Below are 57,487 nucleotides of genomic sequence, written 5' to 3'. Positions count from 1 at the left end.
GAGATCTCCGCGGACGTCGCGCGCCGCGGTGCCGAGCAGCTCTTCGCCGTGCTCGGCGAGCTCAAGGGCGGGGCCATGAAGTTCGGCCAGGCCCTGTCGGTGTTCGAGGCCGCGGTGCCCGACGAGCTCGCCGAGCCCTACCGCGAGGCCCTGACGCGGCTGCAGACCGCGGCGCCGCCGATGCCGGCCGCCCGCACCCACCGGGTCCTCGCCGAGCAGTTCGGGCGCGGGTGGCGCGAGCGCTTCCGCGAGTTCGACGACACCCCGGCCGCGGCGGCGAGCATCGGCCAGGTGCACCGGGCGGTGTGGCACGACGGCCGCGACGTCGCGGTGAAGGTCCAGTACCCGGGCGCGCAGGAGGCCGTCATGGCCGACCTGCGCCAGCTCCAGCGCTTCAGCCGCATGGTGCAGCCGCTCGTGCCGGGCATGGAGATCAAGCCGCTGCTCAGCGAGCTGCGCGACCGCATGGCCGAGGAGCTCGACTACCGCGACGAGGCCGACGCCCAGCGCGCCTTCGCCGCCGCCTACGACGGCGACGAGCACGTCGTCGTGCCGCGGGTGGTGGCGTCGGCACCGAAGGCGATGGTCTCGGAGTGGATCAGCGGGACGCCGCTGTCGGCGATCATCCGCGCCGGCGAGCCCGAGGAGCGCGACCGCGTCGGCCTGCTGCTCTCGCGCTTCCACTTCTCCTCGCCCGCGCGGGTGGGGCTGCTGCACGCCGACCCGCACCCGGGCAACTTCCAGATCCTGCCCGACGGTCGGCTGTGCGTGATCGACTTCGGGGCCGTCGCGCGCCTGCCCGACGGCCTGCCGCGCGAGCTCGGCGAGATGCTGCGCCTCGCGGTCGAGGACCGGGCCGAGGAGCTGCTCGAGCTGCTGCGCGACCTGAACTTCGTCCTGCCCGGCGTCGACATGCGCTCCGAGGAGGCGATCGCCTACCTCGGGCCGCTCACCGACCCGCTGCGCACCGAGAAGTTCCACTTCACGCGCTCGTGGCTGCGCGGGCAGGCCGACCGGCTCGGTGACCTGCGCCGGCCCGAGTTCACCACCGGGCGCGGGCTCAACCTGCCCCCGCAGTACATGCTCGTGCACCGCGTGACGCTCGCGTCGGTGGCGGTGCTGTGCCAGCTCGACGCGGAGATCCCACTGCGCAGCGTCTTCGAGGAGTGGCAGCCGGGCTTCGCGAGCTGAGCCTCGGAGCCGCGGAGCGGGAGCGCCCTCCTCGGGGCCCGGTGCGCACGAGACGCGCACCGGGCCCCCTCTCCCCCTCGTGGGGTCCGGGGCCGGGTCCTCAGGCGACCCCGGCGGCGGCCCGGGCGGCGGCGAGCTCCGCGTCCCGGGCGAGGTCGGCCTTGGAGGGCCGGCCCCGGGGCCGCTTCCGGGCGATGACGGCACCCCGGTCGAAGATCTCGCCGCCCCACACGCCGCAGTACTCCCGCCGCTCGAGCGCGCCGGCGAGGCAGGCCCGCCGCACGGGGCAGTCGCCGCAGAGCAGCTTGGCCCGCTCGAGGTCGGCCGGCTGGTCGGAGAACCAGAGGTCCTCGTCGGCGAGCCGGCAGGGGAGGTCGACGGTGGTCAGGGCGTCGAACAGGTCGACGTCGAGGGTCTCGGGTCCGGTCTCGGGGGCGGGCGGGACGGCGAGTCCGGCGGGGGACACGGTCTACCTCCGGTGGGCGGGTCGGCGGGGCCGGGAGCCGCGGAGGTTCCGTCGGGTCGTGTGACGACGGAGGCCGCGGGTCCCTGGTGCGGGTCCGCGGCCTCGGGTGTTCGGAGGAGTCCTGCTTGCTAGGGACTCCACCGCGAGGGCGCGGACGGTCGCTGCGGGGCGGTCGGGAAGCGGAGATCGTTCTGGCGGGGGCGCAGGTCCTGCGGCATCCCCTGCTGCTCGCACACGGCGGCGACGCCGACCAACGGCGTCGCGTACGCGTTCGAGCGCCAGCTCGCGACGTGGCGACCGGTACCCGCGAGAGTCACGATGTCCATCGTCACGAGCCCCCTTCCTGTCCCACGCGGCGTTCTGCCCGACCGGCAGCCTCGTGCGCCGGTGTGTGATCGACCGTAGGGGTGGCCCGCGAACCGGGGCAACGCATTTTCCGGAAGATTCTCCGAAGATCTTTCTCCGGCGACCGACGACCCGTGTCGGCGGAGATCAGGAGGACGTGGGGCACGCGGGGGGCGCGTGCGGGGTGCCTGAGGTCCTGCTGATCTTCCCGCACGGTCCGCGGCCGGCCGGCGGGACCGCGAGCACCCACACCCCGTCGTCCTGCCGAGCGGCTCCTACGACGCGTGCTCGCGCACGAGGGTCAGGACGTCGGCGCCGTAGCGCTCGAGCTTCGACGACCCGATGCCGGGGATGGCGACGAGGCCCGACGGGTCGTGGGGCCGCTGCTCGGCCAGCGCGATGAGCGTGGCGTCGGTGAACACGACGTACGCCGGCACCGACCGCTTCTTCGCCTCCGCCGAGCGCCAGGCCTTGAGGGCCTCGAGGAGCGACTCGTCGACGTCGGAGGGGTGGGTGCTGCAGCGGCCGAGCTTGGACGACTCCGGGTCGCCGAGCGGCTTGCCGCACAGCCGGCACGTCGGCTTGCCCCGCGAGCCCCCGTTCTCGCCCCGCCCGGTGGGGACGCGGGCGGCCGGGTGCTCCTCGGGCACGAGGCCGTAGAGGAAGCGGCTGCGTCGCCGTGAGCGCCGACCGCCGCTGTTGCGCGAGAGCGCCCAGGACATCCGCAGGTGGACCCGCGCCCGCGTCACGCCCACGTAGAACAGCCGGCGCTCCTCCTCGACGGCGTCGTCGTCGCCGTCGGCGTGCTGGATCGGCAGCGTGCCGTCGGTGAGCCCGACGAGGAACACCGCGTCCCACTCGAGGCCCTTCGCGGCGTGCAGGGACGACAGGGTGACGCCCTGGACCGTCGGCGGGTGCTGGGCCTGCGCGCGGGTGGTCAGCTCGGCGAGGAAGGCGGGGAGGTCGGCGTCGGGCACGGCGGCGACGAGCTCCTCGGCGAGCTCGGCGAGCGCGCGCAGCGACTCCCACCGCTGGCGCGCCGCCCCCTGCCCGGCCGCGCCGGCGGGCGGGGAGTCCGTCAGCCCCTGCTCGCCGAGGACGGCGCGCACCAGGGTCACCATGCCCTCGCCCCGAGCGTCCTCGGGTGCCCGCGTCGCGGCGGTGCGCAGGGCGGCGACCGCCGTGCGGACCTCGGTGCGCTGGAAGAACCGCTCGCCGCCGCGCACCTGGTAGGCGATGCCGGCGTCGCCCAGCGCGGTCTCGTAGACCTCCGACTGCGCGTTGACCCGGTAGAGCACCGCGATCTCCGCCGGCGCCACGCCCTCGTCGATCAGCTCGCGGACGGCGCCCGCGACGGCGGCGGCCTCGGCCGGCTCGTCGTCGTGCTCGGCGAAGTCGGGCGCGGGCCCGGGCGGGCGCTGGCCCTCGAGGCGCAGGCGGGACCCGGCCGCGCGGCCGCGGGCGGCGCCGATGACCGTGTTCGCCGCCGCCACGACCTGCGGGGTGGAGCGGTAGTCGCGCACGAGGCGCACGACGGTGGCCTCTCCGAACACGCGCGGGAAGTCGAGCAGGTAGGACGGGCTGGCCCCGGCGAACGAGTAGATCGTCTGGTTGGCGTCGCCGACGACGGTGAGGTCGTCACGGCCGCCCAACCAGGCCCGCAGCAGGCGGTACTGCGCCGGGGTGACGTCCTGGAACTCGTCGACGACGAAGCAGCGGTAGCGCTCGTGGAACTCGTGGGCGACCTCGGGGTGCTCCTCGAGCGCGGCGGCGGTGTGGAGCAGGAGGTCGTCGAAGTCGAGGACCTCGGCGCGGTTCTTCAGCGCCTCGTAGGCCTCGTACACCGCCGAGACCTGCTCCACCGGTGCCGGCACGTCCCGTGCTGCCCGGCCCGCCGCGGACGCGTAGTCCGACGCGGGGACCAGCGAGGCCTTGGCCCACTCGATCTCGCTCGCGAGGTCGCGCAGGGACTCGCGCGTGGTGGGGGCGCCGGCGCGCTGGGCGGCCTGGCCGACGAGTCGCAGCTTGCCCTCGAGCACCTCCCACGGCGCGCCCCCGACGACGCGCGGCCAGAAGTAGCGCAGCTGGCGCAGGGCCGCGGCGTGGAAGGTGCGCGCCTGGACCGGGGGCTGCCCCGGACCGCCGACGCCGAGATCGCGCAGGCGGGTGCGCATCTCGCCCGCCGCGCGCGCGGTGAAGGTGACGGCGAGGACCTGGCCCGACCGGACGTGCCCGGCGGCGACGAGGTGGGCGATCCGCCGGGTGATCGTGCGGGTCTTGCCCGTACCGGCGCCGGCCAGGACGCAGACCGGACCGCGCGGGGCGAGGACGGCCTGGGTCTGCTCGGGATCGAGTCCTGCCGTCGCGCTGCTCCCGTCGCTGCTCCCGTTGCCGCCGCCCACGGCCCCATGGTCTCAACCCGGACCGACGGCCACGGGCGGGACTCCGAAATCTCCATGACCACTGTCGGACCCCCGTGCCACCGTGGAGGAGTGCCACCAGCCATCGAGGCCGAGGGTCTCGTCAAGCGCTTCGGCGCCACCACCGCGCTCGCCGGTGCCAGCCTCTCGGCCGCCGAGGGCACCGTCCTCGGCGTGCTCGGGCCCAACGGCGCCGGCAAGACCACGGCGACCCGCGTGCTCGCGACGCTGCTCGCTCCCGACGAGGGGCGGGCCCTGGTCGGCGGGTACGACGTCGTCGCCGAGCCCCACCGCGTGCGCTCGCTCATCGGGCTCACCGGGCAGTACGCCGGGGTCGACGAGGCGCTGACCGGTACGGAGAACCTCGTGCTCATCGCGCGGCTGCTCGGCCAGTCGCGGGCGGCGTCGCGGCGGCGGGCCGCCGAGCTGCTCGCGCAGTTCGGGCTCACCGAGGCCGGCGGCCGCGCGGCGCGCACCTACTCGGGCGGCATGCGCCGCCGGCTCGACCTCGCGGCCTCGCTGGTCGGGCGCCCGCGCATCCTGTTCCTCGACGAGCCGACCACGGGGCTCGACCCGGCGAGCCGCAACGAGCTGTGGGACATGGTCCGCTCGCTCGTCGGCGAGGGCGTCACGGTGCTGCTCACGACGCAGTACCTCGACGAGGCCGACCAGCTCGCCGACGACATCGTCGTCATCGACCGCGGCACGGTGGTGGCGACGGGCACGCCCGACGACCTCAAGGCCCGCGCCGGCGCCGCGGTGCTGCAGATGCGCCCGGCGCACCCCGAGCAGCTCGCGGTGGTGCAGCGCGTCGCGGGCGAGCTGGGCGGGGCGACGCCGACCGTCGAGCACGGGTCGGTCGCGGTCCCCGCGCCCGACGAGTCGCTCATGCCCGCGGTGGTGCGCCGACTCGACGACGTGGGCGTGCGCCTCGCCGAGCTGACGCTGCGCCGGGCGACCCTCGACGAGGTGTTCCTCGCCCTCACGGGCCACCGCGCGGTCGAGCCGACCGACGACCAGACCGACATCCGGGAGACGGCGTGACCCTCGACCGCACCGCCCCCGCGCGCCCCGCCGAGCCCGCCGGCCCCGCCCCGGCGGCGCCGCGCCGGGTGACGCCCGCGCAGTGGGCGGCCCAGTCGCTGACCATGGCCTGGCGCAGCCTCGTGCAGATCAAGCACAACCCGTCGGAGCTGCTCGACCTGTCGATCCAGCCGATCATGTTCGTGCTGCTGTTCACGTTCGTGTTCGGGGGCGCGATCTACGGCTCCGCCGACGCCTACCTGCAGTTCGCGCTCGGCGGGCTCATCGCGCAGAACGCGCTGTTCCTCACCATCTACACGGCCACCGGTCTCGCCACCGACCTGCAGAAGGGCACGTTCGACCGGTTCCGCAGCCTGCCGATCGCCCGGTCCGCGCCGCTGTCGGGTCGCATCGTCGGCGACGTGGTGCGCCAGCTGTGGTCGCTGGTCGTGCTATTGGTGGTCGGGGTGGTGCTCGGCTTCCGGATCACGACGAGCCCGGTCGCGGTGCTCGCCGCGTTCGGCCTGCTCGTGGCGTTCACGCTGGCGTTCTCGTGGACGTCGGTGCTGCTCGGCGTGCTGGCGCGCGACCCCGAGAAGGTCCAGATCTACGGCTTCACCGTGCTCTTCCCCCTGACCTTCGCGAGCAACGCCTTCGCGCCGACCCAGACGATGCCGGGCTGGCTGCAGGCGTGGGTGTCGATCAACCCGGTGTCGCGGATGGCCGACGCGCTGCGGGGGCTGCTCGTCGGCGGGCCGGTGGCGGCCAACGCGGTCGCGACGCTGCTGTGGGGCGTGGCGTTCGCCGCGGTGTTCGGGCCGCTCGCCGTGTGGGCGCTGCGCACGCGGACCTGAGCGTCAGGCCGGGTCGACCGCCCGCAGGAGCAGGACGTCGCGGACGCCGGCGACGCGGTGGACCCAGCGGGCCGCGGGGCCGACGTGGGGGTCGGCGACGGCGACGGGCGCGAGCTCGGGGCGGTGCACGGGGACGCTCCGGCCGTCGTGCTCCACCCGCGCCCCGCCCGCGGCGAGGACGTTGCGGACCCAGTCGGCCCCGGACCCGTAGGGCAGCACGACGAGGAAGCCCTCGTCGGTCGGCAGGAGCCCGACCGGTGTCCGGTAGCTGCGGCCGCTGCGCCGCCCGACGTGGTGCACGACGGACGGCCAGGCCCCGGGCCCACCGGCGTGGCGCAGCTGGCGCGGGTTGGTCACCGACCGGTTGAACCGGCGCACCGCGTCCCGGACCGGGGCGAACCCGGTGCGCAGCGACGCCAGGAGCCCCGCGAGGAGCAGCACTGCGGCGAGGGCGGCTCCCCCCGCGATCCTCGCCACCATGGTCAGCTCCGTGGACGGGCGGTCGACTGGCCCCGCAGGCTAGCGGCCGGGTGTGCCCCGCGGGGCGGCGGGGAGGGCCGGCGCCGGGACCTCAGCGTGCGCGGCGCCGGTACTGCCCCGGGGTCTCCCCGGCCAGCCGGGCGAACTGGCGGGTGAAGGCCGGCTGGTCGTGGAAGCCGCACGCGGCGGCGACCTCGGCCAGCGGGGTCGTGGTGCCGCTGAGCAGCGCGCGGGCGTGGTCGATGCGCGTACGCAGCACGAACTGCGAGGGGGCGAGCCCGAAGACCCTCCGCACGCGCCGCTCCAGCACCGAGGTCGAACACCCCGCGGCCGCGGCCATCTCCTCGACCCGCGGCGGGCGGTCCGGGCGCGCGGCGACGAGGTCCACCATGCGCCGCAGCGCGGGCATGGCCGGGTCGGCGTCCTCCGGGCTGCGCAGGTCCTCCGACACGCTGACCACGCCGACCACCGCCCCGTCGTCGCCGACGAGCGGGAGCTTGGTGGTGACGTACCAGCCGGCCGCACCCCGTCCCCGCCGGATGAGCTCGAGCTCGTGGCGCAGCGGCCGCCCGTCGGCGAGCACCGCGGCGTCCTGCTCCTCGTAGCGCTCGGCCAGCGCCGGGACGAACAGATCGGTGGCCCGGCGGCCGAGGACGGCGCCGCGGCTGCGCTCCCGGGTCCGCCGGACGAAGGCGTCGTTCACGGCGGTGTAGCGGCCGTCGGCACCCTTCGCGCAGAACATGACCCCGGTCAGCTCGCCGAAGAGCTCGAGCAGCGCCGAGGGCGAGGGGATGCCGGCCCGCTCGGCCGCCGGATCGGTGCTCGCCGCGGGCTCGGACACGCCCGCGAGCATGCCGCAGCCCGCCGGCGCGTGCGCCGGCCGCGTGGTCGGCATCCCGCGCGTGCCGCGCCGGATCGGGACAAGACCGCGACCCCGCCGTGGGGCCACGATGGGGGCATGACCGAGCAGCTCGCGCGTCCCAACCTCGAGGCCGGCGGGATCGCCGACGACCTCGTCGAGCGTGCCGTCGTCCGCGCCGACCAGTGGGCACGTGCCGGGTCGGCGGGCGAGCAGTCGGGGCCGTCGGCGCAGCTCGCCGCGCTCATGCACGACCCGGCGGGTGTCGACTTCACGCTGCGCTTCGTCGACCGCGTCGCCCGCCCCGAGGACGACGAGGTCGCCGCGCGCGAGCTCGCCCGGCTGGCCGGGCCGCGCGCGCCGCTGCCGGGGTTCATCGAGGGCCGCGACCGGGCGCTGCTGCGGGCGGGGGCGCTGGCGGCACCCCGCGCGCCGCGGGTCGTGGTGCCGCTCGCTCGGCGGCGGCTGCGGGCGCTGGTCGGGCACCTCATCGTGGACGCGGGCGGGCGGGGGCTCACCCGGCGGCTGGCGCAGGCACGCGAGGAGGGCTTCCGGCTCAACCTCAACCTGCTCGGCGAGGCCGTGCTCGGCGAGGACGAGGCCGACCGGCGCCTCGAGCGGACCATGGAGCTGCTGCGCCGCGACGACGTCGACTACGTGTCGGTCAAGGCGTCGTCGGTGGCGAGCCAGCTCGTGCCGTGGGACCTCGAGGGCAGCCGCGACCGGCTCGTCGAGCGCCTGGTGCCGCTGTTCGAGCTGGCCCGCGACACCGGGTCCTTCGTCAACCTCGACATGGAGGAGTACAAGGACCTCGACCTCACCGTCGCCGTGTTCACCGCGCTGCTCTCGCGGCCGGGGCTCGAGGACCTGCCGGCCGGCATCGTGCTGCAGGGCTACCTGCCCGACGCGCTCGACGCGCTCACCGAGCTCGCCGGGTTCGCCCGCCGTCGGGTCGCCGCGGGCGGCGCGCCGATCAAGGTGCGGCTGGTCAAGGGCGCGAACCTCGCGATGGAGCACGTCGACGCCGAGCTGCACGACTGGCCGCAGGCCCCGTACACGAGCAAGGCCGAGGTCGACGCCAACTATGTCCGGCTGCTCGACCGGGCGATCGGCGGCGACCTCGTCGACGCGCTGCGCCTCGGCGTCGCCAGCCACCACCTGCACCACGTGGCGCTGGCCGTCGAGCTCGCCGCGGCCCGCGGCGCGGAGCGGCAGATCGACGTCGAGATGCTGCAGGGCATGGCGCCGGCGCAGGCGCGGGTGGTCGCACGCGACGTCGCGGAGAGGCTCGTGCTCTACACCCCGGTGGTGCATGCGGGCGACTTCGACGCCGCCGTCTCGTACCTCGTGCGCCGGCTCGAGGAGAACGCGTCGCCGGAGAACTACCTCTACGCGCTGTTCTCCGACACCGGGGTCACGTCCTACGTCGACCGGTTCCGCGACTCGGTGCGCGACCGCGACGCCGTGCCGGCCACGCCCCGGCGCACGCAGGACCGCAGCACCGAGCACGTGACGATCCCCGACCGGTTCCGCAACGAGCCCGACACCGACCCCTCGCTGCCCGCCAACCGCGACTGGGCCCGGCGGGCGATCACCACGCCGGCCCCGCCCGCCCGCGAGCCCGAGATCACCGACGCGGCGACGGTGGACGCGGTGGTCGAGCGCGCCGCCGCCTCCACGTGGGGCGCGCGGCCGGCCCACGAGCGCGCGGACGTGCTGCGGGACGCCGCGCGGGCGCTCGCCGCGGCGCGGGGCGAGCTGCTGACGGTGATGGTCGGCGAGGCGGGCAAGACCATCGCCGAGGCCGACCCCGAGATCTCCGAGGCGATCGACTTCGCCGCCTACTACGCGGACCGGGCCGCCGAGCTCGCCGACGCGCCGTTCGTCCCGGACCGCGTCGTCGTCGTCACCCCGCCCTGGAACTTCCCGATCGCCATCCCGCTCGGCGGCTGCGTCGCGGCCCTGGCGGCCGGGGCGTCGGTGGTGATCAAGCCGGCGCCGCAGGTGCGCGCCTGCGCGGAGGTCGGCGTCGCGGCCCTGCACCGGGGCGGCATCCCCGCCGACGCGCTCCAGCTCGTGCACACCGACGAGGGCGAGGCCGGGCGGCGGCTCGTCACGCACCCGACCGTCGACCACGTCGTGCTCACCGGGGCGTCGGAGACCGCGGCGCTGTTCCGGTCGTGGCGCCCCGACCTGCGGCTGGTGGCGGAGACGAGCGGCAAGAACGCGCTGGTCGTGACGCCGAGCGCCGACCCCGACCTCGCCGTTGCCGACCTCGTGCGCTCGGCCTTCGGGCACGCCGGGCAGAAGTGCTCGGCGGCGTCGCTGGCGATCCTCGTCGGGTCGATGCGGTCGTCGCGGACGGCCGCCGGCGCCCGGTTCCACCGCCAGCTCGCCGACGCCGTCCGCACCCTGCGCGTCGGCCACGGCAGCGACCCGTCGACGACGATGGGCCCCCTCATCGGGCCCCCGGACGCGAAGCTCGAGCGGGCGTTGACCCGCCTCGACGAGGGCGAGCGCTGGCTGGTCGAGCCCCGCCGGCTGGGCCCGACGCTGTGGACCCCCGGGGTGAAGGAGCCCGTGGCGCCGGGGTCGTGGTTCCACCTCACGGAGTGCTTCGGGCCGGTGCTCGGGCTCATGCACGCGGCGGACCTCGACGAGGCGATCGCGCTGCAGAACGCCACCGGCTACGGCCTGACCGGGGGCCTGCACGCCCTCGACCCGGACGAGATCGACCACTGGAGCGAGCGGGTCGAGGTCGGCAACGCCTACGTCAACCGCCACATCACCGGCGCGATCGTGCAGCGGCAGTCGTTCGGCGGCTGGAAGGGCTCGGTCGTGGGACCCGGGGCGAAGCCCGGCGGGCCGAACTACGTTGCCCAGTTCGGGACGTGGCACGACGGCCCGCTCGACGCGCTGCCGTCGGCGCCGCTCGAGGCCGCCGCGGCCGAGCTGCTCGCCACCGCGGCCCCCGACTTCGGCCCCGACGACCTCACCTGGCTGCGCGCCGCGGCCGGGTCGGACGCCGCGGCGTGGCGCGACGAGTTCTCCGTCGAGCACGACCCCACCGGGCTGCGGGTCGAGGCGAACATCTTCCGGTACCGGCCGCTGCCCGCCCTGCGGCTCGTCGTGGGGTCCGACGCGCGCCCGCGCGACGTGCTGCGCGTGCGGCTCGCCGCGGCCTGCGCCGGCGTGCCGGTGCAGGAGCGGGACGGCGCGCCCGAGCCCGGCGAGCGCCTCCGCGTCGTCGGGACGCCCGCCGACGACCTCCGCCGGGCGGCCGCCGAGGCGGGATCGTCGCTGGTCGAGGGCCCGGTGGTGGCCGACGGCCGGCGGGAGATGCTGACCGTGCTGCGCGAGCAGGCGGTCAGTGTGACCCGTCACCGGTTCGGCCACGTGGAAGCCTGAGCGACCCCGCGGCGTTGCACCCCCCGTGGCACAGATGACGATGTACACGACCAGCTGGTGCGGCTTCTGCCGGCGGCTGAAGATGCAGCTAGACCGCGAGGGCATCGGGTACGCCGAGGTCGACATCGAGCGTGAGCCCGACGCCGCCGAGATCGTCACGAAGATCAACGGCGGCAACCGCACCGTGCCGACCGTCGTCTACCCCGACGGCAGCGCGGCCACGAACCCCGGCTTCGCCGAGGTCAAGGAGACCCTGGCGCGCGTCGAGGCAGCTTCCTGAGTCGCTGCCGCCACCCCGGGGCTCAGACGGCGGCGGCCCACGCCTCGAGCATCGCGCGGGCGATGGACACGCCGCCGGGCAGGATGAGCTCGCGCCCGCCGCCGGCCTCGAACGCCGTGCCGCCGACGCCGCGCGCGCCCTTCGGCACCCCGTCGCGGTGGGACCACTCCCCCGCGTCGAGGGCGGCCTGCAGCTCGGTGCGCGTCACCCAGCGGGCGCCCTCGATCTCGCCCTCCTGGAGCTTCAGCGGCTGGCCCGGGTCGGCGACGGCCGAGAAGCCGATCATCAGCGAGCGCGGGAACGGCCAGGGCTGCGACCCGAGGTACGAGATCGTGTGCACGTCGACCCCGACCTCCTCGGCGCACTCGCGGGCGACGCACGCCTCGAGCGACTCGCCGGCCTCGACGAACCCCGCCAGCACCGAGTAGCGGCCCGCCGGCCAGATCGGCTGGCGGGCCAGCAGCACCCGGGCCTGGTCACCGGCCGTGCCGTCGTGCACCAGGCAGATCATCGACGCGTCGGTGCGCGGGTACTCCTCGTGCCCGTTCGCCCGGCACAGCTGCGCCCAGCCCGACTTGATCGCGTCCATCTCCGAGCCGTCGCGCGCGCAGAATCGCGAGCGCTCGTGCCAGTTGAGCAGGCTCACCGCGGTGGTCAGCAGCCCGGCGCTGCCGGCGTCGAGGTCGGCGCCCGAGGACCGCAGGTCGGTCCAGTTCTCGTGGTCCGGGCCGCCGCCGGCGCGGGACCACTGCTCGGCGGTCATGAACCCGGACCCGGCGTCGTTCGACTCGGCCTCCGACGGGTCGGGCACGCGCACCGCCCAGAACGCGGTGCCGTCCTCCTCCCCCAGCACCACCGCGCCGTCGGGGATGTCGCCCATCCCGTCCGTGGGCGCCAGCGCCAGGGTGAGCGTGCCGTCGGCGTCCCGCTGGGTCGGCGTCCGGCCGTGCGGGTCGACGAGCACGACACGGGCGTCGGGCCACAGCGCCTTCGCGTGGTCGGGGTCGACGCGCAGCTGCTCGCGGCGGTCGACCGTCGAGCGCGACAGCGCGGGGTCGGCGTCGAGGTGGAAGGCCGCGCGCAGGTCCGGTCCCGCGGTCCCCGTCACGAGCGGATCTCCACGCCGCCCAGCGCCCGCAGCGCGTCTGCGGTGCTCGCGGCGTCCGCGACGACGACGCCGGTGAACCCGGTGGGCGCGTAGAACGTCGTGGCGGCCGCGGCGACCTCGTCGACCGTCACCGCCTCGACGCGCCCCGGGTGCTCGCGCAGCCACGCCGACGACAGCCCGTACGCGGCGAGGCCGGCGAGCGTCGAGGCGTAGCCGGCCTGCGTCGTCATCGAGATCAGCAGCGAGCCGACGAGGTAGCGCCGCGCCGACTCGACCTCGTCCGCGCTCGGCGGGACCACCGCGAGCCGCCCCAGCTCGTAGCGCGTCTCGAGCAGCGCCGCGGCGGTGACCTCGGACGCGACGTCGGTCTCGACGAGCAGGACCGCGCCGTGCGGGTCGAGCTCGAGGCTCGAGGACGCGTGGTAGGTGTAGCCCTTGTCCTCGCGCAGGTTCTCCACCAGCCGCGACGAGAAGTAGCCGCCGAGCGTGAGGTTCGCGAGCTGCAGCGCCGCGTAGCGCGGGTCGTCACGACCCACCGCGGGCGCCGAGAGCCGCAGCTGCGACTGCACCGCGCCCGGCCGGTCCACCAGCAGCAGGTCCTGCGCGGACAGCGCGGGCAGCGGCCCGAGCGCGCTCGCGTCCCCGCTCGACCAGCCCGCGAGCGCGGACTCGACGCGGCGGACCGCGTCCGCCGGGTCGAGGTCGCCGACGAGGACGAGCACCGACCCGCCCGGGCGCAGCGCCGAGGTCTGCAGGGCGCGCACCGCGTCGGCGGACACCGCCGAGACCTCCTCGGGCCGCGGCATCTCCCGCGTTACCGGGTGGGCGCCGTAGCGCCGCTCCTGCAGCGCCCGCCGCGCGATCACCGACGGCTGCGCGGACGCCATCTCGATCCGCTCGACGAGGCGCTCGCGCTCGCGGGCCAGCTCGTCGGCGGGGTGGGTGGCGTCGAGGAGCAGGTCGGCGAGGACGTCGAGCAGCGTGTCGAGGCCCTCGGCGAGGGCGTGCCCGGACACCGCGAGGCGCTCGGGGTCGACCGAGAACCCCATCTCGCCGCCGACCCCGGCGAGGTCGTCGTCGATGCCGACGCGGCTGCGACGGCGGGTGCCGGACAGGATCGTCGTCGCGAGCAGCTCGGCGACCGCGGCGTGGTCGGTCACGTGAGCGGAGTGGAGAGACGGACGTCCAGTGTCTGCGGAGCCACTCCGCTGACCACCCGGGTCGGCGAACGGCACCCGCACCCGCATCTCGACCATCGGCACCTCGGCGCGGCGCACCGCGATGACCCGCAGCCCGGAGGCGAGGACGGTGTCGACCTCGTCGGGCGCGGGCACCGCGCGCTGCGGGCCCAGCGGCGGCAGCGGGCGGGGCCCGGTGGGCGTGCTGCCGATCTCCTCGGCGCTGCGTCGGGTCGAGCTGGTGGGCGCGCTCACTGCCCACCCCCCGGCGTCACGGTGAGGATCGCGCGGGCGTCGGGACGCAGCGCGCCGGCGGCCGCGGCGACCGCGGCGGGCTCGACGGCGGCGATGCGCCCGGGCAGCTCGTCGGCCAGCTCGGCGCGGCCCTGCACCAGCTCGGCGGCGCCGAGGGCGAGCATGCGGCTCATCAGCCGGTCGTGCTCCCGGTGCAGCGAGGAGGCCCAGCGCGCGGTGACCCGGCGCAGCTCCTCGGCGTCGGGGCCCTGCGCGGCGAGCCGGGCGAGCTCGTCGTCGACGGCGGCGACGACGCGGTCGGTGTGGATCGTCGCGGGGTGCACGGCGGTGATCGTGAAGGTGTCGGGGTCGCGGGCGTCGAGCGGGGCGCCCATGAGCCCGGCGGAGGCCGAGACGTCGGTGACGAGCTGGTCGCCGTAGACGAGGCGCTGGGTCAGCCGCGCGGCCTCGCCGTCGGTGAGCAGGCTCGCCAGCACCGCGTGGGCGAGGTAGCCGTCGAGGTCGGCAGCCGGGTCGGGCAGGCGGTAGCCGAGCGCGAGCGCGGGCAGCGGGGCGTGCGCGTCGATGACGGCGTCGCGGCGCTCCCGGTCGGGCGGCGGCTCGGCGAAGCTCGGGCGCGCCGGCACCGGGCGGGCCGGGATGTCGCCGAAGTGCTTCTCGACGAGCGTCGCGGCGTCGTCGACGTCGATGTCCCCGACGACGGTGAGCACCGCGTTGCCCGGCGCGTAGTAGGCGTCGAAGAACGCGGCGGCGTCGTCGAGGTCGGCCTGCTCGAGGTCGGTGAAGTCCCCGTAGCCGTTGTGGGCGTTGGGGTAGGTGTCGTAGAGCACCGGCGGCAGCAGGATCCACGGGAAGCCGCCGTAGGGCCGGTTGAGGACGTTGAGGCGGATCTCCTCCTTGACCACGTCCACCTGGTTGCGCAGGTTCTCCTGCGTCAGGCGGGGGGCGCGCAGCCGGTCGGCCTCGAGGAACAGCGCGCGCTCGAGGGCCGCGGACGGCAGGACCTCGAAGTAGTTCGTGTAGTCCTGGTGCGTCGAGCCGTTGAAGACACCGCCCGACGACTGCACGTGGCGGAAGTGCGCGAGCTTCTCCAGGCTCTCCGAGCCCTGGAACATGAGGTGCTCGAAGAGGTGCGCGAACCCGGTCCGGCCCTCGGGCTCGGAGCGGAACCCGACGTCGACGTGGACGGCGACGCCGACGACGGGGGCGGCAGGGTCGGGCACGAGCAGCACGCGGAGGCCGTTGTCGAGCACCCGTCGCTGCAGCCCGCTGTCGGTTCCCGACGGGGCGGTCAGGCTGGAGGTCACACGGTCAGAGACTAATCGCGGTGCGGTCCGGAGGCCGGACGGCGCGGCCCGGCCGCCGTGCCGCGGGTGCGGGGCCGTGCTGTGCCCCGTCCCGCCCCGCGGGCCGTGCTGCGCGTCGAGGGCTGGCGACGTCCGACGTCGAGGGCGGCGGGACGCCCGGCCCGGGCCGACCGCCCGGGCCGCGCCGCCGGGCGGTGCGCCGTGCGGCGGGCCGCCGGGCGCGGGGTCGCGGGGCCGCTCGCGGTGGTGACGCGGCGGGCGGGGCGGGCGCGGCGCGCCGGGGCCGTCGTCGCCCGGCGGGAGCGCTCGCGGACCACGGCGACGAGCAGGCCGGCCATCCCCAGGCCCGCGACGCCGGTGAGCAGGATCGCGAGGCGGTCGGTGAGCGGGGACTCGGCGGCCTCGGGGTCGACGAGGGCGGCGGACGACCCGGTGCCGAGCACCCGGGCGGGCGCGTCGGCGGGCTCGGAGCCGACGAAGGCCATGCGCACCGTGAGGTGCGAGCCCATCGGGGTGCCGCAGCCGTCGAGCGGCATGAGGCGCCGCCCGGCCGGGCCGTCGACGGCGACCGTGTCGCGGGGGTCCTCCCCCAGGCACGAGGCCGTGGCCACGACGGTCGCGGGACCGACGCTCTCGACGGTCGCGGGCGCCGCGTCGGTCCCGGCGTCGGCGCCCTCGCCGCGGGCCCCGACGGGGTTCGCCACGAGGATCAGCCAGAGCGCCACGCCCGCGCCGATCGCGAGCGCGAGGAGCACGCCGAGCACGGGACCGCGCCGCTGCCGGCGAGCCGGTCGATGCGGTGATCGATTCCCGCCCCGCACCAGGTGGGAACGATCCAGATCCGAGCCCGCCACAGCTCCCGTGAACGACACGAGCCGGATTCAAACACCCGCGACGCTCCCACGATCGAGGTGTCCACCACACACGCGATCCGGCGTCTGCTACGGCGATCCGGGCACGGTCGGGCCGGGCGCGCGGCCGTCGGCGCGGGCCCGTCGCACCGCAGAGCGACGGGTCCGCGACCTTGAGGCCGCCGTGCGGGTGATCTTCCGTCGCGGCGCCCCGGCGCGGGCCCCGCGCGACACGATCGGCTGACACTCCGGGCGCGCCGGGCGGCGTCAGGAGAAGGCGTCCACCCCGGTCCGCTCGACCGAGACGGCCCACAGGCGGGCGGCCGCGTCGGGGTCGATCGCGTAGGGCCGCACGCCGTGGGCGCCCGGCTCCTGGGCGACCGTGGCGACCTCGCAGTCCTCGAGGTAGAGCCCGCCGAGGCCCGCGAGCTGCGGCGACGTCGCCGCCCAGACCTCGGTGGCGGCGCCGGCCTCGGGCGTCTTGAAGCCCGCGGCGGCCTCCGGGGTGGGGTTGCCGTCCTCGTCGACCCAGCCGAGGGCGACCATCTCCTCGCGCGGGAGGTGGCGCTGCAACGGGGTCAGGATCCCGCCGGGGTGCAGCGAGAACGCCCGCACGCCCTGCGGGGCGGCGAGCCGGTCGAGGTGCAGGGCGAACAGGACGTTCGCGGTCTTCGCCTGACCGTAGGCCTGCCACTTGTCGTACGGCTCGGCGCGCCAGTCGAGGTCGTCGAAGCGGACCGGCGAGCGGTGGTGCCCGCGGGACGACACCGAGACCACGCGCGCGTCGCGCCCGCGCGCGATCGCCGGCCACAGGCGGTTGACCAGCGCGAAGTGCCCGAGGTGGTTGGTCCCGAACTGCGCCTCCCAGCCGGGGCCGACGCGCATCTCCGGCGTCGCCATGATGCCCGCGTTGTCGATCATCATGTCGATCGCGCGGTCGGAGGCGAGGAAGCGGTCGGCGAAGGCGGCGATGCTGTCCTGGTCGCCGAGGTCGAGGGCGTCGGTCTCGACGCCCTCGACGCCGTCCAGGGCCTCCTTCGCGGCGTCGGGACGCCGGGCGGGGACGACGACGTGCGCGCCGGCCGCGGTCAGGGCGCGCGTCGCCTCGAGCCCGAGTCCCGAGTAGCCGCCGGTGACGACGGCCAGCCGGCCGGTGAGGTCGAGGCCGGCGAGGACCTCGGCGGCGGTGGTGTCCTTGCCGAAGCCGGAGCCGATGGGGTGCTGCTGTTCGATCACGCCACCGACGCTAGGTCTTCGAGCGCGCTCGAACGCAAACTTGCGGCGACGCCGACGATCAGACGCCGCGGTCGCCCAGCATCCGCCACAGGTGCGCGGTCGCCTCGGCCCCGGCGAGCAGCAGGGGCACGACCGCCCGCTCGTCGGGGGCGTGGATGCGGTCCGAGGGCAGCATGACGCCGAGGAACGCCAGCGGGGCGGCGAGCTCGGTGGCGAGCAGGGCCTCCGGGCCGCTGCCGCCCTCGCGCGCCGGCAGCACCTCCGCACCGAGCGCGGCGCCCATGGCCTCGCGGATCGTCGTCACCAGCGTCGAGTCGACGTCGCAGATCAGCGGCGGGACGCCGGGACCGCCGGCGACGACCTCGGCGGTGATCCCGTGCGGGGTGTGGGCGGCGACGAAGGCGCGGACGCCGTCGAGCACGCGCGCCGGGTCCTGGTCGGCGACGAGCCGGAAGGTCAGCTTGGCGGTCGCCGAGTGCGGGACGATCGTCTTGTGGCCAGGGCCGCCGTAGCCGCCGTGCAGGCCGTTGACCTCGGCGGTCGGGCGCGCCCAGAGCCGCTCGTAGGTGCTCCAGCCGGCCTCGCCCGCGGTGGCCTGCGCCCCCGCGGCGGAGCCCGCGAGCCATGCGGCCTCGTCGAAGGGCAGCGCGGCCCAGGCGGCACGCTCGGCGTCGGTGGGCGGGCGGACGTCGTCGTAGAACCCGGGCACCTGCACGCGGCGCTCGTCGTCGTGCAGGGCGGCGACGAGGCGGGCGAGCTCGGTGACGGGGTTGGGCACCGCGCCGCCGAACTGCCCGGAGTGCAGGTCCACCGACGCGCCGCGGAAGACGATCTCGGTGTCGACCATGCCGCGCATGCCCGTGCAGACCGTCGGCGCGTCCCGGCCGACCATGCCGGTGTCGGTGACGACGATCGCGTCGCAACGCAAGGCGTCCCGGTGCGCGGCGAGCAGCGCGTCGAGGTGCGCCGAGCCGGACTCCTCCTCGCCCTCGGCGAGGAGCTTGAGGTGCACGGCGGGGCCGCCGGCGCCGGTCGCGGCGAGGTGCGCGGCGACCCCGAGCCGGACCATCGCGAGGTGGCCCTTGTCGTCGGAGGCGCCGCGCCCGCGCAGCTCCTCCCCGACGACCTCGGGCTCGAACGGGGCGAAGGACCAGCCGTCGGCGAGGTCGGCGGGCTGGACGTCGTGGTGGCCGTAGACCAGCACGGTCGGGGCAGCCGGATCGGCCGCGGGCCACGAGGCGAACACCGCGGGCAGGGCGTCGGTGTCGTCCCAGACCTCGACCTGCGGCCAGCCCTCCGCCCGCAGCCGCTCGGCGAGCCACGCCGCGGAGCGGGCCACGTCGTCATGGTGTCCGGGGTCGGCCGAGATCGACGGGATCCGCAGCCACTCCTGGAGGTCCGCCACGAACGCCTCGGCGCGGGCGGCGACGGCGGCGGCTTCTCCGGAGGCTTCGGTGCTGGTCATGCTCGCCACGCTAGTTCGCCCCGGCGCGCGCGACACCGCCCGGCCACCGGGTCGGGCGGCGGCCGGGCGGGAGCCCTCGACGGGTCAGCGGCGGGCGAGCACCGTCGGGATCTCGGCGCGGCGCACCCAGGCCACGACGCCGAGCAGCACGCCGAGGATCACCGGCGTGTACCAGAAGCCCTCGGAGAGGAAGAACAGCTGCGCGCCCGTGGCGCCGACCATGAGCGCCACCAGGCACGCCGCGGCGAGGCCCGCGAGCCGGGGCACGAGCAGCCCGATGCCGCCCGCGACCTCGAGCACGCCGACGACGTAGCGCAGCCACTGCCCCGTTCCGAGGTCGGTGAAGATCTGCACCGCGTAGGCCTCACCGAACAGCTTGGGTGCCCCGGAGCCCACGACGAACACCAGCGCGAGCAGCACCTGCAGGGTCCACAGCGCGATGGTCGCCCCGCGGGAGCGGGCCGGGCCCGACGTGCTCGACGGGGTCGGGGCGGTCGCGGCGGTCATCTCGGTCCTCCGGGGACGGCGGGGTGGTGGGCACAGCGTGGCGAACCCCACCATCCTTCGTCAATACCTTCTGGTTGCTCCGTCGTACTTTCGTGCAGGGCGACGATCGGCTTCGCTGGCCCGATGACACCCGCGGGATGGACGCCCCCTCCGGAGTTCACGACGCGCCCGGTGCTCGAGGGCACCGTCGGGATGGCGGCGGCGACGCACTGGGCCGCCGCGGCGACCGCCATGGGCGTCCTCGAGCGCGGCGGCACCGCGTTCGACGGCGCGGTCGCGGCCGCGTTCGTCCTGCACGTCACCGAGCCGCACCTCAACGGGCCGGGCGGTGACCTCACGGCGGTGTTCGCCACCGCCGACGACCCGACGCCCCGGGTGCTCGACGGGCAGGGCCCGGCGCCGGCCGCCGCCTCCGCCGCGGCGTACCGCGACCAGGGCCTCGAGCGCGTCCCGGGCTCCGGCGCGCTGGCGGCCGCGATCCCCGGGGCGGTCGAGGCGTGGTTCCTGCTGCTGCGCGACCACGGGACCTGGGAGGTCGGCGACGTCCTCGCGCCGGCGATCGACTACGCCCGTCACGGGGTGCCGGCGGTGCCGCGGCTGTCGTCGACCGTCGCGACGGTGGCCGACCTGTTCCGCGAGCACTGGCCGACCTCGGCGGCGCTGTGGATGCCGGGCGGGCGGCCGCCCCGGCCGGGCGAGGTGGTCCGCAACCCGGCGTGGGCGGACACCCTCTCCCGGCTCGCCGCCGCCGCGCAGGGCCGCGACCGGGACGCGCGCATCGACGCCGTGCGCACGGTGTGGGCCGAGGGGTTCGTCGCCGAGGCGCTGGCCGCCGCGGCCCGCACGCCCCACCGGCACTCCTCGGGCACCGACCACCCGGGCGTGCTCACCGTCGCCGACACCGCGGGCTACCGGGCGCGGGTCGTCGACGCCGCCGTCGGGTCGTTCCGCGGGTGGCGGGTCGCCAAGACGCCGGCGTGGGGGCAGGGCCCGGCGCTGCTCGCGGCGCTCGCGGTGCTCGAGGGCTTCGACGACGCCGACCTCGACCCGGGCGCCGAGACCGGCGCGCACCTCGCCCTCGAGGCGATCAAGCTCGCCCAGGCCGACCGGGACGCCTGGTTCGGGGAGCCGGCGGACCTCCGCGACCCCGCCGACCTCCTCGCGGACCTCCTCGCGCCCGACTACGTCGCCGCCCGTCGCGCGCTGATCACCGACGAGGCCTCGCCGGACCTGCGCCCCGGGCGCCTGGGCGGGCGCGACCCGGTGCTCGCCGACCTCGCCCTGGCCGGCGCGGGGATCGGCGGCACCACCGACGGCACCGTCGGCGAGCCCACCGTCACCCTCGCCGGGGAGACCAAGGGCGACACCTGCCACGTCGACGTCGTCGACCGCTGGGGCAACATCGTCTCGGCGACGCCCTCGGGCGGCTGGCTGCAGTCGTCGCCGACGGTCCCCGAGCTCGGCTTCGCGCTGGGCACGCGGCTGCAGATGACGTGGTTGCAGGAGGGCCTGCCCTCGACGCTCACGCCCGGGCGGCGCCCGCGCACCACGCTGACGCCGACACTGGTGCTCGACGACGACGGTCCGGTCACGGCCCTGGGCTCACCCGGCGGCGACCAGCAGGACCAGTGGCAGCTGCTCTACCTGCTGCGCACGCTCGTCGGCGGCTACGACCCGCAGCAGGCGATCGACGCGCCGGCGCTGCACACGACGTCGTCGCCCAGCTCGTTCTGGCCACGGGGGCGCGAGCCCGGCGGCGCGGTCGTCGAGGACCGGCTGCCCGCGGCCGTGGTGGCCGGTCTCGAGCGGCGCGGGCACCGGGTGACGCGCAGCGGGCCGTGGTCGCTCGGGCGGCTCTCGGCGGTGGGCATCGACCGGTCCCGGGGGCTGCGGTGGAGCGCGGCCAACCCGCGGGGGATGCAGGGCTACGCCGTCGGTCGGTGACGTCGGGCGGGGACGGCGGCCGTCTGCCAGGGTGCGGATCATGACCCGTTCCCGGTCCCGGGGGCCCCTGCTCGCCGGCGGCCTGCTGACCATGGGCGTGCTGCACGGCGTCGCGCCGCAGCCGTTCGACACGATCGTGCCGCCGTGGCTGCCCGGCTCGGCACGGTTCTGGACCTACGCCAGCGGCGTCGCCGAGCTCGCCGTCGGGACCGCGGTGGCGGTGCCGCGCACGCGTCGGCTCGGCGCGCTCGCGGCGGCGGCGCTGTTCGTCGCGGTGTTCCCGGCGAACGTGCAGATGGCGTGGGACTGGCGGCGCCGCCCGTGGCCCTGGCGCGCGGTGGCGTTCGGCCGCCTGCCGCTGCAGGCGCCGATGATCGCCCACGCGCTGCGGGTGCACCGCGAGGCCGGCTGACGCCGGCCCCGCGGGCCCTCCCCGTTCCCCCCGGCTCCGGCCCCCGACCGGAGTGGTCCGCTACAGCCCCGACCCGGCGCCGCCGAACACGCCCGCCGGGTCGACGCGGCGGCGCACGGCGTCGATGCGCGCGCGGGTCGCCGGCGTCCACACGAGCTCGGGGCGTGCCGTGGCGACGTCCGGGTGGATCCAGTTGAGGCTGGTCTGCGGCGCCGTCCACCGCGCCAGCCCGTCGAGCAGCTGCGCCGCGACCGCCGGCACCACCGCGCGCAGCTCCGGCGGGAACGGCCCGACGACACCGGCCAGCCAGCGGGCCTCGCGGGTCACCACACCCCGGGTCCCGCGCTCGACCGCGCCGGCGACGTGGCGCAGCTCGACGAGGAAGAGCGGGAGCTGCTGGTCGGGGCCCGCGACGGCGAGCACGGCGTCGACGAGGTCCTCGTCGAGACCGGTGAGGAAGCGCCCGTCGGCCCAGGCGGGCATCGGGTCGACCGGGTCCATGTGGATCGCGTCGATCGCCGCGTAGGGCATGACGTCGACCATGTCCATCATCGGCGTCGCGACCGCGCGCATCGGGGCCACGAGCTCGCGTCCCTCCTCCGCGCCGCCGAGGTGGGCGACGCGCAGGTGGGCGACCGTCCGGCCGCGCAGGGGCGGCGGGACGGCCTCGATGTCGGGCGCCCGCAGGATCGCCACGGAGGTCGTCGTCTCCTCGGGCAGCGTTGGCGCCCACGCGCGCCAGGCGTGCAGCACCGCGGGGATGTCCGCGGCCTCGTAGATCAGGCCGCCGCCGTAGAGGGACGGCAGCTCGATGAGCTCCATCTCGACCTCGGTGACGATGCCGGCCGCGTCCTTGCCGCCCAGCACCACGTCGAACAGCTCGGGGTCGGAGTCGGCGGTGACCTCGCGGATCGCCCCGTCCCCGGTGACCAGCTGCACGCGGCGCACCCGGTCGCTCGCGTAGCCGTACTTCCGGGCGAACGGCCCGACACCGCCGCCGACGACGTAGCCGGCGATGCCCACGTCGGTGGTGGACCCGTTGAGGCCCGCCAGCCCGTGCGGCGCCGCCGCCTCGACGAGGCGCGCCCACTTCACGCCGGCGCCGACGATCGCCCGCCGGGTGGCCGGGTCGACGTCGACGCGGTCCATGCGCCGCGTGGTGACGACGAGCGTGCCCCGCTGGGCCACGTCGCTGTGCCCGGTGGCGAAGACGCCGACCCGGATGCCGCGGGCGGCGGCCCAGCGCACGGCGGCCGCGACGTCCTCCGGTCCCGTCGCCCCGACGACCGCGACCGGGGCGTGCTCGGGGCCCAGGTTGTAGGCCGCGAGCTCCGCGACCACCTCGACGTCCTCGGGCCCGAGGACCGGGCCGGCCACGGAGCGCCGCAGCTCGGTCAGTGCGTCGTCCCGGTCGACCGCGGCGGTCGGGGCGCCCAGCTCGGTCATCGCACGCTCCGTGATCGTCGACTGGTCCGTCAGCGTGATGCTGCCGGTGACGACGACGCTAGAGAGTCACGCAGCGTGCTACAAGTCCGATTCGGGTCGCCGCATCGTGACGGTCGGTGAGAACCGGCCGCCGGCGGTGCCGACGGAGGGTGGCCGGTCAGTGCCCCCGGGGCGGGTTGCCGCGTGGCCGGATGGTCGCGTGCGGCAGCGCGGGTGCGGGCAGGCGGGCGGCGTCGCCGCGGCGGCCGTCGAGACCCACGTAGCCCTCGACCTCGCCGAACCGCGCGTCGCCGCCCTCCCACGCGGCGCGGAACGCGACGATCTCCTCGTGGCTGCGGGCGACGAAGTTCCACCACATGACGATCTCCTCGCCGAACGGCGGGCCGCCGAGGAGGACGATGCGGGCAGGGTCCGTGTCACCGTCGTCCGCGGTGATCTCCACCGTGGGAGGTCCCGGCGGGAGGACGCCGAGCTCGCCGCGCTCGAGGGGACGGTCCTGCAGCGCCACGCGACCCCGGTCGACGAGCACGCCGTGCTCGAAGGTGGGGTCGACCCGCAGTTCGAGGTGCGCACCGGGATCGAGGAGGAGCTCGGCACCGAGCAGGGGGGTCGCGGTGGCCACCGGCGACGTCGCCCCGGCGAGCGTGCCGAGGAAGACGCGGGCGGCGGCGCCGTCCAGGGCCACGGGCTCCGGCACGAAGTGCGCGAAGTCGCGGGGCACGTCGCGGGCGTGGTCCGGGAGCGCGACCCACAGCTGGACCCCGTGCAGCATCGTGGTGTCGGGGGTGCTGACCTCGGAGTGCGCGACGCCGTGCCCGCCGGTCATGAGGTTGAGCTCGCCGGGGCGGACGAGGGCGTGGGTCCCGAGGCTGTCGCGGTGCTCGACCGCGCCGGTGAACAGCCAGCTCACCGTCGCGAGCCCGGTGTGCGGGTGCGGCGGGACGTCCATGCCGCCCGAGGCCGCGGTGTCGTCGGGGCCGTAGTGGTCGACGAAGCACCAGGCACCGATCAGCGTGCGCGCCCGCTGCGGCAGCGTCCGGCGCACGGTCATCGCCCGCGGCCCGCCGAGGGGCACCGCGCGCGGCGTCAGGACCTCGACGGATCCGTCCGTTCCGTCCGCTGCGCTCGCGAACTCCGGCGGCGCCACCTCCGTGTTGCTCACACGGTCGATTGTGCGCCCGCGACGACCGAACGCCACGGCGTGCCCGCCGTCCACGACGGCCACCGCGCGAGGGCGGCCGACCGCCGGTCCTCGAGGTGGCCGCGCAGCGCGGCCGGGTCCGGCGGGCCGAGGGCGGACATGGCCTCCGGCTCGTAGGTCGCCCAGGCGTCCCAGCCCGACCGCTCCCAGATCGCGAAGGCGAGCTCGGTGTTCCCGGTCGGGTCACGCCACCGGATGCCGTCGAGCTCGTCGCCCCAGTAGAAGTCGTTGATCTGCCAGAGTCCCCGGTCGGTACCCGCGTGGTTGCCGGCGGTGTTGGTGCTGTCGGGGATCCGCGCCGATTCGGCCCGGGTGATCGCCACCCCGGTCCCGATCTCCTCGGGCGGGAACCCGGCATCGAGCATCAGGGTCTGGACCTGCGCCTCCGACAGCGCCACCGAGCGGTCGGTGGGCAGGGGCTCGGCGGGCGGGTCGGGGAACACCGGCGCCAGGAGCTCCACGAGGTGCTGCCGGTTCGCCGGCTCCACAGGGGCGGCGCGGGGGGCCCCGTCCGGCCGGGCCGCGCGCTCACGCCACGGACTGCACGCCACCAGCGACGCCGACACCACGACGCCGAGGCAGAGCACCCCGATCCGGACCGCGCGGGCACCCAAGCCGCTCGAACGGGGCCGGCGTGGTGGCCGATGGGGTGGGCGGCGTGGTGGCCGATGTCGGACCTGCAATCCCGGTACCTCCCGTGATCGGCGGCGGGCTCGAGGGCCGTCAGGGGTGAGGCGCACCCCACGGTACAGACCGTCGGGCCCGGGGCCGGGTCCAGCGACCGCTCCCGGTGGCGTCGCGCGCTCTCAGCGCGGGTCGAGGTCGACGTCCTCCGCCGGCCCGTCGTCGCGGTCCGGGTCGCCGTGCTCCCCGTCGTCGGTGGCGTCGCCGTCCCGGCCCCGGGCCGGGTCGGTGCCGGGACCGGTCGCGCCGCCGGACGCCGCCGGGTCGCCCTCGGGGGCGCGCAGCTCCTCCGGCACCGCCGCGACGAGCGCCCGCAGCCCGGCGGCGTCGAGCAGGTCGGCGGGGCTGACGGTCCGGTCGTGGCGGACGTAGTGCAACGCGGCGCGGACCTTCTCGATCGGGGTGCCCGACAGCGACGACCACGCCAGCCGGTAGGCCGCGAGCTGGACCGCGAGGGCCGGCAGCGCGTCCTCGTGCGGGAGCCCGCCGGTCTTCCAGTCGACGACCGTGGCGCCGCCGTCGGCGTCGGCGAACACCGCGTCGATGCGGCCGCGGACCAGCGTGCCGGCGACCTCGGTCTCGAACGGCACCTCGACCGCCACCGGCGTGCGGTTCGCCCACCGGCTCGCGACGAACCGTTCGCGCAGCTCCGCGGCGTCCGCGGCACCGGCGGGGTCGGCCGCGGCGTCGGCGTCCTCGTCGGCGGCGCCGGGCAGCTCGTCGAACTCGAGCAGCTCGGTGGCCGAGAACCAGCGTTCCAGCCAGGCGTGGAACTCCGTGCCGCGGCGCGCCCGCGGGTCGGGCGGGCGCGGCACGGGGCGGCGCAGGCGGCGGGCCAGGGCACCGGGGTCGGCGGCGAGGTCGACGAGCTGGCTGACCGAGAGCTGCGGGGGCAGCAGCACCCGCGCGTGGCGGTCGCGCGCCGCCGCCCGCTCGGCGAGCAGGACCTCGATGTCGGCGGTCCAGCCCTCGGGGTCCGGTTCGTCGTCGCCCGCCCCGGCACCGGCGTCCTCGGGCGCCGCCGCGCGGGGGGCCCGGGCCGCCCGGACCAGCGCGGCGCCCTCGTCGACCGCCGCGCGCCGGGACCCGAGCGGGTCGACCGGCCACGCCGCCTCGTGCACCGCCTCCGCCATCGGGTTCGGCTCGCCCTCGTCGGGCGGCTCGGCCCAGGTGTCGACGACCCCGCCCCGCCCGGCGGCCACGAGCTCGCCCACCTCGGCGAGGAGCTCGGACGGCCCGCGCGGGCTGTCGCCCGTCTCGCCCCACCAGTGCCCGGACACGAGCAGGGCGTGCTCGGCGCGGGTCAGGGCCACGTAGAACAGGCGGCGCTCCTCGATCAGCCGCCGGTCGTCGAAGGCGCGCTCGTGGGCGTCGAGGCGCTCGGCGACCTCCTTGCGGTCGGCGGCCGCCTCGAGATCGTCGAGGTCGAGCGCGGGCAGGTCGGGCCGGTCGCCGCGGAGGTCGACCGGCAGGGACGCCACCGACGTCAGCCACGACCCCGACCGCTTCGCCGCCGGGAACACCTTGTCGACGACGTGCGGCAGCGCCACCAGCTCCCACTCGAGGCCCTTGGCCGCGTGCACGGTGAGCACCTGCACGCGCGTGCCGCCGGTGGCCGGGTCCGCGACGTCGACCTCGCCCGGCGTCAGCCCGTCCTCGGCGTCCTCGGCGGCGTCGAGGTAGGCGAGCAGCGCGGTGACGGTCGCGGTGCCCCCGGACGCGGTGGCCCCGGCGGTGAAGTCGGCGACGACGTCGGCGAACGCGTCGAGGTGCGCGCGGCCGGTGGGCCCGGGGCGCGCCGCGGTCTCCACGTCGAGGAGCAGCACGCGCTCGACGTCGGCGACGAGGTCGACCAGCGGCGCGGTGACGCGGCGGCGCAGCATCGTCAGCTCGTGGGCGAGGTGCCGGAGGCGTTCGTAGCCCGCGGCCGAGTAGCGCGCGGGCGGGCCGAGGTCGTCGAGCGCGTCGACCAGCCCGGCACGCTCGGCGTGCTCGCCGGGCAGGGCGGCGGCGACGGGGTCGGGCACGGCCTGGCTGACGGTGCTGCTCGGGGTGTCGTGCCGGGCCTCGGCCGGCGCCGCGAGCTCGCGCGCCCGGCGCCAGAGCGCGGCGAGGTCGGCGCCGCCGATGCGCCAGCGCGCGCCGGTGAGCAGCCGGACCGCGGCCCCGCCCGCGAGCGGGTCGACCACCAGGCGCAGCGCCGACACGACGTCGCGCACCTCGGGCTCGTCGAGCAGGCCGCCGAGGCCGACGACCTCGACGGGCAGGTCACGGGCGCGCAGCGCGGCGGCGAGCGCGCTCATGTCGGCGCGGCGACGGACGAGCACCGCCGTGGTCGGCGGCTCCGCACCGGCGTCGGCGGCCGCCCGCCAGCGGTCGGCGATCGCGTCGGCGACCCACGCCCGCTCGGCCTCGACGTCGCCGTGCAGCGCGACCCGCACGTCCCCGGACGGCGCGCCGGGACGGGGCCGCAGCTCGTCGACGGGCACGCCGGCGTGGCGCAGGGGCTCGGCGACCTCGTTGGCCAGCGCCAGGACCTCGGGCGGGTTGCGGAAGCTGGTCAGCAGGCCGTGGCGGGTCGCGGCGAGGTGCTCGCCGTCGGCGCCGACGCGGGGGAAGTCGGTGACGAACCGGGGCAGGTTCGCCGCGCTCGCGCCCCGCCAGCCGTAGATCGACTGGAACGGGTCGCCGACCGCGGTGACCGTGGTGCTCTCGTCGCCGGCGAACAGCGAGCGCAGCAGGATGCGCTGGGCGTGCCCGGTGTCCTGGTACTCGTCGAGCAGGATCGCGCGGAACGCGTCGCGCTCGGCGGCCCCGACCTCGTCGTGGCCCTCGGCGAGGCGGGCGGCCGCGGCCATCTGGTCGGCGAAGTCGAGGCAGCGCTCGGCGCGCTTGCGCGCGGCCAGCTCCTCGACCAGGGGCAGCAGGGCCGCGCGGAACCGCTGGGTGGCGACGCGGTTCGCGAGGGCCTGCGGCAGGGCGGGCCGCTGCCCCTTCGCCGGCGGGGCGTCCTCGACGGCGCGGGCGAAGCGCTCGGCGTGCCCGCGCAGCACCGCCGGGTCGGCGAGGTGCTCGCCCAGCTCGCCGGCGAGCGCCTGCACGAGCGCGGTGACGGTGGCGGGCACGCGGTCGGTGTCGAGGTCCGCGGCCCAGGTGGCGACGATGCGGTGCGCGAGCTGCCACGACGCGGTGGGCGAGAGCAGGCGCGCGCCGGGGTCGACGGGCAGGCGCAGGCCGTGCTCGGTGAGCAGGCGCCCGGCGTAGGCGTGGTAGGTCGAGATCGTGGGCTCGCCGGCGCGGGCGGCGAGGCGGCGGTCGCCCGTCGGGTCGAGCTCGTCGAGCAGGCTCGACGCCCCGAGCACGCGCAGGCGGCGGCGCACCCGGTCGGCGAGCTGCCCGGCCGCCTTGCGCGTGAACGTCAGGCCCAGCACCTGCTCGGGGCGCACCAGGCCGTTGGCGACGAGCCACACGACGCGCGCGGCCATCGTCTCGGTCTTGCCGGAACCGGCGCCGGCGGTGACCAGCGCGGGCTCGAGCGGCGCGCCGATCACCGCGGCCTGCTCCTCGGTGGGCCGGCGCAGGCCGAGGCGCTCGGCGAGCTCGACGGGGTCGACGAGCCCGGTGCCCGGGGGCGCGAGCGCGGTCACGGGACCTGCCTTCCGGAGACGTGGACCGGGCAGGCGGTGCGCACCGGGCACCGCGGGCAGGCGTCGTTCTCGCGCCCGACGAACACCGGGCCCTCGGTGGCGCGTGCCGCGGCGCCGACGTGCTCGCGCCACTGCGCGAGGCCCTCCTCGTCGAGGGGTTCCTGCGCGCGCTCCTTGGCCGCGGTGCCGGCGCGCGAGAGGTAGACCAGGCGCGCCCCGCCCGGCGTGCTGCGCGCGGCCGTGCGGTCGGGACCCGCGAGCGTCTCGGCGAAGGCGCCCAGCGCCGTGGCGAGCTGGTAGACCGCGAGCTGCGGGTGGGCCTGCGCGTCGGCCTTCGAGATCGGCGTCTTGCCCGTCTTCACGTCGATGATCACCGGCCGGCCGCGGGTGTCGATCTCCAGGCGGTCGACCCGCCCGCGCACCCGCACCCCGTCGGTGACCGCGACCTCGAGCTCGCGCTCCACCGCGGCCTCGGTGAGCTGTGCGCGCGTCTGGTCGCGCCAGGTCAGGAAGCTCGCCAGCATGCGGCGGGTGTTGGCGAGCTCGCGGCGCGAGAACCAGGGCGCGCCCGCGTCGACCGACGCCCACGCGACGTCGAGCGCCTCGTCGAGCTCGCGGGCCTCGGCGCCCTCGGCGGCGCGCTGGACCAGCGCGTGCACGAGCGAGCCGGTGACGGAGGCGAGCGAGTCGGTGTCGTCGCCGCCGTGGGTCTGCAGGGCCCAGCGCAGCGGGCAGGTCAGGATCGTCTCCACCGCGCTCGGGCTGATCGCGATCGGGCCGGGCGGGCGCAGCGGCGCGTCGGTGGACGGGGTAAGCAGGCCGTACCAGTCGTCGGGGTCGGCGCCCGGCACGCCGGCGTCGGCGAGGCGCGCCAGCCCCTCGGCGGCCCGCTCGCGGCGACCGGGCTCGGCCGTGGGGTCGGTGACGACGCGGCGCAGCTCGCCGACCAGCTCCGCCAGCACCAGCGCCCGTCCCGGCCGGCTGCGGGGCCGCTGGGCGTCGGCGGGATCGGCCGACTCGTCCGCCACCCCGCCGCCGTCGACGTCGTCGAGGAAGCGTGAGGGCGTGACGTCCTCGGCCTCGACCGCGCTGACGTGCACCGCGCGCCGCGCCCGCGACAGCGCGACCGCGAACAGCCGGCGCTCCTCGGCGAGCAGCGGCGCCTGGCCCGCGACGGCGGGGTCGTCGGGGATGCCGGCGAGGACGTCGACCAGCCGCTCGACCCCGAGCAGCGTGCCGCGGCGGCGCAGGTCGGGCCAGGTGCCCTCCTGCACGTCGGGGATCACCACCACGTCCCACTCCCGGCCGCGCGACGCGTGGGCGGTGAGCAGGGCGACCGCCTCGCCGTCCGGGGCGCGCGGGGCGAGGGTGTCGGCACGGATGCGCTGGTCGTCGGCCTGCGCGACGAACCCGGCGACGGTGCCGCCGGGCAGGTCCTCGACGTAGCGGGCGGCGCGCTCGACCAGCGCGACGACGGCGTCGAGGTCGCGGTCGGCCTGCGCGCCGGTGACCCCGCCGCGCTCGCTGGCGGCGACCCAGCGGCGCTGCAGCCCGCTGCGGTCCCACACGGCCCAGAGGACGTCGGGCACCGAGGCGCCGGCGTCGATCGCGCCCGCGGCGGCCGCGAGCAGCTCGCCGACCCGGGCCAGCGGCGCCGCCTCCGAGGGGCTCAGCAGCGCCAGCGGGTTCTTCTCCTGCGCGAGGTGGTCGAGCAGGGCGTCGACGAGCAGCGCGTCGCTGGGGGTGTCGGCCGCGCCGCCGCCGGCCTCGTGGCGGCGCAGCAGCCCGCGGCGCAGCCGGCGCACGGCGAGCGGGTCGGCGCCGCCGAGGGGCGAGGAGAGCAGCCCGAGGGCGGTGTCGGCGTCGAGGCGCTGCGGGTCCGCAGCGCAGCGCAGGACCGTGAGCAGGGGGGCGACGGCCGGCAGCGCGGCCAGCGGGGTGTCGTCGGCGGGGACCGCGAGCGGGACGCCCGCGGCGAGCAGCGCCCGGCGCAGCGGCGGCAGCGAGCCCGAGACGCTGCGCACGACGACGGCCATGCGCGACCAGGGGACGCCGTCGGTGAGGTGGGCGCGGCGCAGGCGGTCGGCGACCGCGGCGGCCTGGCGCCCGGGGGTGGCGTAGACGTCGACGGTGACGCGGCCGTCGTCGTCTCCGTGGTCGCGCTCTTCGTGCTGGTGCCCGTCGTCGTGCTGCGGCGGCGCGGTCCGTGTCCGTCCCGGGCCGGTGCCCGGCAGGGCGGCGACGACGCGGGCGACGGCGGCGCGCAGGGCGGGGCGGCTGCGGTGGTCGGGGTGCAGGACGACGGTGGCGAGCCCGCCGGGGTCGGCGTCGCGCAGCAGCGACGGGTCGGCGCCGCGGAAGCCGAGCACGGAGGAGTCGGGGTCGCCGGCGAGCACCCAGTCGTCGGCGGCGGCGCCGAGGGCGCGGGCGAGCTCGACCTGCTGCGGGTCCATGTCCTGGACGTCGTCGACCACGAGGTGGCGCACCGCGGCGCGCTCGGCCTCGAGGAGCTCGGGGTCGGTGACGAAGGCGTCGAGCACGGCCGCGACCAGCTCGGCGGCGTCGAGCGGGGGCGCGCTCGCCAGCGGGTTCGCGGAGCCCGCGGCCGCCCGCAGGAGCGTGACCTCCTCGTAGGTGCGGTAGAAGCGCCCGGCCGCGATCCAGGCGGGCACGCCGTGGCGCTTGCCGAGGTCGGCCAGCTCGCGGGGCCCGGCGCCGCGCTCGGCGGCGCGCAGCAGGAGATCGCGCACCTCGCCGGCGAACGCGGGCGCCTCGAGCGCGGGCCGCATCCGGAGCGGCCAGCCCGACGCCACCCCGGCGCCCGCGACCTCGCCGGCGAGCAGCTCGCGGACCATGGCGTCCTGCTGCGCGCCGGGCAGCAGGCGCGGCGGGGCCTCGCCGCGGCGCTCGGCGTGGCGGCGCAGGACGGCGAACGCGTAGGAGTGCACGCTGCGCACGAGCGGCTCGGCGACCGCGCGCGCGGGCCGGTCGGCGTCGTCGAGGGCCCGCCGCCGCGCGGCGATGCGCTCGCGGAGGGCGGCCGCGGCGCGCCGGTCGCCGACGAGCACGAGCGGGCGCGCATCGGGCTGCGCGTGGAGCAGGCGGGCGACCCGCTCGGCGAGCAGGGTGGTCTTGCCCGTGCCGGGCCCGCCGAGCACGCGCAGGAAGCCCGCGTCGTGCTCGAGGAGGCGGCGCCCGGCGTCGTCGAGCACCAGCTCGCCCGGCACCCACGCCGCGGCGCGGCGCAGCTCGGGGGCGCGGTCGGCGCTCGTCGGGTGGCTCACGGGCACCACTCCACCACGACCCCCCGACAACCCCGCGCCGGGTGGGCTCGTGGGTCCGGCGCACACGGGGTGTGCGAGCGATGCGGCTTTGCTGGCGTCAGACGCCAGGCTCGCCACATCCTCGCCGGGCGACACGCCGGGCATCGAGGCGAGCGTGCTGGACTGCCCGCGTGGACGAGGCGCGGCACGACCGCATCCGTGCGGCGGTGATGGCGATCCCCGAGGGACGGGTGGCGACCTACGGCGACGTGGCCGCGGCCGCCGGCGAGCGCTCGGCGCGCGTGGTCGGCTGGGTGCTGCGCGACGACGGCGCCGACCTGCCGTGGCACCGCGTCCTGCGCGCCGACGGGACCAGCGCGCCGCACATCGCCGACGAGCAGCACGCGCGCCTGCGCGCCGAGGGCGTCGAGATCCGCGACGGGCGCGTGGTGCTCGCGAACCACCGCGTACGGCGTGTCGCCGAACGAGGATGTGGCGAGCCTGGCGTCTGACGCCAGCAAAGCCGCATCGCTCGCACACCCCGTGTGCGAGCGACGGGCTCAGGCGTGCGCGGGGTTCCGGCGGTAGAGGTCCAGGTGGGCGGCGGCGGCGGCGTCCCAGGTGTGGGCGGCGGCCAGCGCCCGGCCGACCGTCGCGTGGGCCGGGTCGAGCTCCGGGTCGGACCCGTGGAGCACCCGCCCGATCTCGCGCGCGAAGCCCTCCGGCCCGTCGGCGAAGCGCGCCGCGCCCGCGAACACCTCGCGCAGCACCGGCAGGTCCCGCGTCACGAGCGGCACGCCCGCCGCGAGCGCCTCCATCGCCGCGAGCCCGAAGCCCTCCTTCGTCGACGGGAAAGCGAAGACCGCCGCACCTGCCACGAGCCCGGGCAGGTCGGCGTCGTCGACCGGCCCCAGCACCACCGGCGACACCCCCAGCGCCGCGGCCCGCGCGAACACCTCCTCGCGGTAGGGCCGGTAGTCGAACAGGGTGTCCCCGCCCGCGATCAGCAGCGGCACGCCCGGGAGCAGCGCCATCGCCTCGACCAGCTCCAGCGTCCCCTTGCGCGGCTCGATCCCGCCGACGGCGAGCACGTAGCGCCCGTGGCGCGCCCGCCACGGCTCCCCCGCGCCCGCCGACGCCGCCGCGGCGAAGCGGGCCGCGTCCACCCCGTTCCCGATCACCGCCGGCGACCGGCCCCACCCGGTCCGCACCTCGGCCGCCACCGCCTCCGACACGCACACCAGGGCCGCCGGCTCCACCAGGGCCCGCTCGTGGCACGCCGCGAGCTCGGGTGTGGTGAACCGGTCGAGGTGGTGCACGGTCCGCCAGAGGTCGTCGTAGCCCCGCGCCCGACCCACCGCGTTCGCCGTCAGGCAGTCCTGCGCGTGCACGACGTCGTACGCCCCGGCGAACTCGGAGGCCAGCAGCGCGATCGACCGCAGGATCCGCTCCCCCACCGACTCGCCGTCGATCTCGGGCACCGGCACCAGCCGCACGGTCACGTCGGCGGACACGGGGCGGAAGAACCCGGTGTCCCCGCCCCGCGCGAGCGCCCACACCGTGACCTCGTGCCCCGCCCGCGCGAACGCCTCGCCCAGCGCCAGCGTGTGCACGACCCCGCCGCGCGGCTTCGTCGAGTAGGTCAGCAGGGCGATGCGCATCACGTGTACGTCTCGGGCCGGCGCTCGACGAGGTGGTGCAGCACGGCCCGGGCGGCGCCCACCGCGCCCGGCAGGTCCACCTCGGCCACGGCCAGCCCGCCCTTCGACCACGTCCGCGCGAGGATCTCCCCGCCGGGCCCGACGACCTTCGCCCGGCCCAGGAAGTGCAGCGCCCCGTGCCGCCCGCTCTGGTTCGACGAGAGCCAGACGACCTGGTTCTCGGCCGCCCGCGCCTGGTCGTAGAGGTCGAACAGCCGCGCCTGGCGGTCCTGGGCCATGCGCGGCGCGCGGTTGGTCAGCGACGTCGGCCAGGCCGAGAGACAGGCGATGATCTCCGCGCCGTCCACCGCCAGCGCGCGCGAGGCCTCCGGGAAGGTCTTGTCGTGGTCGATGAGCAGGCCCATCCGCCCGATCGGCGTGTCGAACGCCGAGAAGCCGTCGCCGGCGGTGAACAGGGACGCGATGCCGGCGGGGATGTGCACCTTGCGGTGCCGCCCGAGGATGCCGTCGCCCGAGAGGCACACCGCGGCGTCGTAGCGCAGCGACCGTCCACCGACGTCCGGACCCCGCTCGCTGTACCCGAGGCAGACGATCATCTCGCCGGCGATGTCGATCACCGACCGCACCTCGTCGCCGTTCGGCTCCAGCAGCGGCGGCAGGCAGTCGACGTCGGGGTGGCGCAGGTCGGTGAGGTACCCGCCCAGCGCCCCGTCGGGCAGCGCGAGCAGCGCGACCCCGGCGTCCCGCGCGTGCGAGATGATCATCTTGATGCGGTCGAGGTCGAACCCGACGTCCCGGGTGAAGTGGGCCGCGGCGGCGGCGAGGCGGACCACCCGTCGGCCCCTAGCCGGCCCGCGCCGGGACGGGGGCGAGTGGTGCCGCGTCGTACGACGCCGGCCGCCGGTCGCGCAGGTGGCCCATGAACCGGCGCGCGCCGTCCACCGCGTCGTCGACGTCGACCGACGCGACGGCCAGCCCCGCCTCGGTGCCCGTGGTGGCGAGGACCTCCCCGCCCGGGTCGACGATCTTCGCGCTCGCCACGAGCCGCATGTCCCCGAACGTGCCGGCCTGGTTCGCCGACACCCAGACGATCTGGTTCTCCAGCGCTCGGGCGCGGTCGAAGAGGTCGAAGCGGCGGGTCCAGCGGTCGTCGGCGAGCACCGGTGCCTGGTTCGTGCGCGACGCCGGCCACGCCGACATGCACACCACGACCCGCGCCCCGTCGACGGCCAGCGCCCGCGCGGCCTCGGGGAAGGCCTTGTCGTAACAGATCATCATGCCGAGCCGGCCGACCGGCGTGTCGAACGCGGTGAACCGGTCGCCCGCCGCGTACGAGGTGTGCTCGTTGAGCGGCTGGTGGACCTTGCGGTGGTGGCCGAGCACGCCGTCGCCGGTGACCGCCACCGCGCTGTTGTACGGACGCCCGCCCGACGCCGCGTCGCCGCGCTCGCAGAAGCCCGCGGTGACGACCGTGTCGCCGGCCATCGCGACCAGCCGCCGCACCTCGGGCCCGTCGACGTCCAGCTGGGGCGGCACGTCAGCCGGATCGTTGGTGGCTGGACCCTCGTGCAGCGACGACAGGTACCCGCCCAGCGCCGCCTCGGGCAGCGCCAGCAGGTCGGCGCCCGCGGCCCGGGCCTGCGCGAGCAGCGCCTCGATCCGCGCGAAGTCCTCGTCGAGGTCGCGGCCGAAGCCCGCGGCCGCGGCGGCGAACGTCCTGGCGGTCATGGGGTGGTCCCTTCGGTGGTCCGGGCGGTGGTCCCTTCGGTGGTCCGGGCGGGGGCTCCAGCGGGGCCCAGTCCGGTGACGCCGCCCGCGACGGCCTCGGTGGTCTCGCCGTCGGGCCAGCGCAGGGCCACCCCGCCCGGTCCGGTCGAGCTCTCGGTCAGCGCCCCGCACACCGCGCTCGTCGCCGGCCCCGCCGACGGTGCCGGTGCCCCCGGCTCGTCGGCGGTGAGCAGGGCGAAGCCGGGGAAGCACGTCAACCAGTCGGCGAGGGTCGCGCCGGGCGGGCGGGGCACCGCGGCGACGTCGAGCACCGCGCCGGTCCCCGACGCCTCGGCGAGCATCCCGAGCGTGCCGACGACCCCGGCCATCGACACGTCCTTCGCGGCCGCCGGCCGGTGCGCCGCGTGCGGGCCGATCGCCCCGACCATCGCCCGCAGGTCGGCCGGCGCGCGCGTCGACGTCGAGTCCCACTGCCGGCCCGTGTAGCCCGGGCGCCAGGTGCCGTGGAGGTCGGCGGTCAGCCGCACGGCCATGCCGGGGCGGCCGCCGGAGGCGGGGACGGGCGTCGTCGTGCGGCCGAGCGCCGTGACCGCCAGCGACGCGGGCACCTCGAGCTGGGTGTGCCCGCCGATCACCGGCACCCCGTAGGCGTCGGCGGCGGCGCGCAGGCCGGTGAGCACGCGGTGGGCGAACGAGGCGTCGCGGGCGCCGAGGGCGTCGAGCAGCGCGGTCGGCGCGGCGCCCATGGCCGCGAGGTCGTTGACGTTGACCAGCACCCCGCACCAGCCGGCCCACTCCGGGTCGCGCTCGACCATCGCGGGCAGGATCGCGTCGCAGGCCGCGACGACGTCGCTGCCCGGCACCGGGGCGCCGTCGTCGCCGAGGTGCGCGCCGCTGCCGGCCAGGCCGGCGACGAGCTCGCCGAGCGGGGCCTTCGTCGCGGCGACCAGCGCGGCGAAACGCCCGACGGGCCAACGCATGCGCACGTGCGGGCGCGCCCGCACGGTCGTCGGCGCGACCCGCTGCCAGCCCAGGCGGCGGAAGAGGGTCTCGTTGACGGCCTGCACGTCGGCCTCGAACCGCAGCACCCCGGCCGTCTCGGCGCGGGCGCACGCCGCGCGGACCAGCGCGGCCCCGATCCGGACCCCGGTGCGACGCCGGGCGTTCGGGGCGACGACGAGGCGGCTGCCCGTCCACCAGCCGAGGTCGGGGCGGGCGACGTCGGGGTCGACGGGCGCGAGGCGCACCCCGCCGAGCACCTCGCCGGCCCCGTCGCGGGCGACGAGCACGACGGCGCGCGGGTCGTGGTCGTGCTCGTCGAGGTCACCGACACCGTCGTCGCGGAACAGCCCCTGCTCGTCGACGAACACCGCGCGCCGCAGGGCCCGGTGGGCGCCGACGTCGGGGTGGCGGGCGTCGGCGGCGGGCGCCTCGGTGATCGTGACGTCGCGGGCGGGCCGGCGGGTGCGGCCGCCGAGGATCTCGTCGGCGGCCCCCAGCCCGAACGAGTCGTCGAGGAGCGACACGATCCTCAGCCCCCCGCCGCCGACAGCGCCGAGCACGCGCCGCACGCCGCGCAGCCGGCGGCCTGGTCGGCGCCGCGCATCCCGGCGGCCTGCAGGACCTTGGCGACGCGGGCGGTGACCTCGGCGAGGAGCTCGGGGTCGGGCGCGGGGTCGCCGTCGGCGAAGGCGAGCGTGCCCGGGATCGGGCGGTAGGGGACGACGAAGGGGTAGACGCCGCGGTCGACGAGCTCGGCGGCCCCGGCGACCAGCTCGTCGGGATCCTCGCCGAGCCCGACGATGAGGTAGGTCGAGACGGCGTTCGGGCCGAACAGGCGCACGCTCTCGTCCCAGGCGAGCCGGTACTGGCTCAGCGGGACGGTGGCCTTGCCCGGCATCCAGTGGGCGCGCACGGCGTCGTCGAGGGACTCGACGTGGATGCCGATCGTGTCGGCGCCGGCCGCCTTCAGCTCGTGCAGCGCGGCGAGGTCGGACGGCGCGGGCGGCTCGCACTGGACCTGGATCGGCAGCCCGGGCACCGCGGCCTTGATCGCGCGCACGCAGCGGGCGAGGTGGCGGGCGCCGCGGTCGCGGCCGTTGGTCGTCCCGGTGGTGAGCACCATCTGCCGCACGCCGTCGAGGCGGACCGCGGCCTCGGCGACCTCGGCGAGCTGCTCGGGCGTCTTCACGGCCGTCGTCGCGCCGGAGCGCAGCGACTGCTCGATGGCGCAGAAGCGGCAGCGGTCCTCGCTGTCGTCGTCGGCTCCGTAGCGCACGCAGGTCTGCACGACCGTCGTCGCCAGGACGTCGTCGCCGTGCAGGCGGGCGATCTTCTCGTACCCGACGCCGTCGGCGGTGCGCAGGTCGTAGAAGGCGGGGCGGGCGACGGTGGCGACGTCGACGCCGAGGTCGGTGACGCCGCCGTCGGGACCGGTGCGCACGAGCCGCCCGTTGCGCAGGCGGTAGGGGCTCGCGGGGTCGATGGGGACCGTCGTCCGGAGCCCGTCGACGAGGAGGTGGCCGTCGGCGGACGGGCCGGCCCCACCGGGGCGGCGCAGGGGGATCGTCGCGCCGAGGTCGGTGGTGGTGCTGTCGGTGGTGGTGCGGTCGGTGGTGCGGTCGGTGGTGCGGTCGGTGGTGCTGTCGGTGGTGCGGTCGGTGGTGCTGTCGGGGAGGTCGAGCGCGACGCCGCGGACGGCCACTTCGGAGCGGGCGGACAGCCCGGGATCGGATGTGATGGCGGACCTCCAGGACTCTCGGTGCGGGGTGGCTTGGGGCCGGTGCGGGGTGGTCCCGCACCGGCCGCGGCGCGTCAGAGCTGGTAGGTCGAGTTGATGATCGCGCCCTTGCGGGCGTAGTGGATGAGCGCGTCCTGGACGTCGAGCGGGTGCGTCGGGATGACGCCCTCGATGAGGTCCTCCTCGCGGGCGCCGTGCAGCGACAGCCCGAAGCGGCAGCAGTAGACCTTGCCGCCCTCGCCCATGAACGTCTTGAGCTGGTCGTTGATGTTGTGCTCGCCGGGGAACGCCGAGGTGCCGGTGGTGGGGAACCCGCGCGTGGCCAGGCAGTTCAGGGAGCCGGGGCCGTAGAAGTACATGGCCGACTCGAAGCCCTTGCGCAGCGCGCGGGTGGCCTGCAGGACGGCGACGAAGCTGACCGACGACTCGTGCGCGATGCCGTGCACGAGGGTGAAGTAGGTCTCGCCGTTCTCGGCCTGGAGGTCGGGGAAGACCTTGGTGCCGCCGTAGATGCTCGAGCCCTCGGGCAGCGACGGGTGCGGGATCTCCTCGAGGCTCTTCTTCTCGACGTCGGAGAGCTCGGTGCTGGTCATGGTTCTCCTCGGGCAGCCGGGGTGGGACACGGTGGGACGGACGGCGCGGGCGTGCGGCGCCGGGCATCGTGGGGAGGGAGCGGGGTCCTCGCCGACCCCGCGGGAGGAGCGGCGGGACCGTTCCTCGCTGCGACCCAGCACACCAACGACCGATTTCCGAAGTGTTTCCTCGTGACTACGAGAGCGGGTCGTCCTCCCCCGCGTGTTTCACCGCGGTGACCCACCTACGAGCGATGCGGCATCGCTGGCGTTCAACGCCAGGATCGCCACACCGTCGGCGACGGGACACGCCGGGCCAGGGGTTCACGTGCCCCTCGCCGCGTCGGGACCACGGCGGGACCGCCGAACGCCGCCACGAGCAGCAACGCCCTGCGCCATCCCCATGGTGCGGTCGGCCGGCGTGCGCGCGGCCGGTCCCCATCCCCCCGCGGCGTCCACAGGGCAGCACGACGACGCTCACGCTCCGGCGGACGACCGACCGACACTCCCACCGTGCGACACGGAGACTGGCTCGGCGATCCCGACCTGCTGACCGCGGTGAGCGTCGAGGGGGTCGTCGCGGTGCGCACGCTCGTCGCGCTCGGGATGGACGAGACGACCGTCTATCGCCGGTGCCGCCACGGCGGCCCCTGGCAGCGCCTCCTGCCCGGGATCATCCTGCTCCACAACGGCACGCCGACACGCCGCGAGCGCGAGATCGCCGCCCTCGTGTACTGCGGCGAGGGCGCGATGCTGACGGGCGTGGCCGCGTGCCGGCACCACGGACTGCGCCGCCTCCCCGACGACGACGACGTCGTGCACGTGCTCGTCCCCGCCCATCGACAGGTGCGCAGCGTCGGCTTCGTCCTCGTGGAGCGGACCACCCGCCCGCCGCGCCCCGTCGAGCGGGGCGGCCACGCCGTCGCGCCCCTGGTCCGGGCGATCCTCGACGAGGCACGTCGCCGGCGGGCCCCGAGGTCGATCTCCGCGTTGCTGGCCGAACCCTGCCAACGCGGGATGCTCCTGCCCGAGCACCTCGAGGAGGAGCTCGAGGCCGGGTGCCGCAAGGGCACCGCCGCGCCCCGCCTCGTCCTGCGCGCGCTGCTCGCCGGGGTGCACTCGGCGGCGGAGTTCGACGCCCGCGAGTGGTGGCTCGCGAGGGACCTGCCTCCGGCCGGGTTCAACGTGCGTCTCCTGCGACCCGACAGGCGACTCCTCGCCGTGGTGGACGCCTACGTGGAGGATGTCGGACTGGTGTGGGAGATCGACTCGGTGGAGGCGCACTTCGCCACCCCCGAGCAGGTCGAGGCGACCGTGCGACGGCGCCGGTCGCTGCGGGACGCCGGTCTCGTCGTCATCGGCTCACGACCGACACAGATCCACGACGACCCGAGCGGGGTGGAGGACGACATCCGCGAGGGCCTCACGGTCGCTGCTCTGCTGCCGGCCCCGCGGGTCGTCGCGGTCACCGAGCTGCAGCCCCACGCCTGAGCCCACCTCACGGCGTGTCGCGGCATCGAGGATGTGGCGATCCTGGCGTCAGACGCCAGCGATGCCGCATCGCTCGTACGGCCGGGGGTCAGCGGAGGGTCGGGGTGGAGCCGTCGCCCGTCTCGATGCCGCCGGACGGGTAGTAGTAGGTCCCCGTGGAGGAGCTGGTCGTCCCCGCGAGGTTGTTGACCACGCTGGACAGGAAGACCGTGATCGACGTCCCGGCGTCCGCCAGGGTCGAGGCGCCGTCGCGCGTGTTCTCGGCGGCGTCCTGGGGGTTCGAGATGATCGCGAACAGCACCAGGATGATGACGATCGTGCCGATGACCCGGGCGAGCATGGTCACAGCATCACCCCATCGTGACGCCGAGTAAACCTCGGTGTGGCGCTCAGTCGCCGACGAGCCGGTCGAGCGGCACGTCCGTGAACCCGATCGGTGGAGGGACGGCCTGCGCCCGGTCCACATCGGGCGGTCCGACCGGTCGTCGCGGCTCAGGGACCCTCGACGGGATCGGCCGGGGCCGGCGTGCGGTCCGCACGAGGAGACGGTCGCCGACGACCGTGCCGAGGTACGCGTCGGACGGGTCGAGCACGTCGTCACGGGGCTCCGGCGTCGTCTCGTCTGCCCAGGGGAACCAGCCGATCCACCGGTCACCGGTGTTCCACAGGTACGGCAGCCCCGGCCGGTACCAGGCGATCCAGCGCCCGTCGGACGCGAAGAGGCGCACGACCAGCCCGACCGGCGCCCGGCCCCGCGCGGTCACGTCGCCGCCCGGTAGCGCCGCACGGCGACGGCGACGACGTCCGGGTGCTCGCCCAGCGGCTCGGCGACGACCGCCGCGCCCGCGCCGGCGAGCCACCGGTGGAACGCCCCGGGCGCGAGCAGCCAGCTCGCCACGACGACCCGCGGTCCCCGCGACCCCGCCGACGCCACCACCGACGCCACCCGGGGCTCGCCGCCGGCGATGTAGCCGACCGGCACCTCGTGCCCCACGCGCGCGGTGAGCAGCGCCGCCGCGGTGTCCAGGTCCCCGCGGGCGCGCGGGTCGGTCGAGCCCGCCGCGGCGAGCACCACGGTGTCGCCGGGCTGCGCACCGGCCTCCGCGAGCCGGTCGAGCAGCACCCCCACCAGCTGCGGGTCGGGCCCGAACGCCTCGGCGACGACGACGTCGGTGCGGCCCGTGGCCGCGAGCTGCTCGGGCACGTCGACGCGCACGTGGAACCCGGCGGCCAGGAACGCCGGCACGATCACGACGGGGCCGGCGAGCCCGGCGAGCGACTCGGCCATCGTCGGGCTCACCACGTCGGCGTAGGCCAGCCGCACCTCGACGTCCGGCACGGCCCGCGCCACCGCGGCGGTCAGCCGTTCCCACGTCTCGCGGCCGGCGGCGTCCTGCGTGCCGTGGGCGAGCAGGAGCAGGGCGGGAGCGCTCACACGCCCGCCACGGCGCGCGCGTGCTCCTCGAGCCGCTTCACCATCGCGCCCAGGCGGAACCGCTCCGGCGCGATGCCGACGACGCCCAGGCGCTCGAGCGGCGCGCCGGTCACCGGCCCCACGCAGCAGGCGAGCACCCCGCCCCCGTCGAGGCCCGCGCGCAGCGCGGCGACCACCTCGGCGCGCAGACCCCGCGCCTCGGCCCGGTGCACGAGCCCCTCGACCGCTGGCGCGCTCGTGAAGGTCACCGTGTCGACCGCGCGCGCCACGATCGCGTCGATGAGCGCGTCGACCGCGGGCAGGTCCGGCGGCGGCTCCCACCGGTAGACGTCGACGGTGGTCACGTCGGCCCCGGCCGCGCGCAGCGCCGCGAGGAAGTCCGTCATGGGGTCGCCGTGGCGCTGCACCACGACCCGGGTGCCGTCGACCCCGGTCGCGAGCAGGTGCTCGAGCACCTCGGGCGACGACTCCGTCGCGTCCGCCGACCACGCCTCCCGCAGCCCCGCGCCGCGGATCGCCCCGCGCGCCTTGGGGCCGCGCGCGAGCAGCGTCACCGACGCCAGCACCCGCGCCAGCTCCTCGCCCAGCCCCCAGCTCTCGGCGACCTCGAGCCAGCCCCGGAACCCCTGCCCGGTGGTGGCGACGACGACGGCCGGCGGGTCGGCGAGCAGCGCCCGCGTGGTGGCGGCGAGCTCCGCGTCGTCCTCCAGCGGCACGATCCGCATCGTCGGGCCGTGCACGACCTCCGCGCCCTTGCGGCGCAGCAGGTCGAGCTGGTCGTCGGCGCGACGGTCGGCCGTCACGCCGACCCGCCACCCGGTCAGCGGCCCGCTCACGATCACACCTCCAGGATAGGTCGTGACGAGGCGCGACGGCGTCGGTACGGGGATCAGACCTCCGCGTAGGAGACGCGCGTGCCGGTCCTCGGGTCGGTCGCCGCCGTCGCGTTGCGCATGTAGACGGCGAACGTCACCGCCATGCAGGCCGCGTAGAAGACCAGGAACGCCCAGAACGCCGGCGCGCCCGACTGCGTGGCCTGGAACGACGACCGGAACGCCAGGTTGATGAGCAGGCCGCCGAACGCGCCGACGGCCGCGGTGATGCCGATCGCGGCGCCGGAGATGCGCCGCGCCCACAGCAGCGCGGTCTCCCGGTCCCACCCGCGCTCCTCGGTCGCGGCGAGAGCCTTGGTGCGGAAGATCGACGGGATCATCTTGTACGTCGAGCCGTTGCCGATGCCCGACGTGATGAACAGCAGCACGAACCCGACGGTGAACAGGGCCAGCGAGTCGATGCCCGACGCGACGATGCAGATCACGGTGGACACCGCCATCGCCGCGAAGTTCCAGAAGGTGACCTTCACGCCGCCGACGCGGTCGGAGAGCCAGCCGCCGACGGGGCGGATCAGCGACCCCAGCAGCGGACCGATGAAGGTCACCGCCGCGGCCTGCAGCGGGGTCCGGCCGAACTGGTTCTGCAGGACCAGGCCGAAGGCGAAGCTGTAGCCGATGAACGACCCGAACGTCCCGATGTAGAGGAACGCCATCACCCACGTCTGGGCGTCGCGGGCGGCCTCCCGGAGCGCGCCGGCGTCGTTGCGCACCGACGCGATGTTGTCCATGAACAGCGCGGCGCCCACCAGCGACAGCACGATCAGCGGGATGTAGACCGCGAGCAGCAGGCGCGGCGCGTCGGGGCCCGCGGTCGCGATGACCAGCAGGCCGACGAGCTGGATGACGGCCACGCCCAGGTTCCCGCCGCCGGCGTTGATGCCGAGCGCCGCGCCCTTGGCCCGGTCCGGGAAGAACGCGTTGATGTTGGTCATCGACGACGCGAAGTTGCCCCCGCCGAGCCCGACGAGCGCCGAGATCACGACGAACGTGGTGTACGAGGTGCCGGGCTCCATGACCACGGCCAGCAGGATCGTCGGCACGAGCAGGAGCGCGGCGCTGATCACCGTCCAGTTCCGCCCGCCGACCACCGCGACGGCGAGGCTGTAGGGCAGGCGCAGCGCCGCCCCCACGAACGTCGCCACCGAGACCAGCAGGAACTTGCCGGCCGCGTCGATGCCGTAGTCGGGCCCCATGAAGAGCACGAGGACCGAGAACAGGGTCCAGATCGAGAACCCGATGTGCTCGGAGAAGACCGAGAACCACAGGTTCCGGTTCGCGATCCGCTTGCCCGTGCGCTGCCAGAACGTCTCGTCCTCGGGACGCCAGTCCTCGATCCAGCGTCCGCGCAGCAGCGCTGCGGTCATCGTCTCGCCTCCTCACCCGGCCGCGGGGCAGCCGGTCGGTGGTGGAGAGGCGGACGTTAGGAAGCCGGTGTGACGCGGGCGTGACCGCGGGTTGCCGTGGCGGGAACGCACCGTGCGTGCCGCGTCACCCTGCCGAGTCCAGGACGGCGGGCTCGGGACGGCGCGCTCAGGACGGCGGCAGCAGGCTGCCGACGAGGCGCGCCGCGTGCTCGAGGCCCTGCAGCGACTCGCGGGTGCACGAGGGGTGCTGGGCGTGCACCGCGAGCCGGAACAGCAGCGCGTGCAGCAGCATCTGCGGCCACGCCGCGAGGTGCGACCAGCGCGTGAGGATGCCGGGGTCGGCGCCGCCCCAGGCCAGGGCGTCGATGACGACGACCGCCGCCGCCCACTCCACGGGGCGCCAGAACGGCACGAGGTCGAGCACCGCGGGCGGCGCGCCCGGGTCGGACGGGTCGAAGAGCACGGTGCCGAACAGGTCGCCGTGCACGAGCTGTGACGGGCGCTCCAGCGCACGCCGGCGACGGGCGAGCTCGCCGAACAGCGTGCCGCCCGTCTCGGGGTCGAGCGGGACGGTGCGCTCGCCGAACGCCGCACGGTCGGCGCGGGCGAGCAGGTCGTCGCGGTCGTCGACCAGGCGGGGGCGCTCCAGGCGCGCCGTCGCCCGGTGCAGGCGCAGGGAGGCGGCGACGACGTCGTCGTGGCGCGGCTCGACGCGGCCCGCGACGTCGTGGCTGGCGGCCCACCCCGCCACCACGCGGCGGCCGTCGCTGGCGCGCACCGGCCGCGCGAGGCGCAGCCCGTCGACGCCGACGGTGGCGAGCTCCTCGATCGCGCCCGCCGACCACGCCGCCAGCACGGTGTCCGCGACCGGTCGCAGCACCAGCGAGTCGCAGCGCCAGGCGGGGCCGGGGAGGTCGGGGCGCGGCCGCGGCACGGCGTCGCGCACGCCGAACGCGGTGCGGACGTGCTCGGGCGGGCCGTGCTCCAGGCGCGGGTCCGACCCGGCGGCCCCGGTAGCCGTGCCCGCGACCGCCTCGGCGTCCTCGGCCTCGGGCGGTGGGGCCTCGGGCGAGGGCGCCGTCTTGTGCGTGGGCGCGGCGGTCACGCTGCGCACGCTACTCGCGCGCGGGGAGCGACCCCCTCAGCCCGACCCGGCGTGTCTCGGTACTTCTACCAGACCTTGTACGGCAGGAACTTGCCGTTGAACGTCAGCTTCACCCGGTCGCCCTTGGGGTCCTCGACGCGCTCGAGGTCGAGGGTGAAGTCGATGGCGCTCATGATGCCGTCGCCGAACTCCTCGCGGATGAGCTCGTGGATGCTCGTCCCGTAGACCTGCAGGGCCTCCTGGAGGCGGTACGTCACCGGCTCCGTCGGGTCGTGGGCGAGGTCGCCGCGCACCGGGGGCAGGGTCAGGGCGTCGACGGTGACCTCGTCGAGGTCGAGCAGGTCGCCGATCGTGCGCGCCTGCTCCGCGTCGAGCGGCTGCTGCCCGAGCAGCGCCGACGTCGTCCAGACCAGCGACCGGTCCAGCGCCTTCGCGAGCTCCGCCCAGCTGACGCCCCGGGCCTCCTTCGCGCGCACGATGTCGCGGCCGGCCTCGAGGCGGTCGTCCTTGTCGCTCATGACAGCCCTTGTACCCGGGCCAGACGCGCGGTCCACCGGTCGCGCGCGGCCGGATCCGCGGCGTAACACGCGAGCAATGCGGGATCCGGCTCCGGCGGCCGGCGGGGGACGTCGAGGTAGCCGTCCACCGGGTACAGGGGGGTGGCGACGACGTCGCCGGCGAGCAGGTCCGCCGTGCCCAGCCCGCAGGCGTACGGCAGCTCCGGCAGCGCCCCGGCGAGCGCGAGTCCCGCGGCCAGGCCCACCGAGCTCTCCACCGCCGACGACACGACGCACGGCAGCCCGATCTCCTCGGCCACCCGCAGCGCCGCGCGCACCCCGCCCAGCGGCGCGACCTTCAGCACCGCGACGTCGGCGGCCCCGGCGCGCGCGACGCGCAGCGGGTCCTCGGCCCGGCGGATCGACTCGTCCGCGGCCACCGGCACGTCGACCCGGCGGCGCACCGCGGCCAGCTCGTCGACCGACGCGCACGGCTGCTCCACGTACTCCAGCCCGCCCGCGGCCCGCGCCAGCGCCGTGATCGCGGCGACGGCACCGTCGACGTCCCAGCCGCCGTTCGCGTCCACCCGCACCCGCCCGTCCGGGCCCAGCGCGTCGCGGACCGCCTCGACCCGGGCGAGGTCGTCGCGCGCGTCCTGGCCCTTCTCGGCGACCTTGACCTTGGCCGTGCGCGCACCGGAGTCGCGCACCATCCGGTGCGCCTGCCCGGGCCCGACGGCGGGCACGGTGGTGTTGACCTCGACCCGCTCGCGCACCGGCGCGGGCCAGCCCTCGTGCGCGGCCTCGCGCGCGCAGCGCCACCAGCCGAGCGCCTCGGCGTCGTCGTACTCGACGAACGGGCAGAACTCGCCCCAGCCCGCCGGGCCCTCGACCAGCGCGGTCTCGCGCGCCGTGATCCCCCGGAACCGGGTGCGCATCGGCAGCGCCACGACGAAGACCCCGCTCATCGCGCCTACCCTAGATCGGTGCGCGCCGTGGAGCCGGTCCCGACCGACGGGAGCCCGCGGGCCGCGGCACACCTCGGCGAGCTCGCGGCCGCCGCGCTCGACGGCGAGGGTCCCGCGGTGCTGCCGACCGGTCCCGGCGAGCAGGCCCCGGCCGCGGCGCTGACCGCCCCGGTCGACGACGACGTCGCGGCCGTCGTCACGACCACGGGCTCCACCGGCGACGCCAAGGCCGTGCTGCTCCCCGCGTCCGCTTTGCGCGCCTCGGCCGACGCGACCCACCGGCGGATCGGCCCGCCCGGGCGCTGGCTGCTCGCGCTGCCCGCCCACCACGTCGCCGGCCTCCAGGTGCTGCTGCGCTCCGCGCACGCCGGGGCGCCCGCCGCGGCGATGGACCTGCGCGAGGGGTTCCGCCCCGACGCCTTCGCCGCGCTCGCGGGCGAGGCCGGCGCCGCCTACACCTCGCTCGTCCCCACCCAGCTCGGGCGCCTGCTCGACGCGGGCGGCGCCGCGCTCGACGCGCTGCGGTCGTTCACCGCGGTGCTGCTCGGCGGGGCGGCCGCGGACGTCGCGCTGCTGGAACGGGCCCGCGCGGCGGGGGTCCCGGTGGTCACCACCTACGGCATGAGCGAGACCTGCGGCGGCTGCGTCTACGACGGCCGCCCGCTCGACGGCGTCACCGTCGACCTCGAGCCCGACGGGCGCATCGTGCTCGGCGGGGGGACGGTCGCGGCGGGCTACCGGGGCGCGGTGTCCGACGCCGACCGCGCGGCCTTCGCCGCGGACGGACGTTTCCGCACCAGCGACCTCGGCGCCTGGTCCCCCGACGGCCGCCTCGCGGTCCTCGGGCGCGCCGACGACGTCATCGTCACCGGCGGCGAGAACGTCGCCCCCGCGACCGTCGAGCGCGCGCTGCTCGCCCAGGTCGGGGTGCGCGAGGCGTGCGTGGTCGGGGTGCCCGACCCCGAGTGGGGCGCCCGCGTCGTGGCCGCCGTCGTCGGGGACGGGCTCGACGGCGAGGCGCTGCGGGCGGCGGTCGCGCCGGACCTCGGGCGGGCGGCGCCGCGGGCGGTGGCGGTGCTCGACGCCCTGCCGCTGCGCGGGATCGGCAAGCCCGACCGGGCGGCCCTGCGGGCCTACCTGGCCGGCTCCCCGGGCGGCTCCTTGGGCTCCAGTGACCGCACGTAGGTCACGCCCTCGTCGACCCAGCCCTGCAGCGCGGCGTCGTCGAGCTCGCCCTCGACGTCGAGCCAGCCGCGCATCGGGCGCCCGCGCATCTCCGTCGGCCGGGCGCCCGCGCGATCGAGCAGGGTCTCGGCGCGCGCCGGGTCGATGCGCACCATCAGCCCGCCCCGGCTGCCCGCGCAGACGGCCATGTGCCCGCCGAGCAGGAACGCCTGACCGCCGAACATCCGCTTCTCGGTGAGGTCGTCGTGCCCGGCGAGCAGGGCGTGCAGCCGCTCGGCGAGCTCGGTGTCGTAGGCCACGGGCGGAGTATGGCGAGCTTCGTGCCCCACGTCACCGCCCGACGTCACCGTCCGGGCTGCGCAGCGCGCTCGTCATCGCCGACTCGAGGTGGCTGATGTCCTCGCGCAGCAGCGCCAGCGCCGCCCAGGGCCCGGCCTCGACCTGCCGGCCCTCGTGCCGCCGCACGCCGGAGAGCGCGACGTCCACCAGCACGTCGGCCACCGCCTCGGCGTCGCCGTCGTGGTCCGGGCGGTACCACCAGGCCACCCAGTTCGCGGTGCCGAGCATCGCGAGGGCGACCGTCCGCGCCGGCAGGGGCCGGAAGTGGCCCGCCGCCACGGCCGCCTCGATCATCCCGGTGAGCAGCGCCAGCACGCGGCGCCGGGCCGCGCGGTGCACCTCGGCGATCTCCTCGGGCAGGTCGGGCTCGCTGCGGTCGAGCAGCCGGAAGCGCGACGTGTTGTGCGCGTTGTTGACGATGATCCGCCGCAGCGCGAGCTCGACGCGCTCGCCCGCGTCGAGGTCCTCGCGCGCCGCCGACTCCTCGAGGATCTCCACCACGCGCTCGAGCACGTCACGGACGAGCGCAGCGAGGATCTCCTCCTTGTTGCTGACGTAGTGGTACAGCGCGGGCCGGCTCACGCCCATGGCGTCGGCGATGTCCTGGAACGACGTGTTCGCGTAGCCCTTGGTCGCGAACAGCCGGCCCGCGTGCTCCAGCAGCTCGTCGGCCACCAGCCGTCGGCGGCTCTGTTGCCGTGCCATCCCCGCCCCCCGCTCGGCCTCGTCCCCGGCCGGTCCCGCCCCATCGTGCCCGTCGGCGCCCTACCCCGCGCAGACCAGGTCGGTGCGCCCCGCGACGAGGCCGGCGGTGAGGTCCCCCAGCGTGTCCGGCGGCCCCTCGACGACGACCAGCGCCCCGGTCTCCTCGCGCAGCCGCTCGCCGACGTCGAGGCGCGTGAGGACGGCGCCGCGCGCCGCCGGCCCGGTCAGCCAGAAGCCGTGCCACCCGCGCTGGGCGAGGTCGTGCAGCCGCTTGACCAGGGCGTCGCCGTCGGCGCTCCACGGGTCGTCGAGGTCGACCGCGACGCGGGCCAGGTCGCCGGCGGTGTCCTCGGGGGGCGCCGAGAGACGGTCGCGGTCGGCGGGGTCGAGCAGGCGCCCGGGCCAGTGGCGACCGCCGTGGTCGAGCGGCCGGTCGAGCACCCAGGCGGGGAGGTCGTCGGGCAGGGCGGCGAGGTCGGAGCCGTCGGTGCCCGCGTACGCCGCCAGCCCGCGGCGCGCGACGTCGGGGCTGGTGCCGGCGAAGCGCGTGAGGTCGACGTTCCCGGTGCGGGTCATGTAGGCGACCATCAGCTGGTCGACCGGCAGGTGCGTGCGCTGCGGGAACGAGTCCCACCACAGTCGGCTGCGGCGCGCGAGCTCCTGGAGGCGTTCGACCTGGGGCCGGCGCTCCGCCTCGTAGCCCCGCAGGGCCGACGGCAGGTCGCCGGCGGCGTCGACCGCGCGGACCAGCGCGATCGCGTCCTCCATCGCGAGCTTGGTGCCCGACCCGACCGAGTAGTGCGCGGTGTGCGCGGCGTCCCCGAGCAGGACGACGTTGCCGTGGGTCCACCGCTCGCAGTGCACGGTGCGGAACCGCAGCCAGCGGGTGCGGTTGCCGATGAGCCGGTGCCCGCCGAGCCGGTGGGCGAACGCGTCCGACAGGTAATCCAGCGACGCGGTGTCCGACGCGTCGGGCGGCGTCTCCTCGGTCGTCGCGTCGAACCCCGCCGCCCGCCACGTCGCCTCGTCGGTCTCGACGAGGAAGGTGCTGCGACCTCCCGCGTAGGGGTAGGCGTGCGTGACGAACGTGCCGTGGGCGGTGGTGGCGGGCGCGAAGATCGCCGTGTCGAGGGCGACGTCGACGCCGGCCCAGAGGTAGAGCCCGCCGGCGACGTCGACATGGGCGCCGAGCTCGTCGGCCAGCGCGGCGCGGGTGCGGCTGTTGACGCCGTCGGCCGCGACCACGAGGTCGGCGTCCAGGTCCTCGACCGCGACCCGGCGTCCGTGCTCGATCTCGACGCCCGCCGCCCGGGCGTGGCGGGTGAGGATCGCCAGCAGCTCCGGGCGCGCGATGCCGATGAGCGCCCCGTTGTGGACGCGCGCCTCCCGGTCGCCGACGAGCATCCGCATGTCGTGCGGGCGCCCGGCGGCGAGCATGTCCGCGAGCGTCGCCGGGTCGGCGGCCTCGAGGTTGCGCTGGGTCCGCGCGGCGATCGCGACGCCGAACCCGAAGGTCGTCTCCGGCGTCGACTGCTCGTGCACCACGACCCGCGCCGCGGGGTGGGCGAGCTTGAACAGACGCGCGGCGTACAGGCCCGCCGGGCCGCCGCCGAGCACCGCGATGCTGCCCAGGTTCACGACGGGCTCCCCTCGTGCTCGAGCTTGGCCGCGATGTCGGCGCGCAGGTCCTTCTTCGAGACCTTGCCGACCGAGGTCAGCGGGAACGCCGCGACGGCCTCCACCCGCTCCGGCAGCTTGAACCGTGCGAGCCCCTGGTCGAGCAGGAACGCGGTGAGCTCCTCGAGCGTCGGAGCCGTCTCCCCCGCGGGCACGACGTAGGCGCAGAGGCGCTCGCCGAGCACGGCGTCGGGCATCGCGACGAGCGCGGCCCCGTGGACGGCCGGGTGGCGCACGAGCAGCTCCTCGACCTCCTCCGCGTGGATCTTCTCGGCCCCGCGGTTGATGACGTCCTTGATGCGACCGTCGATCGCGTAGAAGGGGACGCCGTCGACGACGTGGCGCGTGACGAGGTCGCCGGTGCGGTAGAAGCCGTCGGCGGTGAAGGCGTTCCCGTTGTGCGCCTCGGCCCGGTAGTAGCCCGGGATCGTGTACGGCCCGCGGCAGGCCATCTCGCCCAGCTCGCCGTCGGCCACCTCGTCGTCGGTGCCCACGTCGAGCACGCGCACCTCGTCGGCGGGCGAGATCGGCGTGCCGACGGTGTGCCGGCGGACCCATCGGGGGCTCTCGGGCGGCGTGTACAGGAACATCCCCTCGGCCATGCCGAACATCTGCTGTGTCGGGATGCCCAGCTCGGCCTCGAGACGGTCGAGCAGCTCCACCGACGGGCGCTGCCCGCCGAGGGCGAACCTCCGGAGGCTGCGCAGGTCGGTCCCGCGGGCCCGCGGGTGGTCGAGCAGGCGGATCGCGACGGCGGGCGGCACGACGGGCACGACGGTGACGCGCTCGCGCTCGACCAGCTCCAGCACCGTCCCGGCGTCCGCGTTGGGCGCGAGCACGAAAGTGCCGCCCGTGAGGTGCGCCGGCTGCAGGGCCGCGGCGATCCCGGCGTTGTGCATGATCGGCAGCGGGTGCATCACCACCGAGTCCTCGTCGAGCTCGAGGGCGCGCGCCCAGGCCAGGAAGTTGTAGGCGTACTCGTGGTGACGGCGCGGGGCGACCTTGGGCAGGCCCGTCGTGCCCCCGGAGAGCTGGAAGGCGACGACGTCGTCGGGGTCGAGGTCCGGGAGCGCCGTGGCCTCCGTGGCCTCCGCGGCCTCCGCGGCCAGGAGCTCGTCGAACGCGACCGCCCCCGCCGGCGCGGGCCCGCGGACGACGATGAGCGTGTCCAGCCCGTCGACGGTCTCCTGCAGGCGCTGCCCCTCGGCGACGAGGTCGCGGCGCGGGGCGTCGGCCTGCACGAGGTGGCCGCGCGCGCCGGTGTGCTCGGCGAGCAGGCCGATCTCGCGCACGCCGTGCTGGGGCAGCGTGCAGACCGGCACGATGCCGGCCTTGACCGCGCCGTAGTAGGCGACGACGGTCTCGGCGACGTTCCCGAGCTGGACCATCACCCGGTCACCCGGGCGGAGCGGGGTGCGCGTCAGCAGCCCCGCCGCGAGGGCGTCGCTCGCGGCGTCGAGGTCGGCGTACGTCCAGCGGGACTCCGGGGTGACGAGCGCGGGGTGCCCGGGTCGGCGGCGCACCACGGCGCGCAGGACCTCCCCGAGGGGCTCGGTGCCCCAGTGACCCTCGCGGCGGTAGCGGTCCGCGAGCTCGGGCCGGAACGGCGGCGACGGGGCCGGCGGGGCTGAGAGTGCCGGCGGTGCCGGCGGGACGGTCTCGACCGACATGGTGGCTCCTCCTCTCGCGTCGACGCGCGTGTCAGGCCTGGACCCGGGCGGGGGCGGCGGCAGGGGTCGCATCCGTGGTCCGGGCGGTGTCGTCGGCGGGGTCGGCGGTGCTCGTGGCGCGGGGCACCAGGGCGCAGGCGACCGCGCCGAGGACCGCTACCAGGGCGAAGATCGCGACGTTGCCGCCGAGCCCGACCCCGGCCGAGAGCAGCGCCCCGCCGAGGACCGGGCCGGTGACGGCGCCGAGACGACCGATCCCGCTGCTGACCCCGAGCGCGGTGGCGCGGTGCGCGAGCGGGTGGTGGGCGGCGACGTAGCCGTAGACGACGATCTGGTTGCCGGTGGTCGCGGCGCCGGCGACGAAGACCAGCGCGTAGAGCACGACCGTCGGCAGCGGCACGGCGATGAGCAGCAGCGACGCGGTCGCGAGCACGAACAGGGTGGTGGCGATCCAGCGGCTGCCGAACCGGTCGGCGAGCGACGAGCCGACGAGCCCGCCGACGATCGCGCCGAGGTTGAGGACCAGCAGGAACGCCAGCGCCGAGCCCAGCGCGTAGCCGGCGCCGCGCATCAGTTGCGGCAGCCAGGTGTTCAGGCCGAAGACCAGCAGGAAGCCGCAGAAGTTGGCGACCACGAACAGCAGCGTCGCCACGGCGGCGCGCCCGCGGAAGAGGGTGCGGACCTGTCCGCGGGCGGCCCGCGCCGCGCCGGCGACGAACCCGGGCGACTCCGGCAGCAGCCACAGGGCCAGCGGGACGAGCGTGACCAGCGGCAGCGCGCCCACCGCGAACAGCACCCGGAACCCGGCGGGCTCGAGCAGGAACAGGGCGAGCAGGGCCGCGAGCACGCCACCGAGCGGGAAGCCGCACAGCATCAGGCCGTTGATCATGTGCCGGCGGGCGGCGGGCGCGACCTCCATGACGAGGGCGATCGCCGTCGGCGGGATGCCGCCGAAGCCCAGCCCGCCGAGGAACCGGAAGACGCCCAGCGCGAGCGGCGTCGGGGCGAGCGCGGCGAGCAGCATCATCAGCGAGAACCACGTCAGGGCGACGATGAAGAGCCGGCGGCGGCCGAACCGGTCGGTGAGCGTGCCGGCCGTGATCGCGCCCAGGAACATGCCGAGCAGCGCGTAGCTCCCGATGGCGCCGACCTGCGCCGGGGTCATGTCCCACTCGGGGTGCGCCAGCAGCGCCGGCACGGCCGAGCCGTAGACGATCAGGTCGTAGCCGTCGAACACGATCGCGCCGAAGCAGATCGCGACGGCGGCCGCGGCGCTGCGCGGCGAGATGCGGGCGGCCGGGCCCGTCGATGTCGGGCCTGCCGATGCCGGGCCTGTCGATGCCGGAGTGGGGGATTCCGAGGACGACACCGTCGTCTCCCTTCGTGGTGACGCCCGCGGACCGTGGCGGGCGTCACGACGGTAGGACCATCTCGACAAAGGTGTCAATTTTTCGACACTCGTGAACAGGGCCCGGCACGTGCGCCTCCTCCCGCGTGGCCCCCCGTAGGGGCGCGGGTCAGGCCGCGACGCGTGCTCGTCCTCCGAGCCGGGGTTGTCGGTCCGGGTCGATCCAGCTCGGCGGCGTGAACCAGGGCAGGCCGTCGACGATCGCCACGGCCCAGTGCCCGTGGTGGACCAGCTGGTGGTGGAACCTGCACAGCAGGGTCACGTTGTCCAGCGCCGTCTCGCCGCCGTCCTGCCAGTGCTCGACGTGGTGCGCGTGGCAGCGCCGCGGCCGTCGGGTGCAACCGGGGAACGCGCACCCGCCGTCGCGGAGGACGAGCGCGCGGCGGATGGCCTCGGGAACCGTGTACGACAGCCGCCCGACGTCGAGGGGTTCGGAACGGCTCCCGAGGACCACCGGGACGATCCCGGCGTCGCACGCCCACCGGCGCACGGTGTCGACGTCGACGGCGACGCCGGAGTCCAGCGTGCCGTGCCCGGTCGCCGCGCGGAGCCAGCGGTGATCGATGGTGATCGTCAGCAGCGCGCGGCCGGCTCCGGCCACCGGCTCCGGGGAGGCGCGCCCGCCGCGCGGCGCGGGGGACGGTGCCTGCGGCACCGGACCGGCCGCGTCGGCGGGCCCCTCGGCGTCGACGGGCTCGTCGGCAGCGGCGCTCGAGGAGCCCTCGCCACGAGCGTCGGTGGCCACACCGGTCGCCCCGAGGGCGTTCTGGGCGAGGTCCTTGAGGGCGTCGGCGTGGCGTCGCGGCAGGTCCCGATCGTCGTGGGGACCGGCCGGGGTGGACAGCAGGTCGAACACCTCGACGATCGTCTCGGCGTCGAGCGGGTCCTGGACCCGGCCCTTGATCGCCAGCGACCCGTCCCGGCGGCGCACCAGGCGCAGCTCGTCGTACCGGTCGGCGTCGTCCGGCGGAGCGACCCCGTCCGGGTCGAACTCGGCGATCAGCCGCTCGGCGACCTTGCGCAGCATCCGCGGCGGCATCCCCGTCGCGGCCTCGGCGAGGATGCGCTCGCAGCCGGCGAGGTCGACCGTGGAGATGGCCTCCAGCCGCCCCAGCCGTGCCATCGTCCGGCGGATCACCGCCACCTGCTCCGGGCCGGTCCGACCCTCGGCCAGCGCGAGCGCCGTGCAGGGGTAGCGCGGCGGCAGCAGCTCGCCCTGCAGCGACCGGCGCGGCACGAGGTCCTCCGCCTCGTCGACCCACCGCTTGGCCTCCGCCCGGTCGACCAGCCCCAGGTCGCCCACCAGCCGGTCGACCACGCGATCGCCGGTCTGCAGGGCGACGCCGAGACGGTCCAGCTCGGCGACGTCCTCGAGCCGGCGGTAGTACTCGCGCCGGGACGCGACGAGACGCCGCCGGGCGCGGTCGAGCGCCTCGCGCTCCGCCGGCCCGACCACGTCTTCGCTCATGTGTTCGACGGTAGACCGCACCCCCGACAGCCCCGCCGGTCAACGCTGAGACCGTCTCAGCGACCGGCGGGCCGGTCGAGGGTCCAGCTCCTAGGCTCCCGGCCCATGGTCGACACCGACGCCCCGCTCTTCGACCCGACCGCGTGGCGGCAGGTGCCGGGGCACGACTTCACCGACATCACCTACCACCGCCACGTCGAGCTGGGCTGCGTGCGGATCGCCTTCGACCGTCCCGAGGTCCGCAACGCCTTCCGGCCGCACACCGTCGACGAGCTGGCCACCGCCCTCGAGCACGCGCGGACGAGCGCCGACGTCGGCGTCGTGCTGCTCACCGGCAACGGGCCGTCGGCGAAGGACGGCGGGCACGCCTTCTGCTCCGGTGGCGACCAGCGCATCCGGGGGCGTACGGGCTACCAGTACGCCGAGTCGGAGACCGAGGTCTCGGCCGACGAGAAGGGTCGCGCCGGGCGGCTGCACATCCTCGAGTGCCAGCGACTGATCCGGTTCATGCCCAAGGTCGTCATCGCGGTCGTCAACGGGTGGGCGGCCGGCGGCGGGCACTCCCTCCACGCGGTGGCCGACCTGACGCTGGCCAGCGCGGAGCACGCCCGCTTCAAGCAGACCGACGCCGACGTCGGGAGCTTCGACGCGGCGTTCGGGTCGGCGTACCTGGCCCGCGCGGTCGGCCAGAAGTTCGCCCGCGAGATCTTCTTCCTGGGGCGGACCTACACCGCCGAGCAGATGCACGCCATGGGCGCGGTGAACGAGGCCGTGCCGCACGCCGAGCTCGAGACGACGGCGATCCAGTGGGCGCGGGAGATCCTCGGCAAGTCGCCTCAGGCGCAGCGGATGCTCAAGTACGCGTTCAACCTCCCCGACGACGGCCTCGTCGGCCAGCAGCTCTTCGCCGGCGAGACGACCCGGCTGGCGTACATGACCGACGAGGCCACCGAGGGCAAGGACGCTTTCCTGCAGAAGCGCGCGCCCGACTGGAGCCCCTTCCCCTGGTACTACTGAACGGTCACGGCAGCGGGCCGCGGACCTGCACGGACTCGCCCTCGGGCCGTTCGGTGCCGGCGCGGCGGGCGTACCCGGTGACACCGGGCGTCGAGGTCAGGGTGTGCACGAGCACCGAGACGCAGATTGCGAGCGACCCCGCGGCGAACAGGCGCTCGTACTCGGGCAGGCCGTAGCGCTCGACGTAGGCGATGTAGTAGATGCCGGCCACACCGAGGGGCCCGAACCACGCGAGGAAGGTGCGGGAGGTCCGGCCCGTGTCGGTGGGCAGGAGCGCGAGCCAGACCACCGGCGGCCGCCGCACGAGGAGGACCCACACGCCGAAGGCGACCCCGAGCACGCCCAGCTCGGCCCATCCCGGCCAGGGCAGGACGGTCCCGAACACCCCGAAGACCGCGACAACGGCGAAACGGGCGGCCGCGGTGAGGGTCGTGCTCTGCGCCTCGCGCACTGTCTCGGGCAGGGTCAACGACACTGTCAGCGCGGCCACGAAGGCCCCTAGGATGCCGCTGCCACCGAGCAGGTGCGCCACCCCGAGGGTCAGGAGCGCCAGCGCGACCCCGACGAGCGGGAGGTAGCTCTCGGCCACGAGCTCCTCACGCTCGGAGAAGCGCAGCAGGCGTCCCGCGAGCCACCCCAGCGCCACCCCGACGACGACGGCCACACCGACGCCCCGCGCGGCCTCCCCGAGCCACTCCGTCACCGCCGACCCGGCCGGCCGGGTGGCGAGCAGGCCGGCGAGCAGCACGAAGGGCAGGGCCAGCCCGTCGTTGACCGCCGACTCCCCCTGCAGGCTGGTCCGCAGGCGGCTCGGCAGCATCCGCGACGGCAGGACCCCGCTGACCAGGGCCGACGCCACGGCCGGGTCGGTGGGGGTGAGGGTGGCGCCGAGCACCAGGGCCACCACGACGGGCAGGCCGAGGAGGAACCAGCCGCCGAGCGCGGTGAGCAGCCACATCCCCGCCATGCCCACGGTGAGCAGCAGCGCGAGGCGGGCGGCGTTGCTCCGCAGGTCCTGGCGCGTGAGCTTGAGCCCGATGTCGGCCACCGACAGCGCGAGGGCGACCCGGGTGACCTCCTCCAGCAGTGGACCTCGCGGGAACGTCAGGGTCGGGTCGACCCAGCCCAGGGCGGCAGGCCCCACCGCCGTGCCGAACAGCAGGGCGAGGAGGACCGGCGAGAGCGAGTTGCGCTTGAGCAGGCGAGAGGAGAGACCGAGGACGAGGACGGCCCCGGCCAGGAGGGAGAGCACCGTGTCCACGGCCGCCGCGCTACCCGAACGCGGCGAACGACCAAACGGCCCGGGAAGGACGGCGCCGAGGACGAGACGCCCGTGGAGCCGGGGCAGTTCGTCGCGGTCACGGTCACGCGTCGAGCTGTCGTGCGGGGAACACACGGACCGGTGAACCCCGGAGCCCGAGTCGGCGTGCGATCGCCGGGATCGCCGGGTCGGCGAGGAACCCGTCGTAGTCCTGCTGGTCCCAGTCGAACACCGACCACACCCGGTGCGGGTCCTCGGGATCGACGTAGGCCCGGGCCGCGCGGCAGCCGTGCTCCCGCCGTTTCTCCACGCCGACGGTCTCGAAGACCTCCAGGAAACGATCAGGGTCGGTGGCCCTGGCGACGGTGACGATCACGGCTGGTGCTCCTCCGTCCGGTGGGTCCTCCGGACCGTAGGAGCTCGATCGCGGTCGAGGCCGAGGTCGAGGTCGAGGTCGAGGTCGAGGCCGAGGT

At 76.3% G+C, this 57,487-nt stretch carries 51 protein-coding genes (2 of these 51 running past the window's edge); 12 read left to right on the top strand and 39 right to left on the bottom strand.

Going from position 1 to position 57,487, the window contains the following annotated elements:
* A protein-coding gene (locus ACYX4T_RS25950; RefSeq protein ID WP_476012091.1) for an ABC1 kinase family protein crosses the window boundary here: on the top strand, window positions 1-1,191 show its 3' portion. The gene continues 123 nt to the left of window position 1, outside the view; only the last 1,191 of its 1,314 coding nucleotides appear in the window; its start codon lies beyond the left edge, outside the window; it ends in the stop codon at window positions 1,189-1,191.
* 100 nt (window positions 1,192-1,291) lie between these two features.
* Here ACYX4T_RS25950 and ACYX4T_RS25945 read toward each other — a convergent pair whose 3' ends face one another.
* From ACYX4T_RS25945 to ACYX4T_RS25935, 3 genes are all read right to left on the bottom strand, one after another.
* Entirely contained in the window at window positions 1,292-1,591 is a 300-nt protein-coding gene (locus ACYX4T_RS25945) for a WhiB family transcriptional regulator (protein WP_476015375.1), read from the bottom strand.
* A gap of 194 nt (window positions 1,592-1,785) precedes the next feature.
* Window positions 1,786-1,974 carry a hypothetical protein gene (locus tag ACYX4T_RS25940; RefSeq protein WP_476012090.1) on the bottom strand — a complete coding sequence of 63 codons (189 nt, stop codon included), beginning with the start codon at window positions 1,972-1,974 and terminating at the stop codon, window positions 1,786-1,788.
* 303 nt (window positions 1,975-2,277) lie between these two features.
* Window positions 2,278-4,404 carry an ATP-dependent DNA helicase UvrD2 gene (locus tag ACYX4T_RS25935; RefSeq protein WP_476012089.1) on the bottom strand — a complete coding sequence of 709 codons (2,127 nt, stop codon included), beginning with the start codon at window positions 4,402-4,404 and terminating at the stop codon, window positions 2,278-2,280.
* A 90-nt stretch (window positions 4,405-4,494) separates the two neighbouring features.
* On the opposite strand from ACYX4T_RS25935, the gene ACYX4T_RS25930 reads away from it, so the two are divergent.
* Together ACYX4T_RS25930 and ACYX4T_RS25925 are read left to right on the top strand one after the other, a co-directional pair.
* A complete protein-coding gene (locus tag ACYX4T_RS25930) occupies window positions 4,495-5,466 on the top strand; it encodes an ATP-binding cassette domain-containing protein (protein WP_476012088.1) in 972 nt (323 codons plus the stop codon).
* A complete protein-coding gene (locus tag ACYX4T_RS25925) occupies window positions 5,463-6,299 on the top strand; it encodes an ABC transporter permease (RefSeq protein ID WP_476012087.1) in 837 nt (278 codons plus the stop codon). Before ACYX4T_RS25930 ends, ACYX4T_RS25925 begins: the two co-directional genes overlap by 4 nt.
* A gap of 3 nt (window positions 6,300-6,302) precedes the next feature.
* On the opposite strand, the gene ACYX4T_RS25920 is transcribed toward ACYX4T_RS25925, so the two are convergent.
* On the bottom strand, window positions 6,303-6,779 hold the full coding sequence (locus ACYX4T_RS25920; protein WP_476012086.1) for a nitroreductase family deazaflavin-dependent oxidoreductase: 477 nt from the start codon (window positions 6,777-6,779) through the stop codon (window positions 6,303-6,305).
* A 91-nt stretch (window positions 6,780-6,870) separates the two neighbouring features.
* A complete protein-coding gene (locus ACYX4T_RS25915; RefSeq protein ID WP_476012085.1) occupies window positions 6,871-7,620 on the bottom strand; it encodes a helix-turn-helix domain-containing protein in 750 nt (249 codons plus the stop codon).
* 117 nt (window positions 7,621-7,737) lie between these two features.
* Between ACYX4T_RS25915 and ACYX4T_RS25910 the strand changes: the two genes are divergently transcribed.
* Both ACYX4T_RS25910 and ACYX4T_RS25905 read left to right on the top strand, forming a co-directional pair.
* Window positions 7,738-11,046: a proline dehydrogenase family protein gene (locus ACYX4T_RS25910; RefSeq protein ID WP_476012084.1), complete on the top strand. Its 3,309-nt coding sequence runs from the start codon at window positions 7,738-7,740 to the stop codon at window positions 11,044-11,046.
* 34 nt (window positions 11,047-11,080) lie between these two features.
* A complete protein-coding gene (locus ACYX4T_RS25905) occupies window positions 11,081-11,326 on the top strand; it encodes a mycoredoxin (RefSeq protein WP_476012083.1) in 246 nt (81 codons plus the stop codon).
* Between the two features lie 22 nt (window positions 11,327-11,348).
* Here the strand turns inward: ACYX4T_RS25905 and nudC are convergent, their stop codons facing one another.
* The 7 genes from nudC to ACYX4T_RS25870 form a co-directional block, all read right to left on the bottom strand.
* On the bottom strand, window positions 11,349-12,434 hold the full coding sequence (nudC, locus tag ACYX4T_RS25900) for an NAD(+) diphosphatase (protein ID WP_476012082.1): 1,086 nt from the start codon (window positions 12,432-12,434) through the stop codon (window positions 11,349-11,351).
* On the bottom strand, window positions 12,431-13,867 hold the full coding sequence (locus ACYX4T_RS25895; protein WP_476012081.1) for a M16 family metallopeptidase: 1,437 nt from the start codon (window positions 13,865-13,867) through the stop codon (window positions 12,431-12,433). Before ACYX4T_RS25895 ends, nudC begins: the two co-directional genes overlap by 4 nt.
* Complete coding sequence (locus ACYX4T_RS25890) at window positions 13,864-15,174, bottom strand: M16 family metallopeptidase (protein ID WP_476012080.1); 1,311 nt, start codon at window positions 15,172-15,174, stop codon at window positions 13,864-13,866. The genes ACYX4T_RS25895 and ACYX4T_RS25890 overlap by 4 nt, the downstream gene beginning before the upstream one ends.
* 11 nt (window positions 15,175-15,185) lie before the next feature.
* Entirely contained in the window at window positions 15,186-15,929 is a 744-nt protein-coding gene (locus tag ACYX4T_RS25885) for a hypothetical protein (protein WP_476012079.1), read from the bottom strand.
* 363 nt (window positions 15,930-16,292) lie between these two features.
* Window positions 16,293-17,261: an SDR family NAD(P)-dependent oxidoreductase gene (locus ACYX4T_RS25880; protein WP_476012078.1), complete on the bottom strand. Its 969-nt coding sequence runs from the start codon at window positions 17,259-17,261 to the stop codon at window positions 16,293-16,295.
* 58 nt (window positions 17,262-17,319) lie between these two features.
* Window positions 17,320-18,726, bottom strand: a complete 1,407-nt coding sequence (locus ACYX4T_RS25875; RefSeq protein WP_476012077.1) for a M20/M25/M40 family metallo-hydrolase — start codon at window positions 18,724-18,726, stop codon at window positions 17,320-17,322.
* Between the two features lie 84 nt (window positions 18,727-18,810).
* The gene (locus tag ACYX4T_RS25870; RefSeq protein ID WP_476012076.1) at window positions 18,811-19,233 is read right to left on the bottom strand and encodes a DoxX family protein; all 423 of its coding nucleotides are present in this window, start codon (window positions 19,231-19,233) and stop codon (window positions 18,811-18,813) included.
* A 123-nt stretch (window positions 19,234-19,356) separates the two neighbouring features.
* Between ACYX4T_RS25870 and ACYX4T_RS25865 the strand changes: the two genes are divergently transcribed.
* Window positions 19,357-21,177: a gamma-glutamyltransferase family protein gene (locus tag ACYX4T_RS25865; RefSeq protein ID WP_476012075.1), complete on the top strand. Its 1,821-nt coding sequence runs from the start codon at window positions 19,357-19,359 to the stop codon at window positions 21,175-21,177.
* Window positions 21,178-21,217: 40 nt separating this feature from the next.
* Window positions 21,218-21,589, top strand: a complete 372-nt coding sequence (locus ACYX4T_RS25860) for a DoxX family protein (protein WP_476012074.1) — start codon at window positions 21,218-21,220, stop codon at window positions 21,587-21,589.
* 60 nt (window positions 21,590-21,649) lie between these two features.
* Here ACYX4T_RS25860 and ACYX4T_RS25855 read toward each other — a convergent pair whose 3' ends face one another.
* From ACYX4T_RS25855 to ACYX4T_RS25835, 5 genes are all read right to left on the bottom strand, one after another.
* Complete coding sequence (locus ACYX4T_RS25855) at window positions 21,650-23,035, bottom strand: FAD-binding oxidoreductase (protein ID WP_476012073.1); 1,386 nt, start codon at window positions 23,033-23,035, stop codon at window positions 21,650-21,652.
* A 157-nt stretch (window positions 23,036-23,192) separates the two neighbouring features.
* Complete coding sequence (locus ACYX4T_RS25850) at window positions 23,193-24,197, bottom strand: pirin family protein (protein ID WP_476012072.1); 1,005 nt, start codon at window positions 24,195-24,197, stop codon at window positions 23,193-23,195.
* Window positions 24,194-24,850 carry a transglycosylase SLT domain-containing protein gene (locus ACYX4T_RS25845; protein ID WP_476012071.1) on the bottom strand — a complete coding sequence of 219 codons (657 nt, stop codon included), beginning with the start codon at window positions 24,848-24,850 and terminating at the stop codon, window positions 24,194-24,196. The genes ACYX4T_RS25850 and ACYX4T_RS25845 overlap by 4 nt, the downstream gene beginning before the upstream one ends.
* Before the next feature lie 192 nt (window positions 24,851-25,042).
* Complete coding sequence (locus ACYX4T_RS25840) at window positions 25,043-28,567, bottom strand: UvrD-helicase domain-containing protein (protein WP_476012070.1); 3,525 nt, start codon at window positions 28,565-28,567, stop codon at window positions 25,043-25,045.
* Window positions 28,564-31,860, bottom strand: coding sequence for an ATP-dependent helicase (locus ACYX4T_RS25835; protein WP_476012069.1), 3,297 nt, complete (start codon window positions 31,858-31,860; stop codon window positions 28,564-28,566). Before ACYX4T_RS25835 ends, ACYX4T_RS25840 begins: the two co-directional genes overlap by 4 nt.
* A gap of 161 nt (window positions 31,861-32,021) precedes the next feature.
* On the opposite strand from ACYX4T_RS25835, the gene ACYX4T_RS25830 reads away from it, so the two are divergent.
* Window positions 32,022-32,342 (top strand): MGMT family protein, encoded by a 321-nt coding sequence (locus ACYX4T_RS25830; RefSeq protein WP_476012068.1) that lies wholly within the window; start codon window positions 32,022-32,024, stop codon window positions 32,340-32,342.
* Window positions 32,343-32,390: 48 nt separating this feature from the next.
* On the opposite strand, the gene ACYX4T_RS25825 is transcribed toward ACYX4T_RS25830, so the two are convergent.
* The 6 genes from ACYX4T_RS25825 to ACYX4T_RS25800 form a co-directional block, all read right to left on the bottom strand.
* Window positions 32,391-33,491 carry an MSMEG_0565 family glycosyltransferase gene (locus ACYX4T_RS25825; protein WP_476012067.1) on the bottom strand — a complete coding sequence of 367 codons (1,101 nt, stop codon included), beginning with the start codon at window positions 33,489-33,491 and terminating at the stop codon, window positions 32,391-32,393.
* Complete coding sequence (locus tag ACYX4T_RS25820; protein WP_476012066.1) at window positions 33,491-34,324, bottom strand: carbon-nitrogen hydrolase family protein; 834 nt, start codon at window positions 34,322-34,324, stop codon at window positions 33,491-33,493. Before ACYX4T_RS25820 ends, ACYX4T_RS25825 begins: the two co-directional genes overlap by 1 nt.
* 10 nt (window positions 34,325-34,334) lie before the next feature.
* Window positions 34,335-35,219: a carbon-nitrogen hydrolase family protein gene (locus tag ACYX4T_RS25815; RefSeq protein WP_476012065.1), complete on the bottom strand. Its 885-nt coding sequence runs from the start codon at window positions 35,217-35,219 to the stop codon at window positions 34,335-34,337.
* On the bottom strand, window positions 35,216-36,745 hold the full coding sequence (locus ACYX4T_RS25810; RefSeq protein WP_476012064.1) for an MSMEG_0567/sll0787 family protein: 1,530 nt from the start codon (window positions 36,743-36,745) through the stop codon (window positions 35,216-35,218). The genes ACYX4T_RS25815 and ACYX4T_RS25810 overlap by 4 nt, the downstream gene beginning before the upstream one ends.
* A 5-nt stretch (window positions 36,746-36,750) precedes the next feature.
* On the bottom strand, window positions 36,751-37,923 hold the full coding sequence (locus ACYX4T_RS25805) for an MSMEG_0568 family radical SAM protein (protein WP_476012063.1): 1,173 nt from the start codon (window positions 37,921-37,923) through the stop codon (window positions 36,751-36,753).
* 110 nt (window positions 37,924-38,033) lie between these two features.
* Complete coding sequence (locus tag ACYX4T_RS25800) at window positions 38,034-38,552, bottom strand: MSMEG_0572/Sll0783 family nitrogen starvation response protein (RefSeq protein WP_476012062.1); 519 nt, start codon at window positions 38,550-38,552, stop codon at window positions 38,034-38,036.
* Window positions 38,553-39,044: 492 nt separating this feature from the next.
* Between ACYX4T_RS25800 and ACYX4T_RS25795 the strand changes: the two genes are divergently transcribed.
* Window positions 39,045-40,022 (top strand): hypothetical protein, encoded by a 978-nt coding sequence (locus tag ACYX4T_RS25795; RefSeq protein ID WP_476012061.1) that lies wholly within the window; start codon window positions 39,045-39,047, stop codon window positions 40,020-40,022.
* Window positions 40,023-40,110: 88 nt separating this feature from the next.
* Here ACYX4T_RS25795 and ACYX4T_RS25790 read toward each other — a convergent pair whose 3' ends face one another.
* The 8 genes from ACYX4T_RS25790 to ACYX4T_RS25755 form a co-directional block, all read right to left on the bottom strand.
* Window positions 40,111-40,368 carry a hypothetical protein gene (locus ACYX4T_RS25790; RefSeq protein WP_476012060.1) on the bottom strand — a complete coding sequence of 86 codons (258 nt, stop codon included), beginning with the start codon at window positions 40,366-40,368 and terminating at the stop codon, window positions 40,111-40,113.
* Between the two features lie 43 nt (window positions 40,369-40,411).
* The gene (locus ACYX4T_RS25785; protein ID WP_476012059.1) at window positions 40,412-40,786 is read right to left on the bottom strand and encodes a hypothetical protein; all 375 of its coding nucleotides are present in this window, start codon (window positions 40,784-40,786) and stop codon (window positions 40,412-40,414) included.
* Window positions 40,783-41,457, bottom strand: coding sequence for a sirohydrochlorin chelatase (locus tag ACYX4T_RS25780; RefSeq protein ID WP_476012058.1), 675 nt, complete (start codon window positions 41,455-41,457; stop codon window positions 40,783-40,785). The genes ACYX4T_RS25785 and ACYX4T_RS25780 overlap by 4 nt, the downstream gene beginning before the upstream one ends.
* Window positions 41,454-42,293, bottom strand: a complete 840-nt coding sequence (locus ACYX4T_RS25775; RefSeq protein ID WP_476012057.1) for a uroporphyrinogen-III synthase — start codon at window positions 42,291-42,293, stop codon at window positions 41,454-41,456. The genes ACYX4T_RS25780 and ACYX4T_RS25775 overlap by 4 nt, the downstream gene beginning before the upstream one ends.
* Before the next feature lie 53 nt (window positions 42,294-42,346).
* Window positions 42,347-43,714, bottom strand: a complete 1,368-nt coding sequence (locus ACYX4T_RS25770) for a nitrate/nitrite transporter (protein WP_476012056.1) — start codon at window positions 43,712-43,714, stop codon at window positions 42,347-42,349.
* A 166-nt stretch (window positions 43,715-43,880) separates the two neighbouring features.
* Entirely contained in the window at window positions 43,881-44,702 is an 822-nt protein-coding gene (locus ACYX4T_RS25765; protein ID WP_476015374.1) for a TIGR02569 family protein, read from the bottom strand.
* 182 nt (window positions 44,703-44,884) lie between these two features.
* Window positions 44,885-45,337 carry a cyanase gene (gene cynS, locus ACYX4T_RS25760; RefSeq protein ID WP_476012055.1) on the bottom strand — a complete coding sequence of 151 codons (453 nt, stop codon included), beginning with the start codon at window positions 45,335-45,337 and terminating at the stop codon, window positions 44,885-44,887.
* Window positions 45,334-46,284 (bottom strand): o-succinylbenzoate synthase, encoded by a 951-nt coding sequence (locus tag ACYX4T_RS25755; protein WP_476012054.1) that lies wholly within the window; start codon window positions 46,282-46,284, stop codon window positions 45,334-45,336. Before ACYX4T_RS25755 ends, cynS begins: the two co-directional genes overlap by 4 nt.
* 27 nt (window positions 46,285-46,311) lie before the next feature.
* Here ACYX4T_RS25755 and menE point away from each other — a divergent pair, with 27 nt between their 5' ends.
* On the top strand, window positions 46,312-47,469 hold the full coding sequence (menE, locus tag ACYX4T_RS25750) for an o-succinylbenzoate--CoA ligase (protein ID WP_476015373.1): 1,158 nt from the start codon (window positions 46,312-46,314) through the stop codon (window positions 47,467-47,469).
* Here menE and ACYX4T_RS25745 read toward each other — a convergent pair.
* From ACYX4T_RS25745 to ACYX4T_RS25720, 6 genes are all read right to left on the bottom strand, one after another.
* Window positions 47,418-47,768, bottom strand: a complete 351-nt coding sequence (locus ACYX4T_RS25745; protein WP_476012053.1) for a TfoX/Sxy family protein — start codon at window positions 47,766-47,768, stop codon at window positions 47,418-47,420. The two genes, menE and ACYX4T_RS25745, sit on opposite strands and share 52 nt — an antisense overlap.
* A gap of 31 nt (window positions 47,769-47,799) precedes the next feature.
* Window positions 47,800-48,513 carry a TetR/AcrR family transcriptional regulator gene (locus ACYX4T_RS25740; protein WP_476012052.1) on the bottom strand — a complete coding sequence of 238 codons (714 nt, stop codon included), beginning with the start codon at window positions 48,511-48,513 and terminating at the stop codon, window positions 47,800-47,802.
* Window positions 48,514-48,573: 60 nt separating this feature from the next.
* Window positions 48,574-50,151, bottom strand: a complete 1,578-nt coding sequence (locus ACYX4T_RS25735) for an FAD-dependent monooxygenase (protein WP_476012051.1) — start codon at window positions 50,149-50,151, stop codon at window positions 48,574-48,576.
* Window positions 50,148-51,860: an AMP-binding protein gene (locus ACYX4T_RS25730; protein WP_476012050.1), complete on the bottom strand. Its 1,713-nt coding sequence runs from the start codon at window positions 51,858-51,860 to the stop codon at window positions 50,148-50,150. The genes ACYX4T_RS25735 and ACYX4T_RS25730 overlap by 4 nt, the downstream gene beginning before the upstream one ends.
* Before the next feature lie 31 nt (window positions 51,861-51,891).
* The gene (locus tag ACYX4T_RS25725; protein WP_476012049.1) at window positions 51,892-53,229 is read right to left on the bottom strand and encodes an MFS transporter; all 1,338 of its coding nucleotides are present in this window, start codon (window positions 53,227-53,229) and stop codon (window positions 51,892-51,894) included.
* Window positions 53,230-53,377: 148 nt separating this feature from the next.
* The gene (locus ACYX4T_RS25720) at window positions 53,378-54,736 is read right to left on the bottom strand and encodes an HNH endonuclease signature motif containing protein (protein ID WP_476012048.1); all 1,359 of its coding nucleotides are present in this window, start codon (window positions 54,734-54,736) and stop codon (window positions 53,378-53,380) included.
* Window positions 54,737-54,841: 105 nt separating this feature from the next.
* Between ACYX4T_RS25720 and ACYX4T_RS25715 the strand changes: the two genes are divergently transcribed.
* Window positions 54,842-55,753, top strand: a complete 912-nt coding sequence (locus ACYX4T_RS25715) for a 1,4-dihydroxy-2-naphthoyl-CoA synthase (RefSeq protein WP_476012047.1) — start codon at window positions 54,842-54,844, stop codon at window positions 55,751-55,753.
* Window positions 55,754-55,757: 4 nt separating this feature from the next.
* Here the strand turns inward: ACYX4T_RS25715 and ACYX4T_RS25710 are convergent, their stop codons facing one another.
* On the bottom strand, window positions 55,758-57,014 hold the full coding sequence (locus ACYX4T_RS25710; RefSeq protein ID WP_476012046.1) for a cation:proton antiporter domain-containing protein: 1,257 nt from the start codon (window positions 57,012-57,014) through the stop codon (window positions 55,758-55,760).
* Window positions 57,015-57,117: 103 nt separating this feature from the next.
* Window positions 57,118-57,390, bottom strand: coding sequence for an antibiotic biosynthesis monooxygenase (locus ACYX4T_RS25705; protein WP_476012045.1), 273 nt, complete (start codon window positions 57,388-57,390; stop codon window positions 57,118-57,120).
* A 5-nt stretch (window positions 57,391-57,395) separates the two neighbouring features.
* Between ACYX4T_RS25705 and ACYX4T_RS25700 the strand changes: the two genes are divergently transcribed.
* Window positions 57,396-57,487: the start of a GNAT family N-acetyltransferase gene (locus tag ACYX4T_RS25700; RefSeq protein ID WP_476012044.1), read on the top strand. 706 nt of this gene lie beyond the right edge of the window; 92 of the gene's 798 nt are visible here — the first part of the coding sequence; it begins with the start codon at window positions 57,396-57,398; the stop codon falls past the right edge of the window.

It is taken from the genome of Actinomycetospora sp. ABD4_176, from assembly GCF_056311855.1.
Note: the sequence above shows the minus strand (reverse complement) of the source record. Positions and strands in the feature narration are given on the sequence as shown.

Excerpts from the sequence above, each read along its gene's own strand:
- ACYX4T_RS25920 (WP_476012086.1), bottom strand. The coding sequence starts at position 6,779 with ATGGTGGCGAGGATCGCGGGGGGAGCCGCCCTCGCCGCAGTGCTGCTC.
- ACYX4T_RS25910 (WP_476012084.1), top strand. The coding sequence starts at position 7,738 with ATGACCGAGCAGCTCGCGCGTCCCAACCTCGAGGCCGGCGGGATCGCC.
- ACYX4T_RS25905 (WP_476012083.1), top strand. The coding sequence starts at position 11,081 with ATGACGATGTACACGACCAGCTGGTGCGGCTTCTGCCGGCGGCTGAAG.
- ACYX4T_RS25875 (WP_476012077.1), bottom strand. The coding sequence starts at position 18,726 with ATGACCAGCACCGAAGCCTCCGGAGAAGCCGCCGCCGTCGCCGCCCGC.
- ACYX4T_RS25870 (WP_476012076.1), bottom strand. The coding sequence starts at position 19,233 with ATGACCGCCGCGACCGCCCCGACCCCGTCGAGCACGTCGGGCCCGGCC.
- ACYX4T_RS25865 (WP_476012075.1), top strand. The coding sequence starts at position 19,357 with ATGACACCCGCGGGATGGACGCCCCCTCCGGAGTTCACGACGCGCCCG.
- ACYX4T_RS25860 (WP_476012074.1), top strand. The coding sequence starts at position 21,218 with ATGACCCGTTCCCGGTCCCGGGGGCCCCTGCTCGCCGGCGGCCTGCTG.
- ACYX4T_RS25855 (WP_476012073.1), bottom strand. The coding sequence starts at position 23,035 with ATGACCGAGCTGGGCGCCCCGACCGCCGCGGTCGACCGGGACGACGCA.
- ACYX4T_RS25825 (WP_476012067.1), bottom strand. The coding sequence starts at position 33,491 with ATGCGCATCGCCCTGCTGACCTACTCGACGAAGCCGCGCGGCGGGGTC.
- ACYX4T_RS25815 (WP_476012065.1), bottom strand. The coding sequence starts at position 35,219 with ATGACCGCCAGGACGTTCGCCGCCGCGGCCGCGGGCTTCGGCCGCGAC.
- ACYX4T_RS25800 (WP_476012062.1), bottom strand. The coding sequence starts at position 38,552 with ATGACCAGCACCGAGCTCTCCGACGTCGAGAAGAAGAGCCTCGAGGAG.
- ACYX4T_RS25770 (WP_476012056.1), bottom strand. The coding sequence starts at position 43,714 with ATGACCGCAGCGCTGCTGCGCGGACGCTGGATCGAGGACTGGCGTCCC.
- cynS (WP_476012055.1), bottom strand. The coding sequence starts at position 45,337 with ATGAGCGACAAGGACGACCGCCTCGAGGCCGGCCGCGACATCGTGCGC.
- ACYX4T_RS25755 (WP_476012054.1), bottom strand. The coding sequence starts at position 46,284 with ATGAGCGGGGTCTTCGTCGTGGCGCTGCCGATGCGCACCCGGTTCCGG.
- ACYX4T_RS25740 (WP_476012052.1), bottom strand. The coding sequence starts at position 48,513 with ATGGCACGGCAACAGAGCCGCCGACGGCTGGTGGCCGACGAGCTGCTG.
- ACYX4T_RS25730 (WP_476012050.1), bottom strand. The coding sequence starts at position 51,860 with ATGTCGGTCGAGACCGTCCCGCCGGCACCGCCGGCACTCTCAGCCCCG.
- ACYX4T_RS25720 (WP_476012048.1), bottom strand. The coding sequence starts at position 54,736 with ATGAGCGAAGACGTGGTCGGGCCGGCGGAGCGCGAGGCGCTCGACCGC.
- ACYX4T_RS25715 (WP_476012047.1), top strand. The coding sequence starts at position 54,842 with ATGGTCGACACCGACGCCCCGCTCTTCGACCCGACCGCGTGGCGGCAG.